Genomic DNA, 42,373 nt, shown 5'->3' on the forward strand with positions numbered 1-42,373 from the left:
TCCGCGTTGAAGTCATTTTTTGCTTTCCTGCTCCGGGAAAAGCTGGTCACGCACAACCCTTTCAGCACCATTGACCTGCCACGCAGCGGCCGGAGTCTGCCTAAAGCCCTTTCCCAGAATGAAGTGCAGCGGTTACTGGCGCCGGCAAACAGCCCTACGCCGATCGCCGGCAGGGATAATGCCATGCTCTTTCTCCTTTACTCAACAGGACTGCGGGTCTCCGAACTGGTGCAGCTGCCCCTGACCGGCTGTAACCTTGCCGCCGGTTTTGTCCGGGTTATCGGTAAGGGCAATAAAGAACGGTTGATTCCCTTCGGTAACCAGGCAAAAGAAAAAATTGAACAGTATCTCAAGGTATCACGTCCGCTTATCCTCAAGGGTAAAAGAAGCAATTATCTCTTTATAACGGCTCGCGGCAGTTGCATGACCCGCCTCCGGTTCTGGCAGATAGTACGCAAAACGGCGCTGGCCGCCGGCATTGACAAAGATATCTCTCCCCATATGCTCCGCCACTCGTTTGCCACCCATCTGCTCAGCCACGGTGCCGATCTGCGTGCGGTGCAAATGATGCTCGGCCACGCCGACATCGCCACCACCCAGATTTACACCCATATCGACCAGGACAGATTGAAAAGTATCCATAAGAAATTTCATCCGCGGGGATAGCCGCGAGGACTTTTTGCCCTCCTTGTGGCGTATTCCCGAAAAATGCCCTATAATAGGTTATTATTACAACATTTTTCACTCAGGACCGACAGCTGACAGCAATGCGCCTTATCACCACACATATCAACGCCGACTTCGACGGCCTGGCATCGATGGTCGCCGCCCGGAAAATCTATCCCGAGGCCGTCATGGCCTTTCCAGGGTCGCAGGAAAGAAATGTCCGTGAGTTCATTGCCGAGAGCCTGCTCTACATCTATGATTTCCCGAAGACCAAGGACATCGATCTGTCGGCCGTCGATACGCTGATCCTCGTTGATACCCGCTCGTCCGAGAGAATCGGTCCTTTTGCACAGTGTTTGACCAACCCCGGCCTGCAGCTTCACCTGTACGATCACCATCTGCAGAACAGCGGCGATCTCCATGGGGACCTGGAAATAATCGACGATCTTGGTTCCACCACCACCCTTCTGGTGAATATTCTCCGGGAAAAAAAGATCGCTATCAGCCCCCAGGAGGCGACCATCTTTGCTCTGGGCATATATGAGGATACCGGCTCCCTCACCCATTTATCCACCACCCCGACAGATCTCATGGCCGCAGCATGGCTGGTGGAGAAAGGCGCCAAACTCGACCAGGTCGCCCAGTTCATTTCCCACGAACTGACCTCCGAACAGATTTCCATCCTGCACGAATTAATGCAGAACGCCAAACAGTATGTGATTCAGGATATTCCCATCGTCGTGGTGACCCATTCGCTCGACGATTACGTTGACGAATTTGCCCTGATCGTCAAACGGTTCATGGCCATGGAAAATATCAACGTCCTCTTTGCGCTCATCTCCATGGGCGGCCGCATTTACCTGATCGCCCGCAGCCGGATTGCCGACGTCAATGTCGGCATCATTGTCCGTGACCTCGGCGGTGGCGGCCATGCGACGGCGGCTTCGGCCACGCTGAAGGAAATGACCCTGATCGAGGCACAGGAAAAACTGATCCATACCCTGCACCGACATATCCACCCCCAGCCTATCGCCAGCGAAATGATGTCCAAGCCGGCCATTACCATCACCCCGGATTCGACCATTTCCGAGGCCAATGCCCTGCTGACCAGATACAATATAACGGCAGCCCCGGTGCGGGCGGACATTCGCATCGCCACCGCCGACGACCACGCCATTCTCGGCATCATCACCCGCCAGGTCGCCGAGAAAGCGGCCCATCACGCACTTGGCGACCGACCGGTCAGCGAGTATATGACCAGCGACGTGAAGTGTCTGCCGCTGAAGGCAACGCTGGCCGACATCCAGGAGCTGATCATTGAAAACAGGCAACGGCTCATTCCGATTGTCCAGAACAAGGCACTTATGGGCGTTATCACCCGAACCGATCTCCTCAATCGACTGGTAAACGATCCGGCCCATCTGCCGAAAAACCTGCTGCATGAAGCCGATCACCCCTCACTGGAGAGAAAAAGAAACCTCAACGCACTCATTGTTGACTGCCTGAGCAGAGAAATGATCCAGCTGCTCCAGGCCATCGGCGGCGTCGCCGATAAGCTCGAATACAACGCTTTTGCCGTCGGTGGCTTTGTCCGTGACCTGCTGCTCAAAAAACCGAACATGGATCTCGACATCGTCATCGAAGGGGACGGAATCGGCTTCGCCAAGGCACTGGCGGCACATCTGGGCGGCCGATACCGCACCCATGAGCGATTCAAAACCGCTGTGGTCCTCTTGCCGGACGGCTTCAAAATTGACATCGCCACGGCACGACTGGAATATTATGAGTATCCGGCGGCCATGCCGACGGTGGAGCTGTCGTCGATAAAGCTTGATCTCTACCGCCGCGATTTCACCATCAACGCCATGGCCATCCAGCTCAACCAGGAACATTTCGGCACCCTGATAGATTTTTTCAACAGCCAGAACGATCTGAAACAAAAGTCCATCAAGGTGCTGCACAACCTCAGTTTTGTCGAAGACCCGAGCAGAATTTTCCGGGCGGTACGCTTTGAACAGCGCATGGGCTTCCAGATATCTCCCCATACCAGACGGCTGATTGTCAACGCCGTGAATATGCAGCTTTTCGGCAAAAGCCAGGATTCGCGTTTCTTATCGGAATTGAAAATTATTTTCTCCGAGGAGAATCCGCTTCCGGCCATTCAGCGGCTGGCGGAGTTCGACCTCTTCCAATTTCTCTGGCCTGACCTTCGCCCGCATTACGAGATAGACCGAAGATTCATGCATATTCTCACCCAGGCCCAGCTGGCCATTTCCTGGTTCCGCCTGCTCTACCTCGACGAACCCTGCCGCAACTGGGTCGTCTATCTGCTGGCGATCATGTCAAGATCCGGGTTGAGCGAACTGTCGGCCTTCTGCACACGGTTTGCGGAAACGGCAAAGGTAAAGGAATACCTCCTGGACCAGAAAGATCGGGCGGACAAGGCCCTGCATCAGCTCTCCTGGGAAAACAACCACAAAAGGAGCAAGATAGTCGCCACCTTCGAAGAGATCACCATCGAGGGACTGCTGTACATCATGGCCGTGGCCAGAAAAAAACATGTGAAAAAAGCCGTCTCGCTCTACGTCACCTCGCTGCGACATATCGAAGCCGGTCTGTCGGGCAAAGACCTGATGGCCATGGGCTACACGCCGGGACCGCAATTCAAGAAAATACTCAGCTATCTGAAAAACCTTCGCCTCGACAATCCGGCAATCGAGCCGGAAGAGGCCGCTGAACTGGTGAAAAAGAAGTTCCCGCGGTAATGTGGCGGTTGCTTGCTGGAGAGGAAATAGTGCTTAGGATATGCCAGGTATGATATGACACACCATAAAAACCGGAACTTCTCAGGTAGTGAAAGAACCCGATGAACCACTTTATAACAGAGCTGCTCCTGCTCGCCCCGCCACTGCTTTTTGCCCTTACCTTCCATGAATTTGCCCACGGTCTTGTCGCCTATCGCCTCGGTGATCCGACCGCCAAAGCTGCCGGAAGATTGACGCTGAATCCGTTGAAACATCTTGACCCCCTGGGGACAATCGCCTTTTTCTTCATTAAGATCGGCTGGGCCAAACCGGTTCCGGTCAATCCCGGCTATTTCAAAAATCCCAAGCAGGATATGCTGTGGGTGGCCCTGGCCGGTCCGGCGACGAATCTGGTCCTGGCGGTAGTGAGCGCGGCACTGACCAAAGGTGTCTGGCTGCTCGCCACCATTCTGCCCTACTCGACAGTGACCGAGGCCGTTCTGGTACCGCTCAATGCGATGCTGATAGCCAGTGTCTGGATCAATCTGGTGCTGTGCATTTTCAACTTCCTGCCCATCCCCCCCCTTGACGGCAGCCGCATCCTCACCGGCCTTCTGCCCAACCACCTGGCGCTGTCCTATATGCGGCTGGAGCGTTTTGGCTTTATCATCATTATTATTCTGGCCTTCAGCGGTCTTCTGTCCAAGGCGATCGTGCCGATTATCAGCTTTGCCAATGCCCTGCTGCTGTCGTAATCTTAGTTAGGGACACCAGGGATTCATGGAAGGTCGCCCCGCCGCCTATATCGGTCATTTTTTGCGAGGTAAGATTATTTATCCCGCCCAAACCCTCTTCCCGGCCCGGTTGTTCCGCAGACCAGAAGATGCCTTCGGCGACGAGCACCCCTTTTTGGGTATCCGCTGTAATCTTGGCCAGGCGGATCGTTTTCCCCCGGCTGTTGTGCAGGACAACCTCCTCGCCATCCTGGATATTACAGGCGGCGGCATCGTCTGGGTGTACGAGGACCGTGCCGCGCATATCGGCATACAATTCCCCGAAGGTGCTGTTCAACAGGTCGGGATGCGGCGGGGTGATCAACTGCAAGGGGAATCTCGACAGCAGGTCCGGATCGGCGAACTCACCCGCGGCGGTCAGACAGGCCATGGTCGGCTCGGGCAGTGCGTCCGGCGACAGGAAACGAAACTTGCGAAACTTACCTTTGCCGCCCGTCATGACCTGGCCATCGGCGAAACTGTTGTGCGAATGCACCAGTTTACCGGTCAGCACCCCCTGCACGTCGCAATCGTCGGGCAATCCCTGCATCCCATCCAGGTAATCGACAATTCTGTCACCACAGCTCTGCTGAAATGGCGGCTCGTCAAAGCCCATTTTCCGCGCCAGGCTCTGGAATAATTTGAAGTTGCTCCAGGCCTCGCCCAGCGGTTCGATTACAGGCTGCGCCACGCCGAGATAAAAATGGCCGTACCCGGTATAGATATCGAGATTTTCCAGAAAGGTCGTCGCCGGAAGAAGGAGATCGGCGTACCGGGCCGTAGGCGTCATGACCTGTTCATGCACGACGGTAAAGAGATCCTCCCGGGCCAATCCCCGGCGAACCATCGCCCCGTCAGGATTGACACTTAACGGGTTGGAATTATAGACGATCAGGGCTTTTACCGGCGGCTCGAGGGTGGTCAGGGCATGACCGAGGTGGATCATGTTGACGGTTCTTGTCGGGTGGCCGGCCAGAGAAGGATAGGTCAGCTTGGCCTTATCGCCCTTGAAGGCGCCGGAGCTGAGCAGCACCCCCCGCCCTTTGCCTCCGGCAAAAAGACCGAGGCAGGCCGCCAGGGAAGTGATCGCCCGAACGGCCATGCCGCCCCGGCTGTTGCGTGACAGGCCGATACCTATGCGGAAAAAAGTTCTCGGCGACTGGGCGAGCAGAGTGGCAAACTCCTCCATTTCTTTTTTGGACACGCCGCTTTGCTGAACAACATGGTCCCATGTTATGCCGCGCAGATAGGCCGCCTGCTCGGCAAATCCCGTCGTTCCCCAATCAATAAATTGATGATCGACCAGGTCTCTTTCCACCAGCGACTTCATCATCCCAAGGGCCAGGGCACTGTCTCCGCCCGGTTTCACCTGCAGAAAGCTGTCTGCCGACTTTACCGTCTGATTGCGATACGGATCGATACAAAGCAGCCGAGCACCGTTTTTTCGCGCGGCGGCAACATATTGCCAGAAATGGACATTGGTTACCTTGATGTTGATGCCCCAGGCAACAATCAGTTCGGCATCGGCACCATTTTCCGGCGGGCAGCCGGGAAGATCGCCGCACTGCTTTCGCCAGCCGGCACCGGAGGCGGCCGAGCAGATGGTCTGGTCCAGCTGCGATGTTCCCAGCCGGTGGAACAGAGGATAGCCGGCAAATCTGTTCACCGCCCCCATATTGCCGGCATAGGAATAGGGCAGTATTGCCTCACCGCCGTATTGCTGCCGGGTCTCTTCCAGCCGGGCAGCGAGGATATCCAGCGCCTCCGCCCAGTCAATCCGGCGAAATTGCCCTGCTCCCTTTTCACCCACCCTGAGCTGCGGATACAATAGTCTTTCGGCGGAATACAGCCGTTCCGGATACCGACGCATCTTGCGGCAGATAAAGCCCTTGGTGTAGGGATGCGCCTTGTCGCCCTGCAGGGCGGTAACTCTGCCGTCCTTAACGGTAGCGATCATGCCGCAGCTGTCGGGACAGTCCAGTGGACATATGGTCCTTTTCTGCAGTTTCATTGCCTTTCCTAGCCGAGCATGGCATGCCCGACGTATAGATAGCGTTTGATCTTGTGCGTGGCCGTTTTGATAAAGGGTTCTCTTCGCTCAAAAATCTGGGCCAGCCGGGAGTACTTCGGCAGTTGTCCATTCAGTTCCGTCCGCATCGACTCAAGCAGGTTTTCAATATAGGCCCGCCGCTCAGTGCGGGAACTGCCGGCGGTCTGCTCATCAATGAACTCATAATCAGGATAGACCCAGGCTTCAATCTGGCCGTTGTTCTCGATCAGCAGGCTCTCAACGACCCAATGGTAAGTGTTTATTTTATGCTCAATTGCTTCCGGATAGACATTCTCCCCATTGGCCAGGACGATGACATTCTTTGATCGTCCGCAGACATGCAGATTGCCCGCTTTGTCTATAAACCCGAGATCCCCGGTCGAGAGCCAGCCATCTTTTGTCAACACCGCTGCAGTGGCCTCATCATCATCAAAATAGCCCCGCATGACATTGGCGCCACAGACAGTTATTTCCCCGATACCTGTCTCCGGATCCGCATCGGCTATTTTTACCTGCACCCCGGGAATCGGTTTACCGGTCGAGCCGATGGCGATGGTTTTGTCTCCCGCCGGCCCTCCGGCGATCAGGGGAGCAGACTCGGTCATACCGTAACCGACGAGATAGGGAAACCTGGCTTCATGGAGAAATTTTTCGACATCAGGATTCAGTGCCGCTCCGCCGATGCCCATTAACTGCAGGTTATCGCCAAAAAAAGTGAGCAGTTTTTTGCCGATCTTCCGGTAAACAAACTTCCTGCCCATGCCGAATCGGCACACCCCTTTCAACAGGCTGCTCTTTTCAATCTGCGGCAGGACCCTTTTTTTGTATATTTTCTCCATTACCAGGGGAACGGCAAAGATGGCAAAGGGTTTTTCATAGGCGCATAACTTCTGCAGGATGGCCGGGGTCGGTGTTTTTCCGGCGTAGGCGATACGGGCACCGCACAGCAGCGGCAGGATGAAGCCGCAGGTAAATTCATAGGTGTGCGACATGGGCAGAATAGACAGCCAGACCGCCCCCGGTTCGATCTTTTTTAACCCGGCTGCCGCATAGGCGTTGGCCGTGAGGTTTTTATGGCTCAACATCACCGCCTTCGAATACCCCGATGTCCCGGAGGTATACAGAATGGAGGCGAGATCATTTTCATTTACCGGCGGAAAAACAGGATGCTCCGCATTGTCCCTGAACGAAGCGAGGGCCTCGGCGAGATAATCGGTAAAGGGAGTAACGGCGACAACACTGATCTCCGCAGTATAGTCATCCAGGGTGATGATCGGGCCCTTCAGTTCCTGGCGCAGTTCGTATATTTTTTCGATCTGCTTCTGCGTGGTGAACAGCACCTTCACCTGCATCTCATTGAGGATGTGGTGCACATCGCTCTCCGGCAGATCGGGAAGGATAGGCACGGCAATGGCGCCCAGACGGACAATGGCGAGATAGGCCATGCCCCAGTTATGCGAATTTTCGCCGAGGATGGCGACATGATGACCTTTGCCGACTCCCTCGTTCTGCATGCGTGTGGCCAGGGCGAGGATACGCTCATGAAATTCCTCATAACTGAGAGGCTTTTCCATGGCCATGCCTATGGCAGGATTATCTTTGTACTTCGAACAGCTGGAATCAATCACATAATTGAGAGTCATGCCGACTTCTACAATTGAATTCATAGCTTACCTCGTATCTATCGCCCCGGCACGCTGTACTCTCGCGGTAATGAAGCAGATGAAGTTTTTTACTTAGCCATCCATATTTTATGGTTTTTACTAGCTGGTCAAAGTTATCGTTTCTGTCATTGCTGGACAACGTTGGATACTACACAATACGGGTTTTGTCGTCAATCGCCAAGGATCGCGGCACGATACAAAAGGCCATACCAAAGGGAATTTTCGGGGAATGGTGCAAGAATTTCTGGGCAGGGGTTAATAGTCGTCGGAACTCTCTAAGCTCTGTTCGTGCAAAAGCTTTTCCACGGCCTCGACGACTTGCTCTATGGCAAAGGGTTTGGCAATGGTGATCACCCGGTCGAGATAGCCGGCCACGGCAAGATAACGCTCCTTGGAGATAGTCCCGCCCCCCGAGATGGCAATCACCGGGAGCTCAGGCGCCTCCATCCGCAGATCGAGGATGGTCTGCAGACCATCCTTAATCGGCATAACCATATCGGTTATCACCAGGTCACAGGGATGCTGCTGAAATGACTCAACTCCTTCCTGGCCATTTTTCGCGACCGCCACCTCGTACCCATTCATTTCCAGAATTCTGCGAAGCAGGTCGAGGGCCGTCGGCTCATCATCTATAACAAGGATACGCTTCAGGTTGGTCATTGGATTATTTTATAATTTTATATGCGTTATATACGCCAAGCGGATGACTTTCTTCTGTTATACGCTACTTTAATTATTTTTCAAATCAAAAATTAACATGATCGAAGCGGGCGTACTGCATCGACGGTGAGGGTCAGCGCCCCAAAATCCACCTCGACCAGACCTCTCAGGAGATACCCTCTGCCACTCTGCAACATGTGGGCGTGGGTTCGATAGACTTCAGGGAAGAAGGTCGTTTCAAGTTGTCCGGTCTCATCTTCGAAGGTGAGAAATTCCATGGCCTCGCCGGTTCGTGTCGATACCAGCTTGCCGGTCAGCAACCAGGCTGCCAGCTGTACCCGCTGGCCGATGCGCTCCGCCAGAGCGGCCACTTTCTGTATTCCTTTGTTCTGATGAGTAAAAAATTGCAGGGGATGGTGGTCACAGAGAAAACCGAGAACCGCATACTCCCGTCGCAACCGGCTCTTTAGATCCGGCGGCGACAGCGGCGGCGCCGGTGGCAGTCTTACCTGAAAAAGTGACTGCCGCCGCTTATCCTGCAGCAGCCGCTGAAAACTCGCCCATTGCCACAGCAGAGCGGTTCGGTTCCCCTCCGGATGCAGACCGTCCAGGGCCCCGGCGTGGATAAGCGCCCGGGCTTCATTATCCGCCGGTTGCGTCCGTCGAAAAAAATCGCCGATATCGCGAAAGGGTTCCCGGCCGCGTTCGACAAGCAGCCGGTGCAAAAAACCATCGGACAAGCCATGAACACTCTGCAGCCCGACGCGTATTCGATCCTTTTTCCCCGTCCAACGGATGGTGCTTTTCTGTATATCCGGATGGAGAATCTTCAGCCCCAGCCTTTTCGCCTCGGAAACATAGGCAAAGGTTGAATAGTAGCCGCCCTGGTTGGCGATCACCGCGGCCATGAATTCCGCGGGATAGTGGCGTTTCAGATAGGCGGCCTGAAACGACACCCTGGCATAGGAGGCGGAATGCGGCTTACAAAAAGAATAGCCGTCAAAACTCATCATCATCTGCCATAGACGTTCCACTTCGGCAGGATCGACATGACGGCGGGCACAGCCGGTAAAAAACATCGTTTTATAATGCTCCAGACGGAGGATCTTGTCCTTTTTCGACAGCACCTTGCGCAGGCCATCGGCCTCACCATGGCTGAAACCGGCCAGGGCAACGGCAACCCTGGACACATCCTCCTGATACACCATCAGCCCGAAGGTATCGTCGAGGACATCGCCGATCTCCGGGCAAAGCGGCTGCCAGGTTCCCCCGTGCAGCCGCCGGACATATTCCCGGACGAATTCATTGGCCGCCGGGCGGATGATGGAGGACTGGATGACCAGTTGCTCGAAATCGCCGGTTCCGGCTTTCTTCTCCAGCAGGCGCATGGCCGGGCTCTCAATATAAAAACAGCCCATGGTCGCCCCGTCGGCAACCGCCATCCTGGTCGCCGCGTCATCTTCCGGCTGCCAGGTCTCCTCGTCAAGACAGATGCTGTCCGCGTTAATCGCCGCAATGCTGTCGCGAATAACGCCAAGACTTCTGTTGCCGAGCAGATCGATCTTCACCAGCCCGGCCTCCTCGGCCCCGTCCTTTTCCCACTGGATGATCGGCACCCCCTTCGCCGCCCACTCCACCGGCACATAACAACTGATCGGTTCCGGGGTAATCACCACCCCGCCCGGATGCACGGAGAGATAGCGCGGCACGCCGATCAGTTTTTCGGCCAGCGCCAGGATCTCCGGCCAGGGCGGGGAAAGATCCTCATCGCGCAGGGACGGCAGACAGACAAGAGACTGCTGCAGATTCCCGGTTCCGCCGGCATGCAGCCAGGGGATACGTTTGGTCACCCGGGAGATCTCGCCGCCGGGCAGACCGAAGGCTTTCGCCGTCTCCCGGATGGCCATACGAAGTTGAAAGAAGACATGATTGCAGACCATTGCCGCATGGCCTTGATAATCGCGCAAGACATCGGCGAGCACCTCATCGCGCTCATCCCAGGAAAAATCGATATCGATGTCGGGCGGGTCGGTCCGGCCCGGATTGAGAAAACGCTCGAAATAGAGGTTGTATTTGATCGGACAGACATTGGTGATGTCCAGGCAGTAGGCGACCAGCGACGCCGCCCCCGATCCACGGCCGCAGATCCGCCGTTTTTTGCGGTGCCCGTCCGCACCCTTACGGTGGACAATGTCCCGCACCACCAGAAAATAGGCGGAAAAGCCCATCTCCTCAATCACTTTCAGTTCATGCTCGAGCCGTTCGATGACCGGCTCGCCCAGGTCATCGCCGTACCTGTGCCTGGCCCCGAGATAGGCTTTTTGCCGCAGCACCAGTGCCGGCTGCCGGCCATCCCCGCCCCGCCAGGGCGGCATAACGACACCAAAGGCCGGGCCGGTGTAGATGCAGCTTGCGGCAATTTCTGCGGTGGCCTCCATCACCTCCGGCCAGACGGCAAATCTTCTGCGGTACACCTCTTTTTCGGCCAGCCAGTTGCTTGTCGCCGTGGTCTCCTGCCGCATCGCCTGGCTGATGGTCTTCCCTTCCCGGACCGCCTGCAGCAGGCAGTACAGCTGCCTGTCGTTTTCCTCCCCCATGGCGCTGTCGGCCGTGGCAACGGCGGCAAGACCCTGCTCCCGGGCAAAGGCACGAAGCGAGCGGCCAAGCGCATCGGGCCGGGCACCAAGGTCGGCCGCCGCCTGTAATCCCTGCTCTTTATATCTTTGCAGCAGATCGATATCCCGGCAAAGCACCAGCAGCCCGTCGGCCAAGGGAGCCACGTCATTCATCAGACTGAAACTGCCGGTCAAACTCCCGGTCATATGCCGCCTGGTCAGCAGGGTGCACAGGTTGGTGTAGCCGTCTGTATTCTGTACCAGGCAGGTGATGATTTTCCCCGAGCCGGGCTCGGAAATTTCCGCCCCGACGATCGGTCGCAACCCTTCACGCCGGCAGGCTTTGAGGAAATCCCACAGGCCATAGAGATTGTCCCGGTCGGTCATGGCCAGACCAGTATAGCCCAGCTCTTTGGCCCGGCGGCAAAGGGCCGCGGGGGAACTGGTCGCCTGCAGGAGAGAATAATAGGACCGGACACGAAGGGGCAACATAAGAGAAGAGATTTACTGGTTTCCTGGATACTGCCGACCGACACCGATAACTCCGTGACCAAAGCGCCGGCGCAGAGTATCCATGGCCCCGGTGACCTGTTGCTGCCGGCATTGCCCATTCTCCGCTGCCGGTTCGGCAAAAAGTGCCAGCTGAGGCGACCTCCGCTGCAGGCGGTCGCAGACCAGACGGCAGCTGCGAATTCTCGTCCGCCTCGTCCAGGCGCGCTGCAGGGCGGTCAGAGCCAGGGTCTGCAGCAGGACATCACTGGAGGTTCCGACCTTGCAGGAGGCCTGGCGGACCACCTGGCCGCCGTCGGAATATCGCAGCCAGACCCCTACCCGCCTGGCCACCTGCCGCTGCGTGCGCAACTGGAAACCGGCCCGACTGACCAGTGCGGCAACCACCCCTTGCAGCTGCTGCTCATCGTTGGTGTCGTCGGCAAAGGAGTGTTCGTAGTCGAGACTCTCCCCATCCGCGGCAGGCCCGCAGACCCTGCTGGCATCGACACCGCGGCTGGCGGCATGGAGATAGTCACAGCGGCTGCCGAAAGGGACCATCAGCTGGTCGCGGTTCAACCCGGCCAGCGCGCCAATGGTGGTCAGGCGAAACTCCTGTAACTTCAAGAGCTCGCTTGCGGACAATCCGGGCAGGAGCTGGATGGGCAGCGGGGCAAGAAAGATGGCCTCGTCGCCGGCGGTGACGATATATTCCCCCACCGGCTTCACCAGCCGGGAGGCGACCTTGGCCACCAGTTTGCTGGTGCCGAGGGTCCAGATCGGATTGATGCCGAGGCTGGTGCGCACATGGCGACGCACCCGCCAGCCGACATCGGGAGCCGGGCCATACAGCCGGTGGGTGCCGGTCACATCGACAAAAAAATGGCCATCCGCCCGGCCGTATTCGATAAGCGGGGAATAGCCCTGCAGCTCCTTCAAAAAGGCCTGCATCGCCTTGTGATACAGGCTGACACGGGGGGCAAGAAGTTCCGCACCCCGACAGATCCTCGTCGCCTGCCTGAGCGGCATGCCCTTGCGCACCCCTTCGCCGTACGCCTCTTCACTCATGTCGTAGACCACCGCCCGTGCCGCCTGCAGCGGGGCAATAATCAGCGGCCGCTGCCGCAGACGGCTGTCGCTGACCCGTTCGACGGCAACGGCAAAATCAGCGACATTAAAATGAAGCACCGCCCGCTCGCGCAGTCTGAACCCCTCAGCCATCAGCGTTCCCCGGGCGGTAAACCGGCAAGGATTGCCACCAGTTTCCTGCCGTTTTTCGGGGCCTGGGCCCGGACATGGTTGTTAAAAAGCAGGATGCCCCGGTCGGCCCGGGCGGCCATGGCATAGAGGTACCTGTCGCACCAGGCGCGCAGCTCTTCGTCGGAATAGTCGTAATTGAATTTTTTCTGCATATTGCCCGATTGCCAGCCCTCTTTGTTCCGGCCGTGAAAACGCACATAGAACAGGGCCGGATTGGTCACCACATCAAGAGACGGGAACAGCCCGGGCAGCAAGGGCTCATCGACGGCAACCAGGGTTACCCGGCGCCGTTCCAGCTCGGCAAAGACCGGATCGGTGGCCCAGGAACCGTGGCGAAACTCCACCGCAACCGGCACATCATGCAGCCCGTCGAGCAGTGCGGCCAGATAGGTACGGTTGGCAATGGAACGATCAAAGTCGGGCGGCAGCTGAATCAGTACGGCGACAAGACGCTTGCGCAAAGGGGCGATGCCCTGCCGGAAAAGACGCAGCTGCTCCCGCCAGTTGTCCGCCCGCTCGTGGGTCATGGTCCGCGTCAGCTTGGCGGCAAACAACAGATGCGCCGGGGCCTTTTCCACCATACGGGCCAGGGCGTCGGCCCGGGCCATCTGATACCAGGTATAATTCAGCTCGACCACCGAGAAGCAGCGGCCGTAGAGGCCGAGCATCGCCGCGCTCTTCGTCCCCTGCGGATAAAAGCCGCTATCCACCCATTCGGTATAGGAATAGCCGCAGGTGCCGACATACACCGGACAGCTTTGAGCAGGAGCGCCTCCGACCGGTCCCGGAGCAAGGGCAAGGTCCACCCTGGCCGGGCAGATATCACTCTCGCCGCGCACCATCGAACTCCGCATGTCTGCCCCGGATCACCCCGACCACCTTGCCCTGGATGAGCAGCTCGCTGAACGGGTAGCACATCACCTGAAAGTCATCATTGGCGGGTCGAAGTTCAATATGGTCGGCATAGAGGAAAAAACGTTTGACCGTCGCCTCCTCCCCTTTGATAAGAACGGCGACGATTTCGCCGTTTTCCGCGTACTGCCGAGGTTCACAGACGACCAGATCGCCATCGAGGATGCCGGCATCCTGCATCGACCGCCCCTTGATGCGCAGACAAAAGAGGTTATCACCGGGAAAGACCGAACTGTCAACCACCACCGTGCCCTCCCACTCCTGCTGGGCATACATGGGCAACCCGGCGGTAACCCGACCGACAATGGGCAGCTCCCGCCCCGCCCCGGCACTCCTGCTCTCCCGGGGCTTGGGATAGAGGCAAACAGTCCGGCCATAATAGCCTTCCCGCTCGAGCACGTTTTTCTTTTCCAGTTGATTCATCAGCTGGGCCACCGCCGTATGGCTGACGCCCAGGTCAACGGCAGCCTGGCGCAAGGTCGGTATACGTCCCTCCTCATCCATTCGTTCCATCAAATAGTCCAGTAATTGTCTCTGCTTGTCGGTAAGTTGCATCTTGCCCCCATATGTACATGTACATTTCTCTCAATTGTACATGTACATATTTTTTTGTCAATGTACAATTTCTGTCTGCAGACAGACAAATATGAACCAAAGGGACAAACTGCTTTTGCCTGGGAGGTTGTCCGAGAAAATACGGAGGACTACTTGAAATTTTAACCTTGCCACGAAGGAGCCGGCCTGGTCATCTCTTGCTCAGAAACATTTTGCTACATGCTGCCAGTCGTTCTTGACTACCCACTGGAGCTTTTCAGCAAACAGCAGATCGCTCCGGTAATGTTTGCCGGTTTTTTCCCTGGCGAGAAATTTCCGGTACTCGCCCGGGCCGCCGTTATACATGGCATATACGACCCGGGAGAGGAGATTCGTGTCGGCGCCTTTTCCCCAGACCGGGTCCTTCAAGGCATATTTGCGCAGATACAGATCGACGATTTCACACCCGGCCAGGGCGTTGTACCGAATATCCCAACGCAGGCGACCGCGATCATATATCCCTCGCCAGACCCTTTCATTAATCTGCATCAAGCCCACCGAGGTCTGGTTATACGAGAGCAGATAGGTGAGTTTGTTCTTTTTTTCGACAAACTGGCGAAAGCAGCTTTCCTGCCAGGCGAGTGCAGGGATGAGACGTGTAAACATGTGCTGGAGATGGCTGGGAACGCCGCCTCTGGACAAAACCGCAGCGGAACTGTCGGCGAGAACGGCCTTGACCCTGGCCATATATTCCGCCACGTTGTCCTTCGGTGGTTTCCACTGCAGAATCTCGGCAAAATTCGGCGGCTCAGCACCATATGCCGGGCGGAGAAAAAAATCGAGCAGCTGGGAAAGAGGCGCCACATCCAGCTCTTCTGCCGGGATATCGATTTCCTGTAACTCGTCGAGGGGATCGACTTCTTCCTCCATCGGCGGCAACTGCAGCAGCTCCCTGAGCTGCTTATCCAGTTGCGAACTGTAGGGGAGAGTCGTCTGTGTTCCCACAAGCATTCCGGCCAGGCGCAGCAAGCCCTGTTGACTGATCTCCATGCCGACAGTCGGCCCCATCCGGTCAAAAACCGCCAGGGCATCGGCGGCGGTAAAAAAGGCCAGATAGCCAAGACTGCTTGCCGAAGGTTGCCGATACAGCTGCCTGCGAAAGACAGGTGCCAGCTGTTGCCAGGCCTGGACAAACTGCAACCTGACAAAATCTTTTTCAAAATTCTCCCGGTCAAGGGCGGCAATAAAGACAGAGCGGGTATCAAGCAATACCTCGATAAGGATCTGCCGGTCTTCCGGGTGGAGCGGCTGGGCGGCTATGGTAACAAGCAGCCGTACCAGCAAGGCGTCCCATGTTTCCCAGAGCTGGATCAACTGTTCACGTTCTTCCGTCGTCAAACCAGCTTCCGCCTGCTCCTCATCGAGCTCAAAAACCTCCTCAACCTCGGCATGCAGTTCGACCACGACAGCCTCTTCGCCGACCTCGATCCGTCCTCCACGCACACTGTCAAGCATAGCCTGGGCCGGTCGCTGCGCATCCTCATGAAAAATTCGCTCCAGAAAGAAGCGCAACTCCGATACCGGCGGAGCGAGATCGAGATGCAGCCGTTCAAGATGTGCATACACCCTGGGTTTGGCAAATTCCCACAGGATTCCGGCAATGGTCGCAGGCGTGCGGGACAAGGTCAGAAGACGTGAATCAACAGTTTGAAAAGAAAGGGCAAAAGTCTGACCGTCAAAGATCGGCTGCTGCAACAGCTCCAGATAGCCATGCCACTCGAGAGGGGCAAGACAGGTCTCGCCAAGTTTTGTGCCGACCTTAATATCCAGCTTTACTTCAAGGCGCAACAGTTTCTCCGCTGCTGAGAAATTCGGCTCCGAGATTCTGACATACGTGCAATCTCCAGGTTTTCCGGTTATCTCAGCGCTCTGCTCCTCGTTGAGAAAAAAGTTGTGCCGCAATAGAGAGGTCAACAGACTGTGATCCAGGGTCAGCGGCAGGACAACATCGATCGCATGCCCGGAAGAGGCGGACAGAACCAGCCAGAGCAATGTCGCGACAAGAATTTTCAGTGATTTCTGCATATTTTTTGCTGCTGTTTCAGCCCCCTCGAATCCCATAGAATGAACCTATGAAATTACCCTTTTGTCTACCTGATGGGAGGCAGGATAGAATCAGCCCTCTCCATTTTTAACGTGCCGCAGCTTTGATGGGAAGCAGGACGGTGAATGTTGCGCCTTCACCAGGCTGGCTGTCAACACGAAATTCTCCGTGATGTTTTTTGATGATCCCGTAGCTGACCGACAAACCCAACCCGGTTCCCTTGACTTCGGGTTTGGTGGTGAAAAAAGGCCGAAAGATATGTTCCATTTCCCCTGGTTTTATGCCAACTCCATTATCCTTGATTGCCACCGCCACTCTGTCATTTTCCTGCCAGGTGCTGACCGTGATAACACCGCCGCCCTTATGGCAGGCATCGGCTGCATTGGTCAGCAAATTGAGAAAAACCTGTCTGATTTGATCCGAAACTGCCATGATCTGCGGCAGATTCTCCGCATAGTTGAGTACCACGGAAATCTGTTTGCTATTAAAATCACTTTTTTGCAAAATCATGATGGCGTCGAGCGAATTGTGGACATCCGTCAACGTTTTTTTGCCCGAGGAGGGTCGGTTAAAATCACGGAGACTGAGGATCAAGTTCTTCATCCGTTGACATTCATGGAGAGCCAGGTCAACGAGTTCAACTTCTTCTTTCTCCAGGGGAGCATACTTTTTTACCCCTCTGATAATAGTCATGACACTCTGTAATGGGTTGTTGAATTCATGCGCGATGGACGCCGACAACTTGCCGATTGCCGAGAGCTTTTCCGCATGCAGATACTGTTTTTGGGTTTCTTGCAGCTCGAGTGTCCGTTTTTCGACGATCATTTGAAGGTCGTCTTTGAGAGCCTGAAGCTTCTCTTCGGCACGAAATTTGGCCAGGGCCACCACTAAGTAGCCCGCCAGTCGTTCCAACAGGGCAATGGTTTCAAGGTTGAATCGTCCTTTACTCCGGTCGTTCAGCTGGAGAAGCCCCAACCGTTCCGTACCAAGTATCAGTGGGATCAGGGCTACCGACTCGTACCCCTCGCCATTACAACGATTGCGTGTACGGGACTGCCGGTCCGCTGCCGAGGTGGAAGCGAGCAGTTCGGTGGTGCAGTTGCTCCAGAAGCTTCCCTGTGCCGTGAAAAATGGTTTTGAAGGATCAATGCGACCGCAGATGACGTTACCGCACATACATTCGAGCACAGGGTTGCCGGCACTGTCGTAGATCGGGTGCCCGGCCTCGTCGCGGGTGCAGAGCCAGTTTTCGGCGAGAACGAACTCTTCTGGAAAACCCCGCGTCTCGTAATAGGGATAGTCATTCTCCTTTTTCAGACGGATGCCTACAGCTTCGCAGCCTGTTTGTTTTTGAATAAAGGCTGTTGCCGCATGGATCAGTTCTACGCTTCCCCGGCTATCGTTGATAAAACGCAAAAATTCGATTGTGGCCTCTCGCTCATTCTCGATCTGTTTTCGCTGGGTAATGTCCTCATACGTCCCCAGTAAACCAATTATTTTATTGTTTGCGTCACGTATCGGCACTTTAGAGGTCAACAGCGTAATGTGCCGACCTTCGGGTGTCGTCTGGGGTTCCTCATAATTCAGTTTTGGGTTTCCTGATGTCATTACCACAAGATCATCTGCCCTGTACTGAGCTGCCTGCTCCTCCCACCCCAATGTGTAATCATCACTGCCAATCAATGTTTCTGAACTGTTTAATCCAGCATCTTGAGCGAACAACCGATTACACCCCAAATAGTGCAAACTAAGATCTTTCCAAAAAAGACGTACAGGTATTGTATCCAGGACCAACTGCAAAAACGTGTAGGTTTCTTTGTTTTTTTGTTCGCTTACCTTCAAGGTATCTTTAACGTGTTTACGCTCCGTGACGTCATGCAAAGTAACAAAGACTTGATAAGGATGACTTTCCCCTGCTTTGAATTGAGGGACAGCATTGATGTTGAGCCAAACATACTCTTTCTTTTTGGGATTGTAGACAGCGGCTAAGAAATCATGGACCGGTTGACCGGATGCCAGTGCAACCATTGAGGGATGCTGGCTGCCTGACAGATGTGATCCATCTTCAGCAATCACATGCCAATCAGGATCCATGGACGTCTTGCCCATAAATTGATCTCTACTCAGCCCGAACATCTCAAGTACGGCTGAATTACAATCGATCAATACTCCGTCGGATCGCTGGTAAAATGCGCCTTGGGCCATGTTCTCAAAAAGGGATTTGTATTTTGCTTCGCTTTCAGCCAAATCAATATCTGCTTGCTTACGAAGCTCGACATCTTTTTGATTTGAAGTCCTTTTCTGAGCTTCAAGTTCACGGATCTTTTGTTCTAATTCCTCATACGTCGGCTTGAGCATGTATCTCCTCAGTGGATTTTCAATACATGAGGTACAGACTACTTTGTAAAGATTATACCAGAATTACCTGTTTTAGTGAGAGAGTACCAGGGAAAATAGTGCTGATTGCCAATTACGTTGTACTACAGTGGGAGGGGTTATCATTCACCGCCAGTGACAATCGCATTGTTAGTCAGGATACTTTTGGATGGGATCGTTTGTGTTTCCAGAATTCAATGAAATAATTTCGACTTGATCTGATACACCACTCAAAAAGATGAGGGGTGTCGGTTCTGCTTAAAGCCAATACCGGCAGCCCTCATTGTTCCTGGTCCCAGGATATTTTCTGCACCTCAACAAGACAATCAGGTAACAGTGCGAACCAGCCGGCCGAACCCTCCCGGGATAGTTCCCGAGGACCAGAAGGCCCGGCCCTGTTTATAATCAACAAACCAGTAGCCGCCCGGTTTTCGCTGGGCGGCGACGAAGATAAACGGCTGTTCCTTGGAAAAGCACGGCTGCAGAAAAACACCCTTGCTGTTTTTCACCGGTTCCATCAGCGACATGGCCTCTTCCATGCTTGGCAAGCGCCAGTCGGAAAAGCCGGCAAAAGTATTTTTATTCAGTTCTTCGATATTTCTTTGCATGGTGCGGATGGAATTGATATCAAGGCCATCCCGCTGCCACATAAGCGATGTGCGCTGATCAACAATCACCGCCGGGTCCGTTGTCCTGACGAAAGAATTATCAAACCTTCCGGACGGATTGTATTCCGAGTCAAAAAAATTCCATTTTTTCAGCACATCACCAATCTGATCGTCATTGATAATGACAAAATCCGGTTGCGATGGCAGAACAACCGTGTCCCCGGTAAATACATGTTCAGAAGCAGCGGGAAGCGGCAGGCCCATGTCCTCTTTGTGGATGACGGCAACGGTCGGCACGATAAACCGCGAGTCGCCTCCGTCGAGAACGTTCGCTATGAGCCACTGCTTAATATGTTCATCAATGGCATAACTTTTTTCAAAAATGGACGAGCTGCCCTGGCTCTTGACACACTGCTTGATAATTTCCTGCGGCGCTTTTATTTCCGCGATAATCTTCGCGTGTTTTACCGCCCTTTCCATAAGACAAAGTTTTGGCTCATCCCCCCAGTTATCGACGAAAAAATAATAGACGCACTCTTCATTGTTTCTTACTCGTTCACGACCGCCCCATGACTCAAAGGTGCCAAAAGAAATATCCGGGCTCATCTCCCAATCTATAGGACTGATGACCTGATCGCCGATTTTTACCTTGTGAAACATACCCATAGCTTTCTCCATATGTTTACATGCATGCCTAATTTATCACTGCCGGCCATATATGGTTCCCATATTATCATGGCTGGAGTAACATTGTCCGACCAGTCAGCACATTTCCGCCTGCTCCCACTTATTATCCTACAAAATAGTAGTAAGCATTATTGATATGTCTACAGAGAAAAGACCGGATATACGAAAAAGAGGCTATCCTCTGCCCGGAGGCGTCACCAGGTTGCAGGAGGGCATAAACTTTGCCATCTTTTCGCGCCATGCCACCCGGGTGACCCTGGTCATCGACTACCGACCAAAAGACGCCAAGGTACTTAAACGCCTTGAGTTTGAGCTCGACCCCCTCGAGAATCGTACCGGCGACATGTGGCATATTCTTCTGACCACCCATCAACAGAACTTCAGCTACGGCTATCGCATAGACGGTCCGCCACACAAGGCCGGCAATGGCCTGCGCTATGATTACGCAACAATCCTCATCGATCCGTACAGCATGGCACTCCTGCCGAGGAAATGGGGCGTCGCTGCCGCATACGGCCGGAAACCCTGCTGCAGAATCGTGCAGCATGATTTTGACTGGCAAAAGGATCGTCCACTGCGAACGCCGTTATCCGAAACCATCATCTACGAGCTCCATGTACGCGGTTTTACCAACGACAGCAGTTCCGGAGTCGCTGCGCCGGGGACCTACCTGGGAATTATCGAAAAGATCCCCTACCTGAAAAGCCTCGGTATAACCGCGGTCGAACTCATGCCGGTCACCGAATTCGACGAAAATGATACCGTTTTTCGCAACCCGGATACCGACGAGCCCCTGAAAAACTTTTGGGGCTACAACCCTATATCCTTTTTTGCCGTCAATTCCGGCTACGCCGATAATCCGGCACAGGCCATCGATGAATTCAAGACCATGGTTCTGTCCCTGCATCAGGCCGGAATCGAAGTCTATCTTGATATGGTCTACAACCATACGGGAGAGGGAGGGCACGGCGGTACAACCAGCAGTTTTCGAGGAATTGACAACCCGATTTACTACCTCCTCGACGAGAAGAGTAATTACCTTAATTTCTCCGGCTGCGGCAACACAATAAATTGTAATCACCCGGTGGTTCGCCATCTCATCCGCGATTCCCTGCGCTTCTGGGTCACCGAGATGCATATCGATGGTTTTCGGTTCGACCTCGCCTCAATATTCGGCCGGGACCAGCAGGGGCGCGTTCTGGCCAACCCGCCGATGATCGAGGCAATCGGCGAGGATCCGGTGCTGCGCGACACGAAAATGATCGCCGAAGCCTGGGACGCGGCAGGGCTCTATCAGGTCGGTTCGTTTTCCACCGACCCCCGCTGGGCGGAATGGAATGGTCGCTTCCGCGACGATGTACGGGCATTCATGATCGGCAGGAAGGATACGGTGACGCACCTGGCCACCCGTATCGCCGGCAGTTCCGACCTGTATCAGTCAAGCGGCCGCGGCCCGTTGTGTTCGATTAATTTTCTCACCAGCCACGATGGCTTTACCCTGCGTGACCTGGTCAGCTTCGACCATAAACACAACCGGGCAAACGGCGAAGATAATCGCGACGGCGATAACCACAATCTCAGCTGGAACAGCGGCCGGGAGGGCCTTGCCGCTCCGGCCGCTGTTGAGCGGCTCCGCCTGCGCCGCATGAAAACCTTTACCGTCCTGCTGCTTCTTTCCCAGGGCGTGCCGATGATCTGCGCCGGAGACGAATTCGGCCGCACACAAAACGGCAACAACAACGCCTGGTGTCAGGACAACCGGACCAGCTGGCTGGACTGGTCTTTTTTAGAAACAAACAAGGATTTTCATCGATTCTTTAAAAAATGCATCGCCCTCCGCAAAGGTCATGTTCTCTTCCGAAGAGATGACTTTTTCCAGCCCGTGGACCAGGTGGTTGATGAACAGCAAGCGGTATCGACAGTCACCTGGCAGTACCTCACCCCCGGAGTGCAGAACTGGTCACCCGACTGCCATGGCCTGGCTTTTCTCCTGAGCCCGGCTGCCGACGGGGGGAAATCGAGCGACTTCTTCATTATGCTCAACGGCAGCAAGGACCAGACATTGTCTTTCAGGGCCCCCGAACCACCGGGCAAAGGAAGGGCCTGGTATAAAATCATCAACACAGCGGCAAAATCGCCAGGAGATGCGGTCTCCCTTATTGATGCGCCACCACATTTGGCCAAAAGGAACATCGCCATCCCGCCCTTCGGCTGCGTTGTTTTGCAATCGGATTTTTAGTGCCTTGCAGTTTATTTCCCGTTTACCGGGGGTATAGACAGATGTACAATGCGTTTTCCTCCCTTAAAGTAAAACGATTGAGCGATACGGATCAACCGATTTTCAGGAAGATGGGGGTACATCTCACCGAAGCGGCCTATGCAATATGGACACGGGCCCCGCTCGAGCATATTGCCTTTCTCATTGAAAATGACTAATATGTTCGTTCGTCAGCCCAGGAGGCTGTCGGATTATAGCGACCACAGCAATTCGACTATTTCTATAAAGGAGTTTTTTGATGCATCGTAAACTTGTCTTGCCGATACTCAGCGTACTGTTTTCTTTCACTCTCTTCTTCCAGCCCCAACAGGGTATGGCGATGCCGAAAGCAGAATCCCCATCCGGTGCCCCAGCTATTACCGAAACAATGACCGGAACCATTCTGGAAACAATGAACGCCTCCGGATATACCTATATGCTCATTGACAGCGGCGACCGGAAAACCTGGGTGGCAGTTCCGGCAACCACCGTTGAAAAAGGCGCTACCGTCAGCTACTACGACGGCATGGTCATGGAAAATTTTACCAGCAAAACCCTTGATCGAACCTTTGACGCCGTTGTTTTTAGTCCAGGATTGGCAGATGAAAAAGCACACCCGGCCGGACAGACAGCAGCGGACGATTCTTTTTCCGCCGCCATCAAGGCGGAGAAATCAACCGCCATACCCGATGCGGCAATGGCACTCTCCGCCGGCAGTGCCGGAGCGATTGCCCCGCTTGAAGAAATTTCCATAGAAAAAGCCACGGCAGAGAACGGCTATACCGTCGAAGAAATATTTACCAAGGCAAAGGAACTGGCCGGTAAAAAAGTGCAGGTACATGGCAAGGTGGTCAAGTTCAGTCCGATGATCATGGGCAAAAACTGGGTACATCTGCAGGATGGCACCGGTGACCCGATGCAGAACAGCCATGATTTGGTGGTTACTACCGGAGAAACTGTTGCCGTAGACAGTATCATCACCATTGAGGGAATCCTGGCTGCCGAAAAAGATTTTGGCGCGGGGTACAAATACGCCGCCATCGTTGAAGACGCCGCCGTCATCAAATAACGCAGCATAAACCACAAAAGAGAAACAGGGGAAAAGGCGGGAAATGCACTTTCTACTCGTTGGTCCAGGGGCACTTGGTTGTCTGCTCGGTTCCGTTGTCTTACACGGAATGACCGACAACGACCGACTGACTGTTCTTGATCACAACGCTGATCGGGCCGAGCGACTGAGCAGGACGGGCATTGGCTATCACCTGGAAGACCGGCTGGTGCGGTTTCCCGTCACCGCCGTCGCCGATCCGCAGCTGGTCGCCCCCGTCGATATTGTTCTCCTCTGTGTCAAGTCCTACGATGTCCTCAGCAGCCTGGAATTCTGCAGACCGCTGTTGTCGAAACGGGTGCTGCTTATTTTCATGCAGAATGGTATCAGCCACCTGGACCTGCAGGAGCATCTCGGCGAAGCCAAAGCGGCATTCGGCACGACCACCGAGGGAGCAACCCTGCTGGGCACCGGCGAGGTCAGGCACGCCGGCAGCGGCACAACCTATCTTGGGTTTCTGGATACTCCTGATGCACAGGCAACAGGATTGCTGCAGACGACCCACGATATCCTGTCCGCCGGCGGCCTGCAGGTCCATCTGACCGACAATATCCTCGCCAGACTCTGGGCGAAATTGTTTATCAATGTCGGCATCAACGCCCTGACGGCGATTCTTGGCTGCAAAAACGGGGAACTGCTGTCTCTGCCGGGGATCGACAGACGCATGGAGGCGGCAATTGACGAAGCGATACACATTGCCGGAAAGAAAAACATTCCCATTATCGACGAGCCGCATCAGGCCACCCGCCTGGTCTGTTTGAAGACGGCGAAAAATATCTCTTCGATGCTGCAGGATGTGACAAACAAGCGACGCACGGAAATCGATGCCATCAATGGTGCTCTTGTTGTGCTCGGGAAAAAACTCGGCATCGATACGCCGGAAAACAGTCTTCTCTCGGCGCAGATAAAAGAAATGGAAGCCGGCTATGTTCGATAATCCCTCTGTACTTCCCCAGCAGGCGATCATCCCGGCTATCCCGGTGCAGGAGATAGGCTTTGATTTTGACGGGGTTATCGCCGACACCGCCACCGCATTTATCCGCCTGGCCTGTTCTGAATACGGTTACTGCTCGTTCACTAAAGAAGATATAACCAATTTTGAACTGGAAAATTGTCTGAATATTCCCGGCGAAGTGGTGGAAAAGATTTTTACCGACATCCTCACCGACTCGCTCACCACCGGCGTACTGCCGATGGCCGGTGCAGTGGAATGCCTTGAACAGTTCACCTTAACCTCCCGGGTAAACATCATCACCGCCCGCCCGCTGCACAATCCGGTCTTTGACTGGCTTGACCGCTACCTCAGCCGCACTGCCCGGGAGAACATCAAAGTTGTCGCCACCGGTGACCATGACGACAAAGTTCGCCACATCCATGAGCATAAGCTGAAATATTTCATCGACGACCGGGCCGAGACCTGCAAACAGCTGGTCCAGGAAAACATCACCCCCTTTGTTTTCACCCAGCCCTGGAACAGAAACCGGCACAGTCTGCAGATGGTTGCCGACTGGCAGGAGATACGGGCTCTCGTGTCGGAATAAAAACCAGGAGAGGAAAAACTGAACCATGCAATGCCCCCACTGCAAGGCCGAAATAGAAAGTCACAGGAATCCGACCCCGACGGTCGATATCATTATTGAAATCGGCGAGCAGATCGTCCTCATTGAGCGAAAGAATCCGCCCTATGGCTGGGCACTGCCCGGAGGTTTTGTCGACTACGGCGAGTCCTATGAAACAGCGGCCCTGCGCGAAGCGAAAGAGGAAACCAGCCTGAAAGTCACGGGGCTTCGCCAGTTTCACACCTACTCCGAGCCGGACCGGGATCCGCGCGGCCATACCGCCTCGACCGTTTTTATCGGCACCTCCGACGGCTCGCCCAGGGCCGGAGACGATGCCGCCCGGGTGGAGCTCTTTAGCCAAGAGACTCTCCCGCCCCTGGCCTTCGATCATGCCCGGATTCTAGAGGATTATTTCAAGAACAAAAAATAACAAAGCCGTTCAGGGCGGAATTTTCTCCGCCCTGAACGGCCCATCCTACAACACCGTCCGCAACAGCCAGTAGGTGAAAAGACCCATACCTATGGATCCGTAAATCATCATTCATGGCGTGCAGTTACTGCCGTACTTCCTGGCAATAAAACCAAAGGTGGCCAGGCCGATCATACCGGCCCCGACCAGAATCAGTATTTGTTTCATACAGATGCTACCCCCTTATTTTCGAGCCCGGCCTCTTGCGCAGACGGATCGAGGCCGGCGTCACCTCGACGAGTTCGTCATCATTAATATAGGCAATACATTCTTCCAGCGACATGGTCACCGGTGGTGTCAAGATAACCGCATCATCGGTACCGGAGGCGCGCATGTTCGTCAGCTTCTTGCCTTTGGCCGGATTAACCACCAGATCGGTCGACCGGCTGTGTTCGCCGATGATCTGCCCCGGGTACAGAGGCGCGCCCGGATGGATGAACAGTTTGCCGCGCTCCTGCAAATTAAATAAGGCAAATGCCACCGCTGTGCAAGGTTCCTTGACCAAAAGGACCCCGCTTACCCGATTGATGATATCCCCGGCGTAGGGGCCGTATTCGGAAAAGACATAGGACATCATGCCCATGCCTTTCGTGTCGGTCATGAACTGCGAACGGTAACCCAAAAGCCCGCGGGTGGGGATATTGAACACCATCCGCACCATGCCGTTGGCACTGTTCATTTCCTCGAGCTGACCTTTTTGTTTACCAAGTTTTTCTATTACCGGGCCCTGATAGAGCTCGTCGACATCGACGGTGAGTTTTTCGTATGGTTCTAGAACTTTACCGTCTTTTTCCCTGAGGATAACCTGGGGGCGAGTCACTTGAAATTCATAGCCTTCCCGTCTCATTTTTTCGATGAGGATGGACAGGTGCAGTTCCCCGCGACCGGAGACCTTGAAACCGACGGCATCTTCCAACGGTTCACACTGCAGGGCAACATCGGAAAGAATTTCCCGCTGCAGGCGGTCATTAATATGCCGGGAGGTGACAAACTTGCCCTCTTTACCGGCAAAAGGGGAATCGTTGGGGATGAAATTCATCGAGATGGTCGGCGGATCGATGGTGACCAGCGGCAAGGGACGTGGATTCTCCGGATCGGTAAAGGTTACCCCGACGGTGACATCCTCCATACCGGCGACCGCGACAATTTCGCCGACCCCGGCCGATTCGACGGCAATTTTCGCATCACATTCAAAGCGGAAAATTTTTGAGATCCGCACCGGTTTGATAGTACCGTCCCGGCGGGCGACGACGATCGGCTGATTCAGGCGCATGGTGCCGTTGACCACTTTGCCGATACCAAGCCTGCCCAGATACGGCGAATAATCGATGGTACCGACCTGCATCTGCAGCGACTCGTCGCTTGAGCCGGTCGGCGCCGGGGTATGGTCGACAATCATCTGGGAAATATGCACCATGCTGCCGCCGTTATCCACCGGATCTTCCGGGTCGAGCAGGGAATAGCCGTTTTTCGCCGAGGCATAGACCACGGGAAAATCGAGCACATCATCGGGGGCATTGAGTTTGACGAAGAGGTCAAAGACCTGATCGACGACCCACTCGCACCGGGCAGCCGGCTTGTCGATCTTATTGATGACGACGATGACCGGCAGCTTGTTTTCCAGGGCCTTCTTCAAGACAAAATAGGTTTGGGGCATCGGGCCTTCCTGGGCATCAACGAGCAGCAGTGCGCCATCGGCCATGCGCAGGACGCGTTCCACCTGACCGCCGAAATCGGCATGTCCGGGGGTATCGATAATGTTGATCCAGTAATCCTTAAAATTATAGGAACCGTTTTTAGCAGTGATGGTGATGCCGCGCTCACGTTCCAGATCACTGGAGTCCATTAACCGCTCGGACACCTCCTGGTTGTCACGGAACATTCCGGATTGTTTGAAAAGCTGATCGACCAGCGTTGTTTTGCCATGATCAACATGAGCGATAATGGCCACGTTACGAATTTTACTCTGTTCCATCTTGTGCCTGTAAGGCCTCCAAGTACTGCAGCTTTATCCTTCCACTCCAAACGATGAAAAATAACTGCTTGATTATATAAACAAAAAAAGCACTCGCTCCAACTGAGCAGTGCCTGTACTACACAATTCCCAAGTTGAAAAATCTATAGCATACCCGACTGTTGATTTAAAAGCAAGGGTGACAACCAGAAGGAACAATAACCATGATTTTCGCATAAGCCATTAAAGTTGCGATAAAACAACACTGCGGGCCCGCGCCGAACGGAGCAAGGTCGGTACATTTTCATCGATATAGTCAAAGACCCGGGGGCGTTTATTTTTGGCCGGACGCATTATCCGACCGATAACCTGAAGCAGCCGTCCCTCAAAACTAATAGGCGTGGTCAGAAAGAGCGTGGCCAGACCCGGGCAGTCAAATCCTTCGCTGATCAGCTGCAGGGTCGCGACCAGCACCTCCACCTCCCCCGCCTGCACCGCCGCGACAATGTCCTGCCTGTTTTCCGGGGTAAGCTGGCCATGGAGCAGCTGTACACCAACGCCTTTTTGCTGCAATTTTTCGGCAAAAAATCGGCAATGATTTACCCGGTCGGAGACCACCAGGACGGTTCCGTTGTCCGTCTCCCGGACAACGCGAAGGATATCGCCTAAAATCTGCATATTCCTCCCCTCATGATGCACCAGGGCCTTGATCAGGGCCTGGTAATCGCCGCGATACCCGTACGAAAAAGAAGTGGCGGTGCGGATAACCTGAGGCGCCAGAATTGCCCCGGTTGCCTTCAGCTCGTCCTGATCGACCTGGTGCAGCCGGTCGCCCATGTAAAAATAGATCAACTTCGTTAATTCGTTATCGCTGCGATAGGCGGTTGCCGAAAGCCCGAGCAGGTAATGGCAGTCAAATTGGGAGACGACGTCGGTAAAGAGATGCGCCGGCACCCGGTGACATTCATCGACAATCAGCTGGCCGAAATGCGGCACAAGCTCTGTGACACGCTTGCGGGCACTGTTGACAATGCCGATGGTAAGCGGTGCCAGAACAAACTTGCCATCCCCGACCAGTCCCGGCTCCACCCCGAGAAACTGCCGGGCACGCTCCTGCCACTGGTACAACAGCTCTTTGGTATGCACCACGACAAAGGTCGGCTGCCGCCGCCTGGCGATGAGGGCCAGGGCCATGACGGTTTTACCACTGCCGGTACCGGCCTCGATCACGCCAAAGGATTTTTTTTCCGCCGAGGCAACCGCCTGCTGCTGATAAGGTCGCAAGGCCCCGCCAAAGACAAGGTCAATCTCCGGCAGCAGCCGTCTCTGATCGATTATTACCGGATTTTTGCCGGTGAATTGCCGACAGAAAAGCACCGCCCGGTTGGAAAAGCCACGGGGAAACCGCAGTCCTCCGGGGACGGGATCATAGTATTTCAACTGGGGTTTGAGTTTTTTGCCTATCCAGCGGCTATATTTCTTGGCGGCAATATACTGCGGGTTGTCAATGGTCAGCCTGCCTTTCAGTTCCTTTTCCAGTTCGAAATCTATGCCGGTGAGAAGACAGTCTGCGCTTACGGTAAGTGTCGGTTCCATGGCAAGTAGAGGGGTGAGAAGGCGAGTTGCGCATGCGCAGCAGAAAACCTCTCTGCGAATGTCCTTTACCAGGGAGAACCTCGGGGCAAGAGAGGCAATCCTTCATACGGCACCTTGACATCATTCATTCTTTTTTACAATAAGATTCGTCTGTTACCTGTTCAATAGCATAATCCCCATTTTGTTTCATGGCTCTTTTATGGCTTGCACTTTCCCGCCGCAGTCGTTATTACTAGCGAAATTCACTGTCCGACAACCTCGACCAAAAACCACCCCATAAGAAGAGAATAATGCGAAAAAATATTGCTTTGAGAAATTTTGTTTTGTACTGCATCACTCTGCTCACTGCAGCTACCTTGTCCCGTCCGGCTGCGGCAGAGGATTTCATTACCCTTACTCTGCCGGAAACCGTTATCGCCGAAGCAACTGCCGCCATCCTCCCCCTGCGCATTGACGCCCACTCAGAATCCATTGAGGGAGATCTCCGCATCATCAACATCAGCGAGCTGCAGCTGACCGACGACCATCTTGCCTGTCGTCTCCATCTCGCAGGGACGAACCTGGTATTACTTACCGAAATTGCCGGACATGAAATACGACTGAAGGTGGGAACGGTAGAAATAGATTTCAAAACCGACGCGGCTATTCGCTTTGATGCCAGGCAACAGGTGCTTTATATCAAACCAATGGTAAAAGACGTCACCACCAGTGGTGCCGCTTCCGGTGCCGATATAGGTCAAATACTGGTAGCACTGTTGAATGACCAGGAGTTCCCGGTAGCAATACAAGATCTGGAGCCGCTCATAGCCAGGGCCGGCTCGAAAACGATCACCTTTAACAGCACAGTTGCCGACATCGAGGCAAAGCCACAGTCGATACAGCTCAGTCTGCGGGCTTTAGTTACCAGCCGCTAAGCGAAGGAAATATTACCACACCAGGTCATCAGGCACCTCGTACCCGGCATACGGATCGTCGGGATCTATGGCTGCCTCTGACGATGCGGCGACGATATTGACAAAGACCCGATCGCTGATCGACTTAATTTTTTCAAGTGTAGCCCTGGGGACCACTTCATACTGGCCGGCAATACCGACTATGCCAAGACGACCGTCGCTCAGTTGATCGGCGGTAGCCCGGGCAACGAAAATACGCTGAATCTTACCGCTCACCGTAAAACGATAGGCAATGCCGTGGTCATCCTTGTCCAGCCGATGCTGCTCGACAAGCTGCTTCACCTGGGCATCTTCAGCTCGTGCTTGCAGCTTGGCCTCCCGCTGTAAATTCAGTTTCCGGGCCCGAGCCTTCTTTTTCTCCTCGATCTGTTGCGCAAGCAATGCGTTCTCATCAACCACCACCACATTTTTTCCGGCCTTGGCGTTCTGCTTTTTGTTGTGATGCTGCTCTTTTTTAACTTGCCCGGCCTTCTTTTTATCGACCAGCCCCAACTGCAGCAACTGTTCCTGAAATGTTTTTTTCATGAAGCGCTCTATTTGATGCTCTTAAACAAAAAATGGATTGTGCGAATCGTCCTTTTTAACCAACTTTCTGCATAGGTAAGATCGGAAGCATTTATTTCCCCTCAAGCATGGCCTTCCCGGTTTCGACCAAGTTATTGAAAAAAGAGTCGACATCTGCCTGTTCGGCAGCAGGATTGGAAATCAATAAACGCATCACCAACCGGCCGTCAATATACGCGACACCGACGAGACTCGTTCCCTCATGATAAAGCCGGTTGCGAAGGGCAAGATTAAACGCATTGCTCTGTTCTTTTGCAACCTTGAAACGAAAGCAGACATTAAAAGATGTCCGGGGAACCACCATCTCCAGGTATGGGCTGCGCTCAACCCAGTTTTCGGCGTATTGGCAGAGCTCAAGGTATTTCTCCACCCTGCTCGCCAGGCCTTCCCGGCCAAAGAATTTCCAGTCGAGGAACCATTTCAGGCTGTCGACCCGTCGTCCGCACTGCAGGGAAACAGCCCCGAGATCTTCGATTTCAGTGGTGTGTTCATCGCGAAACAGATAACTCCCGTCACCGGCACTGAGGACCGGCCCCAGGGTCGAGGTTCGCTTATTTATCAAGAGAATATTGCACATCAGCGAGGAACCCAGCATCTTATGAAAGTCACAGGTAAAAGAGTCCGCCTCGGAAAGGCCGGACAGGTATTTTTCCTTGAGCCGTGGACTGAGGGCGGCAGCCCCTCCCCATGCACCGTCGACGTGCAGCCAGAAATGATAGGTATCCCGAAGTTTCAGCAGCGGTGGTAGAGGATCATAGGCCCCGCGTACCGTCGTACCCGCCGTTGCCGAAACAAAAAACGGCAGGCCGCCATTGACCAGAACCCTGTCAATGGCCTGGGCCAGCTGGTCGGGCTCCATGGCCCCCAGCGGGTTCAACGGCACCTTAATGAGCTGATCGGTCCCTATGCCGAGAATATTTGCCGCCTTATCCATCGAATAATGGGCATCGGCACCAACAAAGGCAAACAGTTTCTTCTGGCCGAAGAGTCCGGCCTGTTTTACCGAATCATTGCAGAGGTTTCTCGCCGCCATCATGGCAATCATGTTGGCGTTACTCGAGCCGGTGGTCATCTGCCCTTCACCCTTGGTAAAGCCGACCAGCTGCAGCATCTGGCCAATCATATATTTTTCGAGCAGGGTCGAAACCGGAGCCGATTCAAAGGTACAAGCAGAAGCATTCGATATTGCGACAACAATTTCCCCGACTATCGACGGGAGATTGGCCCCCACCCACATCCGATTGACAAATGCTGCGTGATTGGTCTTCGGCGAGTAGGCGAGATATGTATCGACCCAGTGAAAAATCTCCTGCCAGTCCTGGGTCTCTCCCGGTCGTTCCAGGTCGAGGATCCGGCCCAATTCCGCGGGGCTGCGATAATCAAGAAATTTCCCCATCCTCTGAGATGTATGATACTGCTCAATCACTTTCAGGAGGTGCTCAAATATTTGCTTTTCATTCATGGCTACAGGTCCGGGTACACGCTGGTAATCATCGATCATTCATTGTTGTAAAACACCACGCCAACCGCTTTTTCACTATGACGCCGCGTTCTTTTGTCACCTCAATTAATTCGGAAATAAGAAATTATCAAGGAAATAATAGGCTACGAACTCCTCAGGGCGAGCAGCGCGTGTGCTGCAGAAACGAGCAAAAAGATATTTTTCAGGCACTGCTCCGGGACACGCCGACAGCCTGTTGCACTGCATACCTGGTTATGACCAGAGTGAATACGAGTGGGCTATTCTACTCGCCAAAGAGATTTTGGACAGCATTTTCTTGTGTGCGTAGAACGTTCGCAAAACGATTGCAAGGAAAATACATACCAATGCAGAGAGTTGATTCTTGATAAAATGGTGGTGAGAAGACTCCATTGATACCACAAGGTAATAATAAAATATTCCAGGTATAATGAGCAGATACGCTGCCGATAAGGGTTTAATATTATCAACTTTTGCGGTATGATGCTTTTGTTATTGCTAACGTATGGGAACAGGTTTCATTGCGCTCTTTTTAAATCATCCAAACGAGGTTACCATGGCAAATTTTCTCTTTGTATTGCAGTCAAATGATAACGAAAAAGCAACCCGTTGCTTTCAATTTGCAAAAATCGCCCACTCTAAAAACCACAAGGTCAATATATTCCTGATCGACAGCGGCGTTGACTGGGCCATTAAGGGGCGGGACGGTTCGCTGAAGACAACGACCGGCGACTGCGTCAACGACTACCTGCCGTATCTGGTGGAAAAGGAAGTTACCACCGGAGTGTGTACGCCCTGCGCCAAAAACAGAAACCTTGATGAGGCGAATTTTCACAGCAATATGGCGCTTGATGGCGGGCCGCACCTCATCGACATGGCAGCAGAGGCAAAAGTTTTCAACTTTTGATTACCGATAAAATCATACAAAATGGCCGGGCCTGTTTGCAGCCCGGCCATTTCATTTGATGCCTTTTTGCAACGCCATCAATTGCTGCCGTAATCCTGGCGCATCTGCTTCTTGTTCATCTTGCCGACACTGGTTTTAGCTATCTGTTCCACCAGATTGACTGTTTCCGGCATGGCATATTTAGGCAGAACGCCTTTATCGATAAAGACCTGGATCGCCGCCCTGATATCATCTTCCGTGAGCACTGTTTCCGCCCCCTGCTTCGGCACCACCAGGGCCATCGGTCGTTCCCCCCACTTGGCGTCCCTTACGCCGATGACCGCCACCTCACTGACCAGCGGATGCTGGCTGATGATATCTTCCAACTCCAGGGAGGAGATCCATTCTCCGCCGGTCTTGATGACATCTTTGAGGCGATCGGTAATCTGCAGGTACCCTTCTTCGTCCATGTAACCGATATCGCCGGTATGCAGCCAGCCGCCCGCCCAGAGTTCCTTGCTTTTTTCTTCATCTTTAAAATAGCCCTGGGTCAGCCAAGGCGCCCGCACCACCACCTCCCCGGTTGATTTTCCATCGTAGGGAACCTCTTTTCCCTCGGGATCCAGCAATTTCAACGCAACGTTATTGATGGGCAGCCCGGTACGGCAACGGATCTTTATCTGCTCGTCTTCCGACCATTGCAGCATATGCGGCTTGAAGTTTGCCAAGGTGAGTATCGGGCAGGTTTCCGACATGCCGTAACCGGTGAAAACATTGATTCCATGCCCCAGTGCCTGCTTACACAGCCCCTTTGACAGGGCGGAACCGCCGATGATAACCTTCCAGCCGGTCAGATCATACCCTGCCGCTGCCGGGTGGGAGAGCAGCATGTGCAGGATGGTCGGCACACAATGGGAAAAGCTCACTTTATGCTCGGAAACTAGTCGCAGCAGTGTCGCCGGGTCGTATTTCCCCGGATATATCTGCTTGGCGCCAAGCACAGTCATGAGGTAGGGCATTCCCCAGGCATGGACATGGAACATCGGCGTCATCGGCATATAGACATCGTCAGAGGACAATCGAGTCGGGGACACAAAACCGCAGACGGCAGCCAGCACCCCGTAGGTATGCAATACCAGCTGCCGGTGACTAAAGAACACCCCTTTGGGCATACCGGTGGTCCCGGTGGTATAAAAGGTTGTGGCAATAGTGTTCTCGTCAAAATCCGGAAAATCATAGGCCTGCGGCTGGCTTTCGAGCATGGCCTCATATTCCTGAGCGATATCCAGGCTGGTCGCATATTCTTCTTTTGCATCGGCCAGGACGACTATTTTCTTGACCGTCAGCAGTTTATCCTGGATAGGCTCCAGCATCGGCAAAAATTCCGTGTTTGTCAGCAGGACATCGTCTTCGGCATGATTGATGGTATAGAGCAGTTGTTCACTTGATAAGCGGATATTCACCGTGTGCAGCACGGCGCCGATCATCGGCACGGCAAAATAGCATTCGAGGTAACGATGTGAATCCCAGTCCATCACCGCCACGGTATCCCCGGCCTTGACACCCAGAGCAGTGAGGGCGTGGGCAAGTTGGGCAACCCTTCTGCCGAACTGCGTGTAGGTAAATTCCTGCTGATCGCGGTAAATAATCTTCTGGTCCGGATAATAGCTCAAAGGGGTGAGAAGCAGATTTTTGATAAGCAATGGATAGGAATAGGCCTCTGGAGTCGGATCGATACGCTTGGTCTTCATGTATGCTCCTTCTGGTAAAGAATTATGGATGAGCTACCCTGTTGTCCTCTCACTAAAAAACGATGCACTTGCAACAAAGAAAATTATTGTCCGTAAAAACCAGCATTGCTTTCATACCGTATTGTACGGCAAGAAATTCTATCTGCTCTCTCCCTGACGAGCCATGACGAAACAAGCAGCAGCATTTTCCGTAAACGTCAATATACACCGAAGCCATTTTACGCGGCAACATAATTCAACTGGTCACCAGTGATTATGCCGTGGATCCCCCACCAGGACCGGGTGAGGCTGGCGAACCCTCTCAATTTTGTACACTATATTTTGCCGGGAATAAAGGGACATTACCGCACTGATGTCTGGTCTTCGTTGATTTTTCCCATAGTCATGTTACCTTGGGGCCGAACTGATTGACTGTAGAGGTTGCAGGAGTTTATTTTTTCACAGAGGTTTGCAATGAATTTGAATGATCCTTTTGGCCGGTTGGCACATCGTCACCAGACCGGTTATGAATCGATGCGCGACAATTTGCGTAACAGTCACATCGACACGCCGCAGGCGGCGATGGAGGTCATCGGACAGATAAAAAAACGTGCTCTGAAATATATCGTCGTGGGACTGGTTCTCTTCCTGCCGGTGGCCTTGCTGCTGCCGAAGGCCTTACCCGTGACCCTCAGTCTGACACTTTTTCTCATCGTCTGGGTTGCCAATTCCGCGCACAACGGTCAGCGCTATATCAGGCGCTATATTGCGGAAGATCTAAAGAAGAACAAATAAAACAAATTACTTATAGATAATATGAAAAAGTATCATTCATCCAATTTCACCGGTGTAATAAAACCAGGAGGCTTTATGGCAAGCACCGAACAGGTAAGCTGGTCAAGAATGGCTTCTGCGGTATTGCCGATGATCAGTCCTGATATGCCCGTGCGGGCAACCGTCCCCATGATGACAAGATCCGCTCGCAACTCCGCCGCCAACGACGTGACCTCTTTTTTGGCCGGTCCTTTAGGCATGTGAAAGGCAGGCGAAAGAGAATCATAGGCATCTTTGCCGATCCATCCTCGCAGTTCCTCGGCCAGCCTGTAAAGTTCCTTTCTGTGGCTCGCCTGCTCTCTGCCAACGTAATTGGTCACGCCTTCCATCGACATGCCGCCCCTTGACACTATCTTTCCCTCTGCAAGGGCTTCCCAGGCGTGAACAATGTGCAGGGACGCAACGTCGGAAAGCGCCAGTGAGGCGGCCAGCTCCAAAATCTCTCGATTAAGTTCGTGCTCTGCAGGGGAGGGATTCAGAAGATCGAAATCGACAGCCGCTAGAATGCTGTTATAGTTCGATTTCTCAGTTGCCTTCATGAGCCAGACCGGACAGGGACATTTTCGGAGAAGATGCAGGTCGTCACTGCCGAACAGCCTGTTTGTCCATGTCGGATTTTCCGCTGGTTTGACAAGCAGATCATAGCCATTTTTCAATACAGCTCGGATCGCCTCAAGGTAGGTCTTGCCAACCAATACTTCCAGACGGATTTGCAGGCGTTCTCTGCAGGATGACACCATGGATTCCAATACCTGGCGACGATCGGATTCAACGATGGCTCGCAACTCGCTGGATATCCGGCCTCCCAGCGGCAGACCGATACCGGCGGTGACGACCTGCGTCGGGATTACATCAACAATTGTCAGATCGGCCTGATTGTTTTCCGCCAGCGAGACCGCACGCGCAATCGTCGATTCCTGGGGTGCGGATGGTTCGTTGACGTAGAGTATGTTTTTGAAACGTTTCATGGATCACCTTGTAGTGTATCTGTTAAGAGACATTCGAGCTGCTAAACAGGGGCTAGGTTCTTAAGCTCTTCGATAACGCTCGACTTGCCGATAACGATCAGACAATCCCCGACAAGCAAGCGTTCAGCGGGGTTGATCGTCGTGATCTGATCCGGGCCTCTGCGAATGCCGACCAGGGTCGCGCCGAACTTTTGCCGAAAATGAAGCTCGGCCAAAGACTTGCCCGCAAAGTCGGCGTTCTCCGACACCTTGATTTCGGCGATTTCAAAGCGGTCTGTGCCTGCTGCGTCTTTCTGCTCCTCAAGCTGATTGAGTATATTTTCAGCCTCCTTCAAGCCATCCGGATGCCCCATAAGGAGTACCCGATCTGCTGGGAAAATCCTGAAGTCCGGCTTCGGCTCGTGAAAGATGCGTCCTCCCCGGCTGACTGCCAGAATAGATATTCCTAACGCCGATAACGGAAGTTCTTGTATGGTCTGCCCAGCGGCCGAAGCATCCGATCGGATACGCAGCTCGAGAAATGACACAGGCCAATCAACACTCTCCGGCAGGAAGTCCATGGCATACGTCAAGGCGTCGGCCGCCTGTTCCGTTGCATCCTGAAATGGCCGAAATACCAAATGTGCCCCGGCTTTTTCGAAGGCAACAGCTTCCTGGCTGTTTGTCGCCGTCAAGGCCACCTTGCCAGTATAACCATCCTTCTTGAGATTATAAATAAGTGCCAGATTCATCTCTTTGGAACGAACGGCGCTGATAACCCATCGCGCCTTTTTCAGTGGCAATTGCTCATGCATGTCCGGGTCAGCCATATCCGCGTAAAGAACCGGAACACCCTTCTTGCGCCACTTCTCCAACGTGCCGGGGTCGAAGTCGATCCCCAAGATGGCATTTTTCCGCCGCAGCAGGTGTTCCATCAGCCCGCTGCCATAGTTACCCAAGCCCACCAAAATTACGTCGACCGCCGCCGTTTCCGCAAAGGTGTCTATGGCCGCCTCCCGGTAAGGGTTACGCCTTTCGAAAATCTTCAAGGGAGAGGAGAGAAGACGATAAAGCGGGAAGGAATAGAGAATCATGTAGGTGGACAGAAAGATAGTCACCACTCCCACGAGGGTGATCAGCCCCATTGTTTCTTTGGTAATGTGGCCGATACTCAGCCCCAGAGCCGCGACAATAAGTGAAAACTCACTGATTTGGGCCACCGTCAGACCGGCGAGAAAACTGGTCCGACGGCGATATCCCATGCCTCCCATGATGGCCAGAACAATGAGCGGGTTGCCGACGAGCACAAAGATGGAAAAAACAAGCGATGCACCCAATTGCGCGCCCACCATGGACAAATCCAATCGTGAGCCGAGATCGATGAAGAAAAACAGCAGGAGAAAATCGCGCAGGCCTACTAGCCGTGCGCCAATCGAATCCCTGAAGGCAGTTGACGCCAGTGAAACACCGGCGAGAAATGCGCCGACCTCCTTACTGAACCCCAACAGCTCACCGCCCGCTCCGAGCAGAACCGCCCATGCGATTGCGAATAGCGTCAACAGTTCCAGCGAATGCGCGAGACGCTGGGTCAGGTACGGAATGACATATTTCATCAGCAGGGCAACCGCGCCCAGCATTCCCACACCCTTTGCGCCGATCATCAGAAACGAGAGATATCCCGCGCCCTCCCCGCCAACAGACGCCCCCACTGTCGTCAGGACAACCAAAGCCAAAATAGCGGCGATTTCGACAAAAGCATTCCCGTTTACCATGTTCTGTATATCCTTTAGTGCTTGGCGGCGGCGAACAAAGCTTTCTAATAACGCTTACTAATAAATATTAAACTGGTGTTGCCAAGGGCTCTATTTCTGAGAGATCAATATTTTCCTTTGCTTATGAAGAGTTTTTATGAAAATTGTCGATGATTCGCGGCGGGCCACGGCCGGTGGTTTGCCGCTACTGCATCAGCAGCAGACTGAGGGCCATCACTCCCATGCCTCCGACCAGGCCGAACAGACTGTCGTGCCCCCTGCCGTAAGCCCTGCTCGTCGGCAGCAGTTCATCAAGACTGATATAGACCATGATGCCGGCCACCCCGCCAAAAAGAATACCCATCACCTGGGGAGGAATCGCCCCATTATCACCGCCAAAAAAGAGGATAATGGCCAGATAGCCGATACCGGCGCCAAAGGGCTCGGCAAGGCCGCTGGACAGCGAATAGAAAAAGGCCTTTTTCCGGTTACCGGTGGCGTAGTAGATCGGTACCGAGACGCTTATTCCTTCAGGAATGTTGTGCAGGGCGATCGCCACGGCGATGGCTACCCCGAGCATCGGATCCTCAAGAGCGGCAAGAAAGGTCGCCAGGCCTTCCGGAAAATTGTGGATGGTAATCGCCACGGCGGCAAACAGACCCATGCGCATCAATTTGCGTTTGTGGGCTACGCCATCCAGTTCCGCAGAACTGGACGACGGGTCGGCTTTGACCGGGATGGCACCAAAATCAGGCAACGGCGCGGTAGGGTCCTGAAGGAGCCTCATTTCCTCTTTGCCATGCACTTCATGAGGGTTTTCAGCGGAGGGGATCAGGTTATCTATCAGACCAATCAGCAGCATGCCGCTAAAAAACGAGGCCGCATTGATCCAGTTCCCCCAATAGTCGCCGTATTGTGCGCTCAGCGAATCGCCCCCCTTGACCAAAATTTCCACAAAGGAGACATAGAGCATCACGCCCGCCGAAAAACCGGTGGCGACGGAGAGAAAGCGATAATTGGTGGTTTTTATGGTAAAGGCGATCATGCTGCCTATACCGGTCGCCATGCCGGCAAAAAGGGTCAGGCCCATTGCCATCCATACTTCGCTCATCGAAACTCCTCAGGCGGGGGGAATTGAATTGGGGATTGAAAACATCCATACAGACCATAAAACCGGCTCGGAATCAAGAGTCATGCTCGGAATATTGCATAGTTATCGCAGTTCGACTCCAATCGCAACCAATCGCCACAATTGACTATTATGGAGTCGATTCCTATTATTGAACAATATGACCATATCATGACAATATCATGACAATATCAGGTGTTGAAGGGCTTTGGTCACCTGGCTGATTTTGCATAAATGATATTGTCGATATGCTGGATTGGAACGCTGACGAAGCCAACATCAAAGAAAAGGAAAAGAGTATGAATGAAAAGCAAACTACATCCCAGACAAAAAGCACCGAACCCTTCTGGAAATGCGGTAAATGCGGCAATACCGTGCAAATGCAGGCGCCCCCGGAAATTTGCCCAAGCTGCAACGAAAAATGTCTTTTTAAAGATGTCTCCTGCTACACTCCGGACTGCGGCGGGCCCGGTTCGATTGACCCAAGGCTTTGATTCTGCAGCTGTTATCCGCCGCAGCAACTCCCCTGCGCTGATATTGTGCGCGGCGGGATCAAGCAAATCCGCAAAAAATCTCGCGGGCAAGCAGAGCAATAAGACGCATAGCACTTCCAGGGGGCTTTCAGGTCAAATATCGCCATCGTGCTGTCAGCGTTTGGCAATGATCCAGACAGCATGAACGATTCCAGGAATGTAACCCAAGAGCGTCAAGAGAATATTCAGCCAGAAGGCGCCGCCTAGGCCAACCTGCAGAAAAACCCCAAGCGGCGGCAGGAGAATCGCGATGAGTATTCGAAATAAATCCATGGTGACATCCTTTTTCTTGACAGCTTATCTACTGATTACCCGATTGCGGCCGGGCTTCCCGCAAATCACTTAAAACGAGAAGCAGCGGATTTAATAGCGCCACTGAGTGAATCCCAGGCGTTGTCGATACCGGCCTTAAGATCTTCCCAGCCGTCATCTCCCGCCTCTTTCAGCTGGTCGAGCTTTTCATTGGCTGCTGCCTGCATCGACCGCAGCTCTTCAATCTGTTTGTAATATTTAAGCTGCGCATCTGCTTCTGCCGCATCTGCCTTGGCTTTAAGCTTGTCGATTTCCGCATTCCACTGGTCCAGCTGAGATTGTAACTTCTTCTCGTAGGCCTCTTTCATGCTCATAGTATCTCTCCTTTGTAATTTTTACACCTTCAGAAAAAAAATGCCGATAAACTGGAAAGCAGTGGCGACTTAATAATAAAAATTGTGTTAGGTGTCGAAAAAGTCAAGTAGGTAACTCAGGCACTGCAAGGCAGCGTACAAACCATATTCCATTTTTCAACCTGTTTATCCCTGGTCTGCCACGGCACCTTCGACCTCGGCGCCATCGGCACGATTGTTGTTTTCGTCCTCCGGCGCAAAATAGAGCAAGGTCCAACCGGCGGCGGCCTTGAAGGGCTGTTCATTTGAATAAAGCTGCAGCTCGCCCTGGGGAGACACGCTGCCAAGCAGCAACCAGTCATCGCTCAGCTTATCAAGAGAGCTTTCCAGACGATCGAGATCAAAATCCTTGCTCAGGCTGGATGTCTGTACTGCCCAGCCTGAGCTGAGCCGCCCCTGTAAGGTGTGAAAATCAGTCGGCGGATCAAAGGCGAAATAGCCGCGCTGCTGCAAAGCCAGGCGTTTTTGCTCCTGCTTCGATTCATGGTAAGGTGCCAGCTGGAATGTGCGATGGTGGCCAAATTCATGTCCCCGTGCCTTGCAGACCAGAGCGTTATAGTAATCATTGTCGGTGGCACACAGTAAAAAGCTCAGATGCTCATCATCGAGCTCATTACCGGCATGTTCAGAGAGAATCTCACCGTAATACACCTTGATGCCGTCCATGCGGATCGGTTTAAGGCGATGATACGATCCGTCAGCTACCACAACGTCAACGTCAAGATTTTTCAGAGTGTGCGCCAGGGCCTGCGTCCAGGGAGAAGCGCCGACAATCAACAGGCCGTTTTCTTCCCTTGCGGCCAGTGCCATTTTCCGTGCCAGCGGCCCCAGGGTCAGTCCATGCACCAGCACGGTGACGATAATGATCAGAAACACTATAGGCAGTAACGCCTCGGCGTCATGATATCCAGCAGCCACCAGTTCCGGACCGAAAATTCCCGCCGTGGCGGCGGCGACAATGCCGCGCGGAGCAATCCACGCCAAAAGCAGCTTGTCTTTCCCACGCATAGGCGCACCCAGAGTGGCCAAGGCGATGGTCAGTGGACGCACAAGCAGCAGGACGGTCAGCACGAATACCGCTGTACGCCAGTTCAAGAATTCAAGCTGGCTGACCTTGAGCTGCGCCGGGATGACAATAAATAACATCGACAAAAGAACAACGGTCAGATTTTCTTTGAAGTAATGCAGGGGCTCGCGCTCGACCAGTTTCATGTTGCCGATGACCAGCCCCATCAACGTGACGGCCAACAGACCGGCCTCGTGCTGAATGAAGTTGCTCAGCCAGTACACAGCCAGCACCAGCACCATGAGCATCGGGGCCTTGAGATGAGGAGGAACCGCGCCACGTCGATAGAGCCAGCCGGTGAGCCAACCTCCCATCCCGCCAAACACTGCAGCCGCACCGATTGCCGCTCCGAGCCCGATCAGGCCCTGTGTCCAGCCGCTGGCGGTGGAGGAAAAATACTCGAAAGTAAGCACCGCCAGCAGAACACCCAGCGGATCGTTGACGATACCTTCCCATTTCAACAGAGACGCCGATTCCTTGTTAAGACGGGCCTGGCGCAGCATAGGCAGAATAACGGTCGGTCCTGTCACCACCAGGATCGCGCCCAGCACCCAGGCGACAGGCCAGCCCAGCCCGGCAGCGTAGTGCGCGGCCAGCGCGCCGAAAACCCAGGCTAACGGCGGCCCGAGAATGGTCAGCCGCCCAACGCCCTGACCAACGCGGCGGAATTCGCTCAGCTTGAGATCCATGCCGCCTTCAAAGAGGATAATGGCGACTCCCAGGCCGATTAATGCAGTCAGTTCCGTCTGT

34 protein-coding genes (1 of these 34 running past the window's edge) are annotated in these 42,373 nt (G+C 53.8%); 12 read left to right on the forward strand and 22 right to left on the reverse strand.

Annotated elements, in window-relative coordinates:
- From xerD to ACYQ8U_RS15525, 3 genes are all read left to right on the forward strand, one after another.
- Nucleotides 1–666: the 3' portion of a site-specific tyrosine recombinase XerD gene (gene xerD, locus ACYQ8U_RS15515; RefSeq protein WP_459946499.1), read on the forward strand. It extends 174 nt beyond the left edge of the window; 666 of the gene's 840 nt are visible here — the last part of the coding sequence; the start codon falls outside the window, past its left edge; it ends in the stop codon at nt 664–666.
- Between the two features lie 101 nt (nt 667–767).
- Nucleotides 768–3,431 carry a CBS domain-containing protein gene (locus tag ACYQ8U_RS15520; RefSeq protein WP_459946466.1) on the forward strand — a complete coding sequence of 888 codons (2,664 nt, stop codon included), beginning with the start codon at nt 768–770 and terminating at the stop codon, nt 3,429–3,431.
- 101 nt (nt 3,432–3,532) lie between these two features.
- Complete coding sequence (locus tag ACYQ8U_RS15525; protein ID WP_459946467.1) at nt 3,533–4,165, forward strand: site-2 protease family protein; 633 nt, start codon at nt 3,533–3,535, stop codon at nt 4,163–4,165.
- Here the strand turns inward: ACYQ8U_RS15525 and ACYQ8U_RS15530 are convergent.
- The 10 genes from ACYQ8U_RS15530 to ACYQ8U_RS15575 form a co-directional block, all read right to left on the reverse strand.
- Nucleotides 4,134–6,194, reverse strand: a complete 2,061-nt coding sequence (locus ACYQ8U_RS15530) for a molybdopterin-containing oxidoreductase family protein (RefSeq protein WP_459946468.1) — start codon at nt 6,192–6,194, stop codon at nt 4,134–4,136. The genes ACYQ8U_RS15525 and ACYQ8U_RS15530 overlap by 32 nt on opposite strands.
- A gap of 8 nt (nt 6,195–6,202) precedes the next feature.
- The gene (locus ACYQ8U_RS15535) at nt 6,203–7,900 is read right to left on the reverse strand and encodes an AMP-binding protein (RefSeq protein ID WP_459946469.1); all 1,698 of its coding nucleotides are present in this window, start codon (nt 7,898–7,900) and stop codon (nt 6,203–6,205) included.
- Between the two features lie 252 nt (nt 7,901–8,152).
- On the reverse strand, nt 8,153–8,557 hold the full coding sequence (locus tag ACYQ8U_RS15540; RefSeq protein WP_459946470.1) for a response regulator: 405 nt from the start codon (nt 8,555–8,557) through the stop codon (nt 8,153–8,155).
- A gap of 92 nt (nt 8,558–8,649) precedes the next feature.
- Nucleotides 8,650–11,664, reverse strand: coding sequence for a DNA polymerase III subunit alpha (locus tag ACYQ8U_RS15545; protein ID WP_459946471.1), 3,015 nt, complete (start codon nt 11,662–11,664; stop codon nt 8,650–8,652).
- A gap of 12 nt (nt 11,665–11,676) precedes the next feature.
- Nucleotides 11,677–12,882: a DNA polymerase Y family protein gene (locus ACYQ8U_RS15550; protein ID WP_459946472.1), complete on the reverse strand. Its 1,206-nt coding sequence runs from the start codon at nt 12,880–12,882 to the stop codon at nt 11,677–11,679.
- Complete coding sequence (locus ACYQ8U_RS15555; protein ID WP_459946473.1) at nt 12,882–13,763, reverse strand: DUF72 domain-containing protein; 882 nt, start codon at nt 13,761–13,763, stop codon at nt 12,882–12,884. The genes ACYQ8U_RS15550 and ACYQ8U_RS15555 overlap by 1 nt, the downstream gene beginning before the upstream one ends.
- Nucleotides 13,744–14,388 carry a transcriptional repressor LexA gene (lexA, locus tag ACYQ8U_RS15560; protein ID WP_459946474.1) on the reverse strand — a complete coding sequence of 215 codons (645 nt, stop codon included), beginning with the start codon at nt 14,386–14,388 and terminating at the stop codon, nt 13,744–13,746. The genes ACYQ8U_RS15555 and lexA overlap by 20 nt, the downstream gene beginning before the upstream one ends.
- A 201-nt stretch (nt 14,389–14,589) precedes the next feature.
- Nucleotides 14,590–16,452, reverse strand: a complete 1,863-nt coding sequence (locus ACYQ8U_RS15565) for a lytic transglycosylase domain-containing protein (RefSeq protein WP_459946475.1) — start codon at nt 16,450–16,452, stop codon at nt 14,590–14,592.
- A 106-nt stretch (nt 16,453–16,558) separates the two neighbouring features.
- Nucleotides 16,559–18,829 carry a PAS domain-containing sensor histidine kinase gene (locus ACYQ8U_RS15570; protein WP_459946476.1) on the reverse strand — a complete coding sequence of 757 codons (2,271 nt, stop codon included), beginning with the start codon at nt 18,827–18,829 and terminating at the stop codon, nt 16,559–16,561.
- A gap of 344 nt (nt 18,830–19,173) precedes the next feature.
- The gene (locus tag ACYQ8U_RS15575) at nt 19,174–20,121 is read right to left on the reverse strand and encodes an Lcl C-terminal domain-containing protein (protein WP_459946477.1); all 948 of its coding nucleotides are present in this window, start codon (nt 20,119–20,121) and stop codon (nt 19,174–19,176) included.
- Nucleotides 20,122–20,278: 157 nt separating this feature from the next.
- Here ACYQ8U_RS15575 and glgX point away from each other — a divergent pair, with 157 nt between their 5' ends.
- The 6 genes from glgX to ACYQ8U_RS15605 all read left to right on the forward strand — a co-directional run bounded on the left by glgX (nt 20,279) and on the right by ACYQ8U_RS15605 (nt 25,496).
- Nucleotides 20,279–22,381 (forward strand): glycogen debranching protein GlgX, encoded by a 2,103-nt coding sequence (glgX, locus tag ACYQ8U_RS15580; RefSeq protein WP_459946478.1) that lies wholly within the window; start codon nt 20,279–20,281, stop codon nt 22,379–22,381.
- Nucleotides 22,382–22,422: 41 nt separating this feature from the next.
- Complete coding sequence (locus ACYQ8U_RS15585; protein ID WP_459946479.1) at nt 22,423–22,578, forward strand: hypothetical protein; 156 nt, start codon at nt 22,423–22,425, stop codon at nt 22,576–22,578.
- Between the two features lie 80 nt (nt 22,579–22,658).
- Nucleotides 22,659–23,468, forward strand: coding sequence for a DNA-binding protein (locus ACYQ8U_RS15590; RefSeq protein WP_459946480.1), 810 nt, complete (start codon nt 22,659–22,661; stop codon nt 23,466–23,468).
- A gap of 43 nt (nt 23,469–23,511) precedes the next feature.
- A complete protein-coding gene (locus ACYQ8U_RS15595; RefSeq protein ID WP_459946481.1) occupies nt 23,512–24,444 on the forward strand; it encodes a ketopantoate reductase family protein in 933 nt (310 codons plus the stop codon).
- Complete coding sequence (locus ACYQ8U_RS15600) at nt 24,434–25,048, forward strand: 5' nucleotidase, NT5C type (protein ID WP_459946482.1); 615 nt, start codon at nt 24,434–24,436, stop codon at nt 25,046–25,048. The genes ACYQ8U_RS15595 and ACYQ8U_RS15600 overlap by 11 nt, the downstream gene beginning before the upstream one ends.
- Nucleotides 25,049–25,073: 25 nt before the next feature.
- Nucleotides 25,074–25,496, forward strand: coding sequence for an NUDIX domain-containing protein (locus ACYQ8U_RS15605; RefSeq protein WP_459946483.1), 423 nt, complete (start codon nt 25,074–25,076; stop codon nt 25,494–25,496).
- Between the two features lie 214 nt (nt 25,497–25,710).
- On the opposite strand, the gene typA is transcribed toward ACYQ8U_RS15605, so the two are convergent.
- Nucleotides 25,711–27,510: a translational GTPase TypA gene (typA, locus tag ACYQ8U_RS15610; RefSeq protein ID WP_459946484.1), complete on the reverse strand. Its 1,800-nt coding sequence runs from the start codon at nt 27,508–27,510 to the stop codon at nt 25,711–25,713.
- Between the two features lie 222 nt (nt 27,511–27,732).
- Entirely contained in the window at nt 27,733–29,085 is a 1,353-nt protein-coding gene (locus tag ACYQ8U_RS15615; RefSeq protein ID WP_459946485.1) for a DEAD/DEAH box helicase, read from the reverse strand.
- Nucleotides 29,086–29,375: 290 nt separating this feature from the next.
- On the opposite strand from ACYQ8U_RS15615, the gene ACYQ8U_RS15620 reads away from it, so the two are divergent.
- Complete coding sequence (locus ACYQ8U_RS15620) at nt 29,376–29,999, forward strand: hypothetical protein (protein WP_459946486.1); 624 nt, start codon at nt 29,376–29,378, stop codon at nt 29,997–29,999.
- A 12-nt stretch (nt 30,000–30,011) separates the two neighbouring features.
- Here the strand turns inward: ACYQ8U_RS15620 and ACYQ8U_RS15625 are convergent, their stop codons facing one another.
- Both ACYQ8U_RS15625 and ACYQ8U_RS15630 read right to left on the reverse strand, forming a co-directional pair.
- Nucleotides 30,012–30,563 (reverse strand): DUF2058 domain-containing protein, encoded by a 552-nt coding sequence (locus ACYQ8U_RS15625; protein WP_459946487.1) that lies wholly within the window; start codon nt 30,561–30,563, stop codon nt 30,012–30,014.
- A gap of 91 nt (nt 30,564–30,654) precedes the next feature.
- The gene (locus ACYQ8U_RS15630; protein ID WP_459946488.1) at nt 30,655–32,064 is read right to left on the reverse strand and encodes a pyridoxal phosphate-dependent decarboxylase family protein; all 1,410 of its coding nucleotides are present in this window, start codon (nt 32,062–32,064) and stop codon (nt 30,655–30,657) included.
- A 574-nt stretch (nt 32,065–32,638) separates the two neighbouring features.
- On the opposite strand from ACYQ8U_RS15630, the gene ACYQ8U_RS15635 reads away from it, so the two are divergent.
- Nucleotides 32,639–32,989 (forward strand): DsrE family protein, encoded by a 351-nt coding sequence (locus ACYQ8U_RS15635; protein WP_459946489.1) that lies wholly within the window; start codon nt 32,639–32,641, stop codon nt 32,987–32,989.
- Between the two features lie 77 nt (nt 32,990–33,066).
- On the opposite strand, the gene ACYQ8U_RS15640 is transcribed toward ACYQ8U_RS15635, so the two are convergent.
- The gene (locus tag ACYQ8U_RS15640; protein ID WP_459946490.1) at nt 33,067–34,719 is read right to left on the reverse strand and encodes a fatty acid--CoA ligase; all 1,653 of its coding nucleotides are present in this window, start codon (nt 34,717–34,719) and stop codon (nt 33,067–33,069) included.
- Between the two features lie 453 nt (nt 34,720–35,172).
- On the opposite strand from ACYQ8U_RS15640, the gene ACYQ8U_RS15645 reads away from it, so the two are divergent.
- Nucleotides 35,173–35,493, forward strand: a complete 321-nt coding sequence (locus tag ACYQ8U_RS15645; protein ID WP_459946491.1) for a hypothetical protein — start codon at nt 35,173–35,175, stop codon at nt 35,491–35,493.
- Between the two features lie 32 nt (nt 35,494–35,525).
- Here ACYQ8U_RS15645 and ACYQ8U_RS15650 read toward each other — a convergent pair whose 3' ends face one another.
- The 7 genes from ACYQ8U_RS15650 to ACYQ8U_RS15680 form a co-directional block, all read right to left on the reverse strand.
- The gene (locus ACYQ8U_RS15650) at nt 35,526–36,500 is read right to left on the reverse strand and encodes a universal stress protein (RefSeq protein WP_459946492.1); all 975 of its coding nucleotides are present in this window, start codon (nt 36,498–36,500) and stop codon (nt 35,526–35,528) included.
- 41 nt (nt 36,501–36,541) lie between these two features.
- Nucleotides 36,542–38,251, reverse strand: coding sequence for a TrkA C-terminal domain-containing protein (locus ACYQ8U_RS15655; protein WP_459946493.1), 1,710 nt, complete (start codon nt 38,249–38,251; stop codon nt 36,542–36,544).
- Nucleotides 38,252–38,435: 184 nt separating this feature from the next.
- Complete coding sequence (zupT, locus tag ACYQ8U_RS15660; RefSeq protein WP_459946494.1) at nt 38,436–39,341, reverse strand: zinc transporter ZupT; 906 nt, start codon at nt 39,339–39,341, stop codon at nt 38,436–38,438.
- Between the two features lie 230 nt (nt 39,342–39,571).
- The gene (locus ACYQ8U_RS15665) at nt 39,572–39,919 is read right to left on the reverse strand and encodes a hypothetical protein (protein ID WP_459946495.1); all 348 of its coding nucleotides are present in this window, start codon (nt 39,917–39,919) and stop codon (nt 39,572–39,574) included.
- Nucleotides 39,920–40,006: 87 nt separating this feature from the next.
- The gene (locus ACYQ8U_RS15670) at nt 40,007–40,165 is read right to left on the reverse strand and encodes a YqaE/Pmp3 family membrane protein (protein ID WP_459946496.1); all 159 of its coding nucleotides are present in this window, start codon (nt 40,163–40,165) and stop codon (nt 40,007–40,009) included.
- 65 nt (nt 40,166–40,230) lie between these two features.
- Complete coding sequence (locus ACYQ8U_RS15675; protein ID WP_459946497.1) at nt 40,231–40,518, reverse strand: sll1863 family stress response protein; 288 nt, start codon at nt 40,516–40,518, stop codon at nt 40,231–40,233.
- A gap of 165 nt (nt 40,519–40,683) precedes the next feature.
- On the reverse strand, nt 40,684–42,373 hold a 1,690-nt coding region (locus ACYQ8U_RS15680; protein WP_459946498.1), incomplete at its 5' end, for a cation:proton antiporter.

It is taken from the genome of Desulfocastanea catecholica, assembly GCF_054657295.1.

What these genes read in the sequence shown, in the direction of transcription:
- ACYQ8U_RS15520 (WP_459946466.1), top strand. Translation starts at nt 768, where the DNA reads ATGCGCCTTATCACCACACATATCAACGCCGACTTCGACGGCCTGGCA.
- ACYQ8U_RS15525 (WP_459946467.1), top strand. Translation starts at nt 3,533, where the DNA reads ATGAACCACTTTATAACAGAGCTGCTCCTGCTCGCCCCGCCACTGCTT.
- ACYQ8U_RS15530 (WP_459946468.1), bottom strand. Translation starts at nt 6,194, where the DNA reads ATGAAACTGCAGAAAAGGACCATATGTCCACTGGACTGTCCCGACAGC.
- ACYQ8U_RS15535 (WP_459946469.1), bottom strand. Translation starts at nt 7,900, where the DNA reads ATGAATTCAATTGTAGAAGTCGGCATGACTCTCAATTATGTGATTGAT.
- ACYQ8U_RS15540 (WP_459946470.1), bottom strand. Translation starts at nt 8,557, where the DNA reads ATGACCAACCTGAAGCGTATCCTTGTTATAGATGATGAGCCGACGGCC.
- ACYQ8U_RS15545 (WP_459946471.1), bottom strand. Translation starts at nt 11,664, where the DNA reads ATGTTGCCCCTTCGTGTCCGGTCCTATTATTCTCTCCTGCAGGCGACC.
- ACYQ8U_RS15550 (WP_459946472.1), bottom strand. Translation starts at nt 12,882, where the DNA reads ATGGCTGAGGGGTTCAGACTGCGCGAGCGGGCGGTGCTTCATTTTAAT.
- ACYQ8U_RS15555 (WP_459946473.1), bottom strand. Translation starts at nt 13,763, where the DNA reads ATGGTGCGCGGCGAGAGTGATATCTGCCCGGCCAGGGTGGACCTTGCC.
- lexA (WP_459946474.1), bottom strand. Translation starts at nt 14,388, where the DNA reads ATGCAACTTACCGACAAGCAGAGACAATTACTGGACTATTTGATGGAA.
- ACYQ8U_RS15565 (WP_459946475.1), bottom strand. Translation starts at nt 16,452, where the DNA reads ATGCAGAAATCACTGAAAATTCTTGTCGCGACATTGCTCTGGCTGGTT.
- ACYQ8U_RS15570 (WP_459946476.1), bottom strand. Translation starts at nt 18,829, where the DNA reads ATGCTCAAGCCGACGTATGAGGAATTAGAACAAAAGATCCGTGAACTT.
- ACYQ8U_RS15575 (WP_459946477.1), bottom strand. Translation starts at nt 20,121, where the DNA reads ATGGGTATGTTTCACAAGGTAAAAATCGGCGATCAGGTCATCAGTCCT.
- glgX (WP_459946478.1), top strand. Translation starts at nt 20,279, where the DNA reads ATGTCTACAGAGAAAAGACCGGATATACGAAAAAGAGGCTATCCTCTG.
- ACYQ8U_RS15585 (WP_459946479.1), top strand. Translation starts at nt 22,423, where the DNA reads ATGTACAATGCGTTTTCCTCCCTTAAAGTAAAACGATTGAGCGATACG.
- ACYQ8U_RS15590 (WP_459946480.1), top strand. Translation starts at nt 22,659, where the DNA reads ATGCATCGTAAACTTGTCTTGCCGATACTCAGCGTACTGTTTTCTTTC.
- ACYQ8U_RS15595 (WP_459946481.1), top strand. Translation starts at nt 23,512, where the DNA reads ATGCACTTTCTACTCGTTGGTCCAGGGGCACTTGGTTGTCTGCTCGGT.
- ACYQ8U_RS15600 (WP_459946482.1), top strand. Translation starts at nt 24,434, where the DNA reads ATGTTCGATAATCCCTCTGTACTTCCCCAGCAGGCGATCATCCCGGCT.
- ACYQ8U_RS15605 (WP_459946483.1), top strand. Translation starts at nt 25,074, where the DNA reads ATGCAATGCCCCCACTGCAAGGCCGAAATAGAAAGTCACAGGAATCCG.
- typA (WP_459946484.1), bottom strand. Translation starts at nt 27,510, where the DNA reads ATGGAACAGAGTAAAATTCGTAACGTGGCCATTATCGCTCATGTTGAT.
- ACYQ8U_RS15615 (WP_459946485.1), bottom strand. Translation starts at nt 29,085, where the DNA reads ATGGAACCGACACTTACCGTAAGCGCAGACTGTCTTCTCACCGGCATA.
- ACYQ8U_RS15620 (WP_459946486.1), top strand. Translation starts at nt 29,376, where the DNA reads ATGCGAAAAAATATTGCTTTGAGAAATTTTGTTTTGTACTGCATCACT.
- ACYQ8U_RS15625 (WP_459946487.1), bottom strand. Translation starts at nt 30,563, where the DNA reads ATGAAAAAAACATTTCAGGAACAGTTGCTGCAGTTGGGGCTGGTCGAT.
- ACYQ8U_RS15630 (WP_459946488.1), bottom strand. Translation starts at nt 32,064, where the DNA reads ATGAATGAAAAGCAAATATTTGAGCACCTCCTGAAAGTGATTGAGCAG.
- ACYQ8U_RS15635 (WP_459946489.1), top strand. Translation starts at nt 32,639, where the DNA reads ATGGCAAATTTTCTCTTTGTATTGCAGTCAAATGATAACGAAAAAGCA.
- ACYQ8U_RS15640 (WP_459946490.1), bottom strand. Translation starts at nt 34,719, where the DNA reads ATGAAGACCAAGCGTATCGATCCGACTCCAGAGGCCTATTCCTATCCA.
- ACYQ8U_RS15645 (WP_459946491.1), top strand. Translation starts at nt 35,173, where the DNA reads ATGAATTTGAATGATCCTTTTGGCCGGTTGGCACATCGTCACCAGACC.
- ACYQ8U_RS15650 (WP_459946492.1), bottom strand. Translation starts at nt 36,500, where the DNA reads ATGAAACGTTTCAAAAACATACTCTACGTCAACGAACCATCCGCACCC.
- ACYQ8U_RS15655 (WP_459946493.1), bottom strand. Translation starts at nt 38,251, where the DNA reads ATGGTAAACGGGAATGCTTTTGTCGAAATCGCCGCTATTTTGGCTTTG.
- zupT (WP_459946494.1), bottom strand. Translation starts at nt 39,341, where the DNA reads ATGAGCGAAGTATGGATGGCAATGGGCCTGACCCTTTTTGCCGGCATG.
- ACYQ8U_RS15670 (WP_459946496.1), bottom strand. Translation starts at nt 40,165, where the DNA reads ATGGATTTATTTCGAATACTCATCGCGATTCTCCTGCCGCCGCTTGGG.
- ACYQ8U_RS15675 (WP_459946497.1), bottom strand. Translation starts at nt 40,518, where the DNA reads ATGAGCATGAAAGAGGCCTACGAGAAGAAGTTACAATCTCAGCTGGAC.